Source organism: Streptomyces sp. ME19-01-6, from assembly GCF_033793745.1.
Taxonomy (GTDB): domain Bacteria; phylum Actinomycetota; class Actinomycetes; order Streptomycetales; family Streptomycetaceae; genus Streptomyces.
The window spans coordinates 1-56890 of sequence record NZ_JARAXF010000034.1 but is presented as its reverse complement, the minus strand read 5'-3'; the positions used below and the strand labels follow the sequence as shown (position 1 = coordinate 56890).

The window sequence follows — 56890 nt, the reverse complement described above, 5'->3', positions numbered from 1 at the left end:
TCGGGGAGGAGGGCGGCGGCTTCGCCATCGCCCAGGCCCGCCTCGGCCCCGGCCGCATCCACCACTGCATGCGGCTGATCGGCATGGCCGAGCGCGCGATCGAGCTGATGTGCCGCCGGGCGGTGTCCCGTACGGCCTTCGGCAAGCCGCTCGCCCGGCAGGGCCAGGTGCACGCGTGGATCGCGGACGCGCGGGTGGCCGTCGAGCAGCTGCGGCTGCTGGTCCTCAAGACGGCCTGGCTGATGGACACCGTCGGCAACCGGGCGGCGCACACCGAGATCCAGGCCATCAAGATCGCCACTCCGCGCACGGTCGTCGACATCCTGGACCGGGCGGTGCAGCTGCACGGCGCGGGCGGGGTCAGCCAGGACTTCCCGCTGGCCGAGCTGTGGGCAGCGGCGCGGACGCTGCGGCTCGCGGACGGGCCGGACGAGGTGCACCAGCGGTCGCTGGCGCGGCGGGAGCTGAAGAAGTACCTCTGAAACCCCTTGCTCAGGGCCGCAGGGAGCGCAGCAGCAGGTCGGCGAGGTGGTCGGCGACCTGCTGCGGGTTGAGCGGGCCGTCGGGGCGGTACCAGGTGCCCAGGTGGTGGACCGATCCGAAGTGGTAGTCCACCACCAGGTCGGCCGGGGTCTTAGAGCTGAACACCCCCGCCCGCTGGCCCTCCTCCACCAGGGCGCGGAACCGCTCGTGGTAGCGCCGCCGCTCCGCCCGTACCTGCTTGTGCTTCTCCGGGCTCAGGTGGTGCATGGACCGGAAGAAGATCGTCGCGTCGTCGAGGTTCTCGATGGTGGTGACGACGACGTCGGCCGCCGCGTCGCGCAGCCGCCGCTCGACCGGCGCGTCCGCGTTCGCGAAGGCGTCCAGGCGCTCCTGCTGGAGCCGCAGCACCCGCCCGTAGATCTCGTGGAGCAGATCGTCCTTGGAGCCGAAGTAGTGGTAAAGGGCGCCCTTGGTGACGCCCGCCGCCTCGACGATCTCCTGGACGGAGGTCCGGTCGTAGCCGCGCTCGGCGAAGAGGCGGGTGGCCGCGGCCAGCAAGCGCTGCGGTACCGGTTTCTCCCCTCCCCTGCCGTCCTGGCTCATCTTGGCCATCTGCTCGCCACCTGCCTCTCGTTCGTGCCGGGTTCGCTACTCCCGGGGGCTCCGCGCCGCCCGCAGCTCCCGTCGGAGGATCTTGCCACTGGCTGTCTTCGGCAGCTCGGTCAGGATCTCTATCCGGCGCGGATACTTGTACGCCGCGAGCCGCTCCGCGCAGTACGCGGTCAGCTCCTCCGGCGCCACCTCGGCGTCCGGCCGCAGGCTGACGTACGCCTTGACCGTCTCGCCGCGGTACGGGTCGGGGACGCCGACGACGGCCGCCTCGCGCACGGCGGGGTGGCTGTACAGGACGTCCTCGACCTCGCGCGGCCACACCTTGAAGCCCGAGGCGTTGATCATGTCCTTCTTGCGGTCGACGACGTACAGCCAGCCGTCCGGGTCCATGAAACCGATGTCCCCGGTGCGCAGCTCCCCAGCGGGCAGGGCGGTCGCGCTCGCCTCCGCCTGCCGCCAGTAGCCGGGCACCACCATGGGGCCGCGGACCGCGATCTCACCCGGCTCGCCGAACGGCACGTCCCGGCCCTCGTCGTCGATGACGCGCACCACGCTGTCCGGGCCGGGCAGGCCGACCGCCAGGGTGCCCGAGACCGGGTCGACGGGGGCCCGTTTGCCGGGCGGGACGCTGGCGCAGGGGGCGGTGCACTCGGTCAGGCCGTAGCCGTTCTTGAGGTAGAGGCCGAAGGCGGCCTCGAACCGCTCGACCAGCGCGGGCGGCAGCGGGGCCCCGCCCGAGGAGATCAGCCGGAAGGACGCGAAGTGGTCGCGGGTGACCTTCGGGTGGGCCATCAGCGCCATGAAGGCGGTGGAGGGGCCGACGGTGTAGGCGGGGCGGTGTTCGGCGAAGGCGTCGAGGACGACGCCCGGCTCGAAGCGGTAGGCCATGGCGAGGGTCCCGGCGTCCGCGATGGAGGCGGAGAGCTCACAGACCATGCCGGTGATGTGGAACAGGGGCGCGAGCACGAAGATGGTGGAACCGTCGGGCATCTCGTGGGCGATGTGCTGCCGGTCGGCGTTGTAGGAGACGTTGCCGTGGGTGTTCATGGCGCCCTTGGGGGTGCCGCTGGTCCCCGAGGTGTAGCTGATCAGCGCGATGTCGTCGGGGCCGGGCTCCGGCACGTTTGGCGGCGCCGCGCCGCCGCGGGCCGCCGCGAGCAGGTCGTCGGTGTCCTCGGGGGCGGGGGCGCGCCCATGGGTGAGCACACGGGCGTCGTCGCGGGTCTGGAAGTCGTACGCGTCGGCGGTGAGCGCGATGCGTACGGGGGAGGCGGCTGCCGTGGCGCGCAGGGACTCCTCCCAGGCGTGGCCCGAACACACCAGGGCGCTCACCTCGGCGTCGGCCAGGATGTGGCCGAGCTCGCCCGCCTTGTACATGGGGTTGACCGGCACCACCGTGCCGCCCGCCTTCCACGCGCCGAGCAGGGCCAGCACGAAGTGCGGGGTGTTCTGCAGCATGATCGCGAGCCGGTCGCCGGGCCTGAAGCCCCGCGCGGCGAGATGGCCCGCGATGCCGTCGGAGAGCTCGTCGGCCTCCCGGTAGGTCACCCGCCCGTCGAAGTAGGCGAGCGCGGCCCGGTCGGGCCTGGTCCGCACGGCGTCCCGGAAGGCGTGCAGCACGCTGGGCCGCGGCCGGATCGATCGGCGCTGCACCTCGGTGAGCTGAGCGAGCCATGGCTGGTCCTGGTACGAGGTCATGGGGGCGGCCCTGTCTGCTCGGGGGATGGGGGTGCGGGGCGTACGGATCAGCCGGTGGCCTCTTCCACCTTGCGCTGGATCTGGTTCATCCTCGTCAGCCAGCGGTCGGTGTCGGCGGCGCGGGCCGCGTAGAACTCGCCGACCTCGGGGTGCGGGAGGATCAGGAAGCGGTCGTGCGCGATCCCGTCGAAGAGCGCGTCGGCGACCTGCTCCGGCTCGATCGCGGTGGGCGCGAGGACGAGGTCGCCGGTGGCTCCGGCGGCGCGCAGCATATCGGTGCGGACGCCCTGCGGGCAGATCGCGTGGACGCTGACGCCGCGGTGGCGGTAGGTCGCGGACAGCCATTCGGCGAAGGCGAACGCGGCGTGCTTGGACACGCTGTACGGAGCCGAGCCGACCATGGTCAGCAGGCCGGCCGCGGAGACGGTGGCGACGAAGCGGCCGCTGCCGCGCTCCAGCCAGTCGGGCAGCAGCTCGCGGGCCGCCCGGACGTGTGCCATGACGTTGACGTCCCAGGCGTCCGCCCACAGCCGCTCGTCGGCCTCGGGGCCGCCGACGGGGGCGACGCCGGCGTTGGCGCAGTAGATGTCGATGTCCCCGTCCAGCGCCGCCCGCGCCTCGGGGACCACGCGGGAGGCGTCGCCGGGCACGGCGACCGCGCCGATCTCGTCGGCGACGGCCTTCGCCTTGTCGGCGTCGAGATCGTTGACCACGACGCGGGCGCCCTCGGCGGCGAAGCGGCGGGCCAGGGCGGCGCCGATACCGCCTCCCGCCCCGGTGACCACGGTTCGCGCACCACGCACGGTATCCACCACGCATACTCCTTCGGCCGGGCATCGACTGCGTCGCTCAGCTGCTCGGCAGACTAACCAGTCGGTATGTGTAAACGGAAGGGGCACGACGGGGTACGGGAGGGACGCGCCAGGGGACGTTCACGAGGTCGTCTTCCGGCCGCCGGGCTCACCTCATCGGGCGAAGCGGCCACTCCGCGGGCGTGACGGCTCCGAAGGGTTGTGAGCTGCTGCCGGTTGACAGCGCTTGGGTGCGTTTTGGTGTGTATGAGTGAGCATCGACGACCGTGCGACGGGACTTAAGAATGAAAACGGTTCTCGGGCACGCCGTGGCCACGCGGCGTCGAGGAGACGGTCTCTGTGCTTACTCACCAAGCAGGGCCACGGTCTCCCGTAGCCGCTCGCACGCCCAGTCGTACTGCTCGGTGCCGGTGTGTGCCCGGAAGTTCGTCTCGATGACCTGGATCAGAGCGAGGTGGAGGTTGTAGAGCCGCCGACGGGTCCGCTCGGCGGCGGTGAACGGCCGGTGGCCGTAGCCGCGGATGAAAGCCGTGGCGTCCCCGTAAGCGCTCAACTCACTCCCGGCGAAGCCGAACTCCATCAGCGGGTCACCGTAGAACGCCCGCTCGTGGTCGATGATCGCCACGATCTGGCCGTCGCACACCATGCAGTTGCCGGGCCACAGGTCCCACTCGACGAACCGGGGCTCGGTCACCTCGTCCAGCGAATCGGCGTGGGCGGCCACGACTTCGCGGATCACGTCGTAGCCGTGGGGCAGGTCGACGCCGCGTCGCTCGCCGTCGCGCAGCAGCTCCTCGACCATCCGCAGGAAGGCCGCGCGCCACGTGCTTTCGCCCGGCCCGGCCAGCGGGCCGAAGGCGGTGCCGGGGATGGCGTTGAGCTCGCGGGTGATCGCGCCGAGCGCCTCGTCGTACGCGTTGACCTCCGTTCCGGCCAGGGTGTCCCTGATGGCGTGGAGGTTGTCCGCGTCTATGTACGTCATGAAGAAGTAGTCGGCATCGCACACCTCACGGCTCTGATCAGCGAAGTCGACCTCTGGCACTGGAACCTTCGTGTGCTCCCGGATCAGCCGCAGCGCCGCCAGTTCGGTGGCCATGGCACCGCGCTCGTAGGTCATGACCTCGACATCCGGCGGCGGCGCGATCTTGAGGACGGCCTGCGCGCCGGACCGCAGCCGGATCCGATATGCCACGTTGAACCAGCCGTCGCTCAGTTCGCTGACCCAGTCCTCGCCCGCGTCGCACACCTCCTTTGGGCCGTAGGCGCGGGCGACCATAGCGCGAAGCGCCTCAACGGGCTGCCGGTTCTTTGTGATGCTCTCCATCAATCCTCCACCCCAAGAATGATCGGACGGTAGCACCAGGCGCGTGGTTTCCTGCTGGTCGTGAAGAGCACCTCGAAGCACTCGCGAACGCTGGAGGCCGCGCCGGCCGCGGCCGAGGATGTCGTGGGCCGGATGGCGACCCGCCCGGTGGGCAGGCTGCTGTGGGAGAACTGCGTGCCGACCATCGCGTCCGTCAGCACGTTCGGCTTCTACGCCCTGACGAACGCCTGGTTCGTCAGCCACGGGGTCGGCGATCAGGCGATGGCCGCGGTCAACCTCGTCGCCCCGCTGCTGCTCCTGCTCGGAGCCATGTCCACCACCGTGGGCGCGGGCGGCGCGACGCTGGTCTCCCGCGCGCTGGGCGCCGGCGACGAGCGCGCGGCCGCCCGCGCAGCGGGCAACGCCTTCACGCTGTTCTGGGTCGCCGCCGCCGTCACCACCGTGGCCGGGCTGGTCTTCATCGACCCGCTCCTCGACGTGCTGGGCGCGCGCGGCTCACTGCACGAGTACGCCCGGCAGTACGCGGTGATCCTGCTGTGCGGGTCAGTGTCCTACACCGGGTTCTCCAGCCTGGTGCGCGCCGAGGGCCGGGTCGGGTTCTCCACCCGGATGTGGATCGGTGCCCTCGTGGTGCAGATCGTTCTCGACCCGCTGCTGATCTTCGGCCTCGACCTCGGGGTGAGCGGAGCTGCCCTGGGCACTGTCGGCGGGCAGACCATATCCGCCGTGATGAGCTGGTGGTTCTTCTTCCTGCGGCGCGAGCGGCCGTACCGCGTCCGCCTCGCCGACCTGCGCCCACACACCGAGACCCTGCGCACGCTGGTGGCCATCGGGCTGCCGTCCTTCTTTGCCAATATCGGCCTCACCGTGCTCGCCGTACTGGTCAATGGCACCCTCGCGGTGACCGGGGGAGTGATAGCCCTGACCGCGTACGTCGTCTGCTCCCGCCTGCAGACCTTCGCCGTGATGCCGCACACAGGCATGAGCCAGGGGCTGCAGCCCATCGTCAGCTACAACGCCGGGCGCGGCCTGGACGCCCGAGTAGCGCGAACCCGGGCGCTCGCGCTGCGGGCCTCGCTCGTCTACGGCGTGGCCACCGCGATCCTGCTGACGGTCCTCGCGGAACCGCTCGTCGGCATCTTCGTCAGCGGCGGCGGAGCCGCCGAGGAGGCCAGGTTCGCGCTGTGCATCATCGCTGTCGGCGGGATCGTCATCGGTATCGCCCCGCTGACCGCGGCCTATTTCCAGGCTCTGGGACGCCCGCTGCCCGCCTACGTCCTGACCATCGGCCCCCTGATCCTGCTGAAGGCGCCGCTCGTCGTGGCGTTCGGCCTGATCTGGGGCACGCACGGCGTATGGTTCGGCCTCGCCGCCGGCGAGTTCGCCACCGCGGCGAGCGCGCTGCTGCTGTTGCACCGCGCCGACCGGCGCACGCCGCCCGCGGCCCCGGATCCCCCCGCTGCATCCTGAGACGTCCGATGACGCGGCGGGCGCACTCCCGCGCCGGCAGCGCGACGTTCTAGCTGCCGCTCTCCCCGCCGCTCGAGCCCTCCCCGGCCTCGCCCGGGTTCTTCATCACGCTCCGCCAGCGGGCGTTCTCGCCCGCCAGGGCGTCCCACAGGACGTTGAGCGGATGGGCCGCGTCCCACGCGGCGCGCTCCCCGCCGCGTACGAACACCCCGACCAGCACCGCCAGATCCGGCCCGAGGTCATCGGCCAGCTGAAGCGTCCGCAGCCCCGCGCCGCTCTGCAGCCGTCCGTCGGCGACCGCCTCGCCGATCCCCTGGGTCACCAGCACACAGCCGCGCAGCACGCCCGAGGAGAGCAGTTCCAGGCCGTACTGCACGGTGTCGATCTCGGCCGCGATATGCAGCTCCTGGCGGTAGCGGGCGCCGAACCAGCCGCGCAGAAAGCCGGGTATCAGGCCGTCGGCGGAGACCGCGAGCGGCAGCCCGGGGAGGTCGCGGACCGAGAGCCCGGGGCCGGGCAGCTCGTCCTCGGAGAGGTTGGTCACCAGGGAGAGCCCGCTGCGCCGCCACTCCATCACCTCGAAGCCGTCCAGTCGGCTGTCCCCGTCCCCGGTGGTCAGCACGGAGCCGCAGACCAGGTCGAGCTCCTTGGAGCCGAGCCGGTCCAGCAGATCGCGGGTGCGCACATGCTCGACCTTGAGCTCCACACCACGGCGCTCGAAGTCCTCGGTGACCAGTTCCACGGCGTTCAGCAGAAATCCGAGGGTGTAGCGGGTGGAACCCACGTTCAGCCGGCTGCCGAGCCGGCGGCGGCAGCCGTGCACCTGCTCAAGCCAGTCGTTCAACGTGCCGCGCGCGAGTTCGGCCAGGGACTCCCCGGTGGGGGTGAAGAGCACGTTCTGGCTCCGGCCCCGCTTCAGCACGAGCGGTTCACCGCACAGCGCGCCGAAGTTCCGGTTCATGGTGTCGAGTTGTTTCTGGACGCTGGACTGCTCCCGCCCCAGCAGCCGGGCCGCGCCCAGTGCGGTACCCGCCTCGTGGACCGCGAGCAGCGTGCGGAGCTGGTCCATCGTGGTGTCAAGCAGTGCCGTGGGGTACTGCCAGCGGGGGTTTAAGGGCATGCCGGCCTTCCGCGTGGAGCTTACGAATTCCGGCTCGCAGCATAGTCCAGTGGGTTCCGGCAAACTGATCCGGAGAACAGCGGTGATTTTCTTGAGATTTGTATTCGGGAATTCGACCGACCGCATTCCATGGCCGATTCGGAAATTCCCGTCCGCCACCGGCGTCGCCGTCGGCGGCGGACGGGTACGAGGCCGTCAGCGGTGCGCGGGAAACTCCACGACCTGCTGGAACGTCGGCCGGTTCTGCCAGTGCGCCTTGTCGTGGGTGATGCCGCCCAGCGGGCGCTGGATGAGGGAGTCCGCGCACCACTGGTCGCCCGCCGAGCAGTTCGCGTCGCCGGGGTAGACCTCCGTGGCGGGCTTGGCCGCGGCCTGCTTGAGGCTGGTCAGGAGGGCATCACGGCAGGCGGACAGGTCACCGGCGCCGCAGTACTTCTTCGCGAGCGGACCCTGGACGTTCTCGCCGAGGACCGCGCGCAGGTCCTTGTCGGCATAGGACCACCAGCCGTACTGGAAGGAGGACCCGGCGTGCGAGCCGGTGGGTCCGTGGCCCGCCGAGGGCGCCTCGTCGACGGTCAGATTGGCGCGCAGCGCGTCGTACAGATCGGCGCCCAGCTGAGGTTTGAACTCGGCCTCCACCAGAAGCGGCCACCACGCGTCCGTGATCCGTACGGCATCGGCGTGCCCATAGGTGTGCGAGCCGGCGGATGTCTCGCGGCGCTGGGCGCCCGCCGCCTGCCAGGACTCCAGCTGCTGCACGGCCTTGGCCGCTTGCGGATCGGTGACCGGGGCGCTGCGCAGGACCTTCAGCAGCTCCGGCAGCACGTCCTCGCCGCGCAGGTCGGTGACGGCCGCCTCGGCCATGGCGCGGGTGAGCGCGGCACGGGTCACCCCGCCCTTCTTCACCAGGGCGCGCACCCGGTCGTCGAGGAGGTTGCCGCGGTGCACCGAGCCGTTGCCGAAGCCGGCCGCGGTGTAGCCCTTGGCCTGCCGGTTGTTCCAGCTGATGTAGTAGTCCTGGTCGATGGACTGGGGGTGCTGGGCGGGCGGGGCGTAGGCGGCGGTGTTGACCGTCGGGTCGAAGTCCCGCCACTCGTACGCCGCCTCGCCCTTGACCGGGAGCGAGGGGTCCACGTCCGCCGCCCGGACCAGGTTCAGCCCACTGTTGTAGTAGGCGGTCTGCCGGGAGTCGGCGTAGAACCAGTTGAAGGTGTAGTTGATGTGCTGCGCCGCGCTCTGGAAGGACTTGGCGTCCTTCACATAGCCGGGGTCGTTGAGCATCTGGAAGCCGATGATCGAGTCGGCCTCGTGGCGGTAGCTGGCGCGCAGCAGGGTGTACGCGACGGGTTTGCCGTCGACTGTCGCGCGGTGGGTCACCAGACCGTACTTGGTGCGGTAGACCTGCATGCGGTACGAGCCCTCGGCGGTGGAGTCGGCGACGGTCGGCTTCCAGGCGTTGCGGCGCTCGATCTTCTCCATCGGCACACAGGAGCCGTGGTAGCGGTAGTACGTGGAGTCCTTGGCCGGGGCGCCACCGTCCGGTGCGCACAGCTCGACGGCGAAGGTGTCGGTGACGTCCTGGGCGGAGGTGGTCGCGCTCCAGGCGTAGTCCTGGCCGCGGCCCATCTGTACGTACATCCCCACGCCCGCGAAGGCGGCGCCGCGGGCGCTGATGCCCGGGCCCTGGAGCTCCTGGAGCATCAGCAGCTGCGGCGCGAAGTAGCCGGTCTGCGGGCCGAAGACGGCGACGGGATGCCCGCCGGCGGTGTATTTGCCGGAGACCAGCAGCGCGTTGGACATGCCGTGCTTGCGGCTGAACAGATCGCGGGGCAGCACGCCGTCGTCGTAGATGCCGCGCAGGGCGTCCAGCTTCTTCGGGGCCTTGACCTGCTCCGTCGCGCCGGTCTTGGCGCTGCCGGTCTTGTCGTAGACCAGTTGCTCGGGGGTGAGCGAGCCGGCGTCGGGCAGGGCGGTGCCCTTGGCGTTCGCCGGCTTGGCCGCGTACGGGAAGCTGGTGCCGTCGTGCACGGTCAGCGCGGCCTCGGGGTCGTCGCGCTCCCGGAAGGACTCCCACACTTTGGTGCCCTCGGCCAGGCCGTACTTCTGCTGGGCGGCGAGCAGCGACAGCGCCGACTCCACCTCTCCCCCGCCGCCGTTGCCGAACAGGGCGCCGACGACGGAGGCGAGGGCGATCAGGTCGGTGAGCTTGAACGGCTCGATCTCGCCCGCGTTGGTGATCGCGTCGATGTGGCCGGTGAGGACATACTCGCCGGGGAAGTAGCGGCCGTCCTTGGCCTGCTTGCGGTAGGCGTTGATGCCGTCCACGTACGCCTGGGCGTCGGCCAGCGCCTGTCTGCCGCGTTCGCCCTGGGTGGCGAGGATGTAGTCGATCTGGGCCTGGTAGTCCTCGTCCTTGTACGGGGCCTGGCTGTAGAAGCTCTGTTCCAGGCCCTGGTTGGCCTCGGCGCCGCCGGCGAAGGAGGTCAGCTCGCCGCGGCCGACGTGCCGGAAGACGTCCATCAGCCACAGCCGGTCCTGGGCGGCGGCGTATCCGGCGCCGAACTCGGTCCCCTCGCGGGTGGTGCCCTCGATATGGGGCACCCCGGTCTTCTTGTCGCGAGTGATCGTCACATCGTCGCGGGGCTTGGTCACCGAGGCCACCTGGTCGGCGGGCACCCCGAACGACGAGTCGTTGAAGAAGTCGGTCAGCTTGTCGTCGGTGAGCGTCGGATACCCGGCGACCAGGTTGTTGTAGGGGCCGAGCTGGTCGGTGCTGTGCTCGGGGTGGGTGCCGACCGCCTTGTTGGCGAGGATCTCGGCGAGCGTGGCGTTGCCGTTCTGGCCTGGCGGCAGGATGTCCGAGCACTGGCCCTGGCAGTAGTCCGTGACGGCCGCGGCGGCCGGCGCCGCCTGCGCCCGCTGCGGGAGCGGCCCCGCGAGCGCGGCGCCGAGGGCCAGCACAGCCGTGGTGGCGATCGCGGTACAGGTGAGCTTGCCGGTTCGTCGTCGCATGTACGCTCCTCCCGGGTGCTGTTGGGACGGGAGGTTACCGGCGGTATGACCCGCCCGGAAGATGAGCAGCCGTCACCTTTTCACGAAATCCAACTTCTTTGTGGATTTCCGGAATCGAATGGATCCGGATCGCGCTCCGTTACGTCCATTCGACAACGAGTCGGGTCCGCACTCGCGGAGGTGGAAAGAGATGGCCGGTTTCAGAGCACTCGCACGAGACGTCCGCAACCCACGCAGGCACATCACCGCGCGCCGCACCTCGCTGCGCAAATGCCTCGAACGGTTCGCGCCGTACGGGCATCGAGCGACGTGGCACCATCTGTGCTCCCGGGCGGGGATCGCCCTGGAGGACCGTCACCCCGAACCGGCAGGACTGATCACGGCACTGGAGGAGCTGGAGGAGGCACGCACCCTGTGGCTCGGGTACGAGGCGGACTTCGCGGCCCGGCGCCGGCGGGAGAAGCACCACGGCATCCGCCAGCCGAGCGCCGTGGACGACTGGCATCTGCACACCTGGGGCGGCAACCACATCATGCCCTGCGAAAGCCCGTCGGCCCACCCCGACGACCGGCTGGCGGAGGTGCTGCGCCGGCTGATCCTCGCGATGGAGTCGGGGCCGGTCTCGACCTGCCCGGTCTGCACACAGGACCGGCTGACCTGGCACGACAACCTGGGCCGCTACCCCTGGGAGGGGCCGCTGTGCGGCCCCTGCGGCATCGTCGTCCCCGCACCGGTGCTCACACCCGAGGCCCTGGCCGCCGCCCGGCACACCAGGCCCGGACGCGCCACGCGGCCCACGCATTCCGCCGCGTCCACCGCGCCCACCGCGTCCGCTCGACCCCATAGGCGGTACGCCACCGTGTGACGGAGCCATGCCCGAGCCCCGGGCACCCTGAGCGCGCCCGCCGGAAGCCGGCGGGCGCGCCGACGCGCGGGCGGCAGGGGCGGGGCTCATTGACAGGCGGCGCCCACCTGACCATGCTGAGCAGTCGCTTAGTGATCGGACGCCAGGGAGGCCATGACATGGCAGAGCCAAGGATCTTCACCTCGCCCGACGAGCTGAGGTCGGCCGTCGGGGAAGACCTCGGCCCCAGCGACTGGCTGGAGATCGACCAGAAGCGGATCGACCTGTTCGCCGAGGCGACCGGTGACCATCAGTGGATCCACGTGGATCCGGAGAAGGCGGCCACGGGGCCCTTCGGCACCACGATCGCCCACGGCTATCTGACGCTGTCCCTCCTCCCGGCGTTCACCCCGCAGCTGCTGATGGTCGAGGGCGTACGCATGGGGATCAACTACGGCGTGAACAAGGTGCGTTTCCCCTCCCCCGTCCCGGTCGGCTCGCGGCTGCGCGCCACGGGGCGGCTGGCCGAGGTGACCGAGGTGGCCGACGGCGGCTTCCAGGTGACGCTGGTGGTGACCGTCGAGCGCGAGGGCGGACAGAAGCCGGTGTGCGTGGCGGAGTCCGTGGCCCGCTACTACCGGTGAGCCCCACAGCGCGGAATCACCGCTGCGCGGCGAGATAGTCCCGCACACGCTCCTGGAAGTGCGGGCACTCCGGCAGGTCGGCGTGGGCGCAGCTCAGGACGCCGGCCAGCCGGGCGCTTTTGCGGTCGAGTTCGGCGCGCTGCCGCTCGATGTCGGCCAGCTTGGCGCGGACCAGGTCCCGCCACAGATGCGGGGCCGAGGCGCGGTGCCCCTCCATGCTCGCGATCTCCTCGAGCGTGAAGCCCACCTCCTGGCACAGCCTCAGCCGGGCGATCCGCGCTGCTGCCCGATCGTCCACTCCGCCATCGCCCGTCCCTTCCGGTTGACTTGATCCCGTGTTCAAGTCCGACGCTGATCGTATGACGACGGATAGCGCCAATCACGAGCAGTACGAGGCCTGGAACGGTGACGAGGGGCGCCACTGGGCGCTGTCGCAGCCACGGTACGACGCGATGCTGGAGCCGCTGACGGCCCAGCTGCTCGACGCCGCCGTCCTCGCGCCCGGGGACCGGGTGCTCGACATCGGCTGCGGGGCCACTACGCGCGCGGCGGCCGCGCGGGTCGCCGGGGGTGAGGCGCTGGGGGTGGACCTGTCCGGCCCGATGCTGGAGCGTGCCACACGCCTCGCCGACGACGAGGGCGTACGGAACGCGAGGTTCCTGCGGGCCGACGCCCAGACGTACGCCTTTCCGCCCGGCTCCCACGACGCCCTGGTCAGCCGGCTCGGTATGCATGTCTTCGCCGATCTGCCCGCGGCGTTCGGCAACCTGGCCGCCGCCCTGCGCCCCGGCGCCCGGCTGGCCTTCCTGAGCTGGCAGCACCCCCGGCACAGCGAGTTCGCGCGGGTCCCGGCCCTGGCGCTGCGCGGTGCGGAGCCCTCCGGCGAGGGGCAGGCGTTCTCGCTGTGCGATCCCGCCCGCGTGCGTGCGCTGCTGGCGGGCGCGGGCTTCACGGGGGTCGCGGTGGACGCGCGGGAGGTGTCGCTGTGGGTCGGGGACACGCCCCTGGACGCGGTGGAGTTCATGACCGGCACCGGCGCCCTGCGCACGGCGCTGGCCTCGGCCGACCGCCCGGCCCGCGAGCGCGCCCGTTACGTACTCGCCGAGGCGCTGGAGCCGTACGCGTCCCCGGACGGCGTCCAGCTGGGGGCCGCGCTCTGGCTCGCCACCGCGCGCCGCGCGGCGTAACGCCCCCTAACCGGCCGCGCCCACCATGCGCAGCGCCAGCCCGGCGTAGAGCTCGCCGACCTCGTCGGGCGTGCTGCGGCCGCGGGGGTTGAACCAGCGGGCGACGTCGATGCACAGCGACAGGATGGCGACGGTGGTGCCGCGGGCGTCGGCGACATCGAAGTCGCCCGCCCTCACCCCGTCCTCGACGATCGCGCGCACCGCGCCGTCCGAGGCCCGCCGCATCGCGGTGATCTCGGCGGCGTGGTCCTCGGCGAGCGCGCCGAGCTCGTACTGGACCACGCGGGCGGTGGTGTGGTGTTCGGCGTGCCAGCGGACGAAGGAGCGCACGGCGTGGGCGAGCCGTTCCGCGGGGGTGCCGGCGCCGTCCCTGGCCTCCTCCAGGATGTCGAGCGCGAACCGGTGGCCGACCTTGCTGATCTGGTAGAGCAGCTCTTCCTTGGTCTTGTAGTGGATGTAGAGCGCGGCGGGGCTCATGCCGGCCCGGCCCGCGATGTCGCGGGTGGTGGTGGCGTGGTAGCCGCGCTCGGCGAAGGCGTGCACCGCGGCGGTCATCAACCGCCGGGCCGCGTCCGGGGTGATGTCGCGCCACGCCTCGGGGGCGCCCTCGATGTTCTTCGCCTCCGCGTCCATGGCGGACACCCTACATGCCGGTGAGCAAGCGCTTAGGCCGCTTCTCCGCTCACGTGGGCGGGCGCGCGCCGTGTGGCTCGGCCGAGGCCTCCGTACGAGGCGCGGGTGCCTCGGGCGAGGCGGGCGGGACGAGTGGGGCGCCGCGTTTGGCGGGGCGTATCGCCACGCCCACGGAGGCGAGCAGCAGCACGCCGAGCATCACGAAGGGAGCTCGACTGGGCTGGGAATCCTGGGCGCAGGCCCGTATCACGGCATGCGATGGGTGGTCGGCGGTCCGGTGATTTCCACACTGGATGAGGTCAACGGTTCTCGCCTGGAAGACGGCCGTCGCGGACGTAGTGTGGCGGCGTTAGTGAGGCCGGAGTGAGTCCGGTCTCGTTGAGAATCCGCCCCGTGCCCAGGAAAGCGACGCGGGGTCCCCGCCCCGCCCGGGTCCACACCGGGCGGAAAGCGTCCGGCGGGGCGGATACCCCAGCCACCGAACCTCCTCAGCCAGCGGCGGTGCAGGCGGCAGGTACCGCGCACGATGAGCACCGACGCCGCACCCGGCGGCGACGGCACGCGGCCCACCGCAGGCCTCCACACCCTGCACCACACCATCAGCCGCTTTCCGGGCAGACCTGAAAACCCAGGCCCACCCAGGAAACCTAAGCTCATCCGCGACGCTGATGAAGATGCCGGAGGCCACGCCCCGGGTGCGCAGGATGCCGACGACGGAGACCCTGCCGGAGTCGGCCCCGCCACCCTCGGACCGGCCCGGCTCTCCGGCCGCGTCCGGCGTGCGGTCCGCCGCTGGTGTGCGGCGCTCGATGCGCCACAGGGACGTGACCGCGAAGGCCGCGACGACGGCGGATACGAAGAGCGCGGCCGCGCTGGTCCTGGCCAGGGCGTCCGCGTGTTCGGAGACCACCTGGCCGGCGGCGATGGGGCCGATGAGCTGGCCGAGGGAGGCGCCTGATGGTGAAGTGGCCGAAGTTGCGGTCCTGGTCCTCGGGGGCGCTCTGGCGGGCCACCAGGGACTGGGCGCCGATCACGAAGGACAGATGCCCCAGGCCCATCACCCCGCTCCAGATGGCCATCTCCAGCAGCGATCCGGCCCGGCCGCTGAGCGCGCAGCCGGCCGCGATCAGCACGACGCCGATGGGCAGCAGCGGGGCGCAGCGCCCGTGGTCGGTGCGCCGCCCCAGCGGTACGGCGGCGAACAGCGGCAGCAGGGCGTAGACGCCCGCGATCACGCCGACCGCCCGGGCGTCGGCGCCCAGCGCGAGAGCCCGGTAGGAGACGGCAGGCCGCGCCATGCTCACCGCCCCCTGCGCGAAGGCGAAGGCGATGACCAGGCGCAGCAGCCAGCCCCTACCGGGCTCTCGTATCCCCACAGGTCAGATGATGCCGAAGAGCAGGCCCGCGCCGAGCACTACCAGCGAGGTGAGCGCCGCCCATTTGACCACGAAGCGGGTGTGGTCGCCGAATTCGACCTTCGCCATGCCGACCAGGACGTAGACGGCCGGGACCAGCGGGCTGGACATGTGCAGGGCCTGCCCGACCAGGGAGGCGCGGGCGATCTCGACCGGGTCGACTCCGTGTGCGGCGCCGGCCTCGGCGAGGATCGGCACGATGCCGAAGTAGAAGCCGTCGTTGGACATGAAGTAGGTGAGCGGGATGGAGAGGACGCCGGTGACCAGGCCCATGTGCGGGCCCATTCCGTTCGGGATCCCGTCGACCAGCCAGCGGGCCATGTGCTCGACCATGCCGGTGCCGGTGAGCACGCCGGTGAAGACGGCGGCGGCGAAGACCATGCCGGAGACGTTGACGACGTTCTCGGAGTGGGCGGCGACGCGGGCCTTCTGGTCGGCGACGCGCGGGAAGTTGACGGTGAGCGCGATGGCGGCGCCGAGCAGGAACAGAACCGGGATCGGCAGGTCCTCGCGGATCATCATGGTCAGCAGCGCGATGGTGAGGGCCGCGTTGAACCAGTACAGCCTGGGCCGCAGGGTGGCCCGGTTGGGGTCGAGCGTCTGGTACTCCTCGGCGTCGTCCGAGGACGGCTCCTTCGCCCCGGGCGCCTCGGCGTCGGTGCCGCCGCCCGCGCCCCCGGTGGCCTTCTTGCCCTTCCCGCCCTTGGCGCCGCGGCCGGAACCGGCGCCGACCAGCACCGTCTCGGGGTCGGCGGTGACCTCTTCGAGGGTCAGCGTCCCCAGGCGCTTGCGCTCACGCAGGCCGAGGCCGTAGGCGAGGGCGAAGACGAAGACCAGGCCGACCGCGAGGGCCGGGATCATCGGGACGAAGATGTCGCTGGCGTCGAGCTTGAGCGCGGCGGCGGCGCGGGCGGTGGGGCCGCCCCAGGGGAGCGTGTTCATCACGCCGTTGGCCATGGCGGCGACGCCGGTCATGACCACCAGGCTCATCTTCAGCCGCCGGTACAGCGGCACCATGGCCGACACGGTGATCATGAAGGTGGTGGAACCGTCGCCGTCGAGCGAGACGATCGCGGCGAGCACCGCGGTGCCGACGACCACCCGCATCGGGTCGGCCTTGCAGAACCGCAGGATGACCCGGACGATCGGGTCGAAGAGGCCGACGTCGATCATCACACCGAAGTAGATGATGGCGAACATCAGCATGGCCGCGGTGGGCGCGAGGTCACCGACACCCTTGAGGACGTAGTCCCCCAGATGGGCCCCCTTCCCGACGATGACGCAGAAGAGCGCCGGGATGAGCACCAGCGCACCCATCGGGGTCATCTTCTTCATCATGATCAACACCAAGAAGGTGGCGATCATGACGAATCCGAGGATTGTCAGCATATTGGCTACCTCACGTTCACCTTTGAACTCCCCCAGAACTGGCGGTCGAGGTGACGTTAGGTGGCGCAACTTTCCGTTAACAAGGCCTTGACGCGTGAGCAATAAGCGCAAAACGCCAGGTCAGCTGCGTGAGCGTGTCTTGGCGCGCTGCGCGGGCTGGACCGAGGAGCCGCGCAGCGACGAAGGAGCGAGCAGCGACGAAGGAAGCCCGCGCGGAGAAGCGCGTCAAGACTGAGCGGGAAGAGGGGCGCGTGTCTTGGCGCGCTGCGCGGGCTGGACTGAGGAGCCGCGCAGCGACGAAGGAGCGAGCAGCGACGAAGGAAGCCCGCGCGGAGAAGCGCGTCAAGACTGAGCGGGGAAAGGGGCGCGTGGCGTGGCGCGCGCAGTGACCACCGTGAGCTGCACCGGGCAGCCGTTGAGCACCGCGGTGCCGGACAGCGGATCGAGGCGGGAGCCATCGATGAGCTGATTGACGTTGACCCCGGCGTGCGCCGCCGCGACCGACATGCGGGTGCCGGGCCGGTCGTGCCCCCAGCCGTGCGGAAGGCTGACCACACCGGTCCGTACCGCGTCCGTCACCTCCACCGGCACCTCCAGCTCCCCGCCGTCGCCCTTGACCCGCACCAGGCCGCCGTCGGCCACGCCCAGCCGGGCCGCGTCCTCGGGGTGTATGTGCAGGGTGCAGCGGTTGCTGCCGCCGACCAGCGCGGGGATGTTGTGCATCCAGCTGTTGTTGGAGCGCAGATGGCGCCGGCCGATCAGTAGCAGCCCGTCGGCGCGGCCGCCCGGCGTCCGGCGCAGCCGCTCCACATCGGCGGCCAGCGGCTCGGGGCACAGCTCGACGGTGCCGCTGCGGGTCTTGAGCAGGCCGGGCAGGCGCGGCCGTAGCGGCCCCAGGTCGATGCCGTGGGGATGGGCCAGCACCTTGGCCAGGGTCAGCCCCTCGGCGTCGGCGCCGAAGCCGTCGCCGTACGGGCCGAGCCGCAGCATCATGTCCAGCCGCCGCTCGGCGCCGCCGACCCCGGTGAGGTGGGCGGCGAGCTCCCCCCGGTCGCGTCCGTGCACCGGTGAGCCGGGGTCGGCGACGGCCTTGCCGAGGGTCGCGTCGATCGCCATGGCGTCCACGGCCGCCGGGTCGGCGCCGCCGTGCCCGCCCGCGCACAGGACCAGCCGCGCCAGGATCTCGGCCTCGCTCAGCCGGTCGGCGTCCAGCGGGATGGCGGGGCGGGTGTAGCGGACCTGGTTGCGGACCGCGAGGGTGTTGAAGGCGAAGTCGAAGTGCGGGCTCTGGCTGGGCGGGGGCGGCGGCAGGACGACCTGCGCGTGGCGCGAGGTCTCGTTCACATACGGGTCCACGCTCACCATGAAGTCGAGCCCGGCCAGCGCCCGGTCCAGCCGGTCGCCGTCCGGCGCGGACAGCACAGGGTTGCCCGCTATCACGATCAGCGCCCTGACCTGCCCCTCGCCCGGGGTCTCGATCTCCTCGGCCAGCGCGGCCGCGGGCAGCTCACCCTTGGCCTCGGGGTGCCCGCTCACCCTGCTGCGCCAGCGGCCGAGCGCGAACCCCTTTCCGGGCCGCGGCGGGCGCGGCGCGGCGGCGGTGGCGGAGAGCGGGAACATGGCACCGCCGGGCCGGTCGAGGTTGCCGGTGAGGGCGTTCACCACATCGACCAGCCAGCTGGTGAGCGTGCCGAACTCGACGGTGGCGGAGCCGAGCCGCCCGTAGACGACGGCGCGCGGCGCGGCGGCGAGCTCGCGGGCGAGCGTACGGATCTCCTCGGCGGGCACCTCGCAGGCCCCGGCCACCACCTCGGGCGCGAAGTCCGCCGCGAGCCGCCGCACCTCCGCCACGCCCGTCACCAGCTCGCCGACCCGGCCCAGCGCCACCAGGTCCTCGGCGAACAGCACCTGCACCACCGCGAACAGCAACAGCGCGTCCGTGCCGGGCCGGATGGCCAGATGCCGGTCGGCGGCCTCGGCCGTACGGGTGCGGCGCGGGTCGACCACGGTGAGCCGCCCGCCGCGCCGCCGCAGGGCCTTGAGCCGCCCGGGGAAGTCGGGGGCGGTGCACAGGCTGCCGCCCGAGTCCAGCGGGTTGCCGCCGATGATCAGCAGGTGGTCGGTGCGGTCCAGGTCGGGCACCGCGATGGCGTTCGCGTCGCCGAAGAGCAGACCGCTGGAGACGTGCTTCGGCATCTGGTCGAGGGTGCTGGCGGTGAAGACGTTCCGGGTGCCGAGCGCGCCGAGCAGCAGCGGCGGATACAGCCCGCCGGCCATGGTGTGGACGTTCGGATTGCCGAAGAACACGGCCGCCGCCTGCGGTCCGTACCGCTCCAGCAGCGGCCGCAGCCCGGCCTCCACGGCGGCGAACGCCTCGTCCCAGCCCACCGGCTCCAGCCGGCCCCCTCGCCGCACCAAAGGCTCCCGCAGCCGGTCGGGGTCCGCGTCGAGCCCGCCGAACGACGCGCCCTTGGGGCAGATGAAGCCCTGGCTGAAGACGTCGTCGCCGTCTCCGCGCGCCCTGGTGACCCGCCCCTCCTCGATGGTCAGGGTCAGCCCACAGGTGGCCTCGCACAGCGGGCAGATGCGCAGAGCGGTACGGCTCATCGGTCCCTCCTGGGGACGGCGGCGGCAACGGTGACGCGACAGCTCCTCACCCTACCGACTGGTACGCATGTGGGGGAGGGCCGGGCCACGCGGCAAAGCCGCATATCGGACGCCGTCCCTCGCGGCCTCGCGAACACTCAGCACGGACGTTCAGCGGCCTCGCGAGCGTTCAGCGGCCTCGCAAGCCTTCAGTCGAGCACGCCCGCCAGATACGAGCGCAGCAGTTCCTTGGTCTCGGCCACGATCACCGGGTCGCCGTCCGGGTGGACGCGGAAGGCCAGCCGCAGCAGCGCGTCCGCCGTCTCGACGGCGAGCAGGAACGCCACCCGCACCCGCTCCCCCGCCTCGCCGGACTCCTGCAGCCCCAGCCGCTCGCCGAGGAGCTCGCGCAGCCGGTCCGCGACCAGGTGGTTGGGCTGGTCGGGCGGGGCGGTGACGGGCACCGGCATGCCGAATTCGACCAGCGCGAAGCCCGGCGCCCCGCGCTTCATCGCCAGGTACTCGTCGACCACCACGTCCATGGCCTCCCGCCAGCCGCCGCCGTCCGGGCCGGACTTCGCCAGGCGCTCGGTGACGCGCGCGGCGTACTGGTCGAGATTGCGGTGGGCCAGGGCCTCGGCCATCGCCCGCTTGTTGGAGAAGAAGCGGTAGACGGAGCCGATGGGGACGCCGGCGCGCTCGGCGACAGCTCGGGTACTCAGGTCCTCGTAGCCGGTCTCGTCGAGAAGTTCGGCGCAGGCGTCGAGGATGCGGCCGAGGCGCTCGGTGCTGCGGCGCTGGACCGGGGCGCGGCGGAGGGGCGGTATGGGCACGCCACCATCCTGCCCGATCATTGACGCACCCCGCTTTCGATTCCTATGGTCATACAGAGGAATCGCACGCCGAGGGACCAAGTGGCGGGAGCCGGACGATGAGCGGCGGTACGGACATCGAGCGGGCGCGCAAGACGGCCGAAGGGCTGGTGCACTCCCCCGGCTTCGGCAATGAGCACAGCAGCGAGGCCGTCGCCGGCGCGCTGCCCATCGGCCGTAACTCCCCCCAGCGCGCCCCGCTCGGGCTGTACGCGGAGCAGCTCAGCGGCACCGCCTTCACCGAGCCGCGCGCCCACAACCGCCGCTCCTGGCTGTACCGCGTCCGCCCGTCCGCCGCGCACCCGCCCTTCGTCCGCGTCGACAATGGCGCACTGCGCGGCGCGCCCTTCACCGAGTGCGCCCCCGACCCCAACCGGCTGCGCTGGGATCCGCTGCCCGAGCCCGCCGCCGGCACCGACTTCCTGGCCGGGCTGTGGACGCTCGGCGGCAACGGCGACGCCGCCCGCCGCTGCGGCATGGCGATCCACCTCTACGCCGCGAACGCGCCCATGACCGACCGGGTCTTCAGCGACGCCGACGGCGAGCTGCTGATCGTGCCCGAGGCGGGCGGGCTGCTGCTGCACACCGAGTTCGGGCGGCTGCGTGCCGAGCCGGGGCATGTGGCGCTGGTGCCGCGCGGCGTGCGCTTCCGCGTCGAGCCGCTCGATTCCGCCGTGCGCGGCTACGTCTGCGAGAACCACGGCCGCCCCTTCGTCCTCCCCGACCTCGGCCCGATCGGCGCCAACGGGCTGGCCAACGCGCGGGACTTCCTGGCCCCGGTCGCGGCGTACGAGGACGTGGAGGGCCCGGTGGAGGTGGTCAACAAGTTCTGCGGCAACCTCTGGTCCGCGACCTACGACCACTCCCCGCTGGACGTCGTCGCCTGGCACGGCAACCACGTCCCGTACGTGTACGACCTGCGCCGCTTCAATGTGCTCGGCACCATCAGCTACGACCACCCGGATCCGTCGATCTTCACGGTCCTCACCTCGCCCTCGGACACCCCGGGGCTGGCCAACGTCGACTTCGTCGTCTTCGCCCCGCGCTGGCTGGTCGGCGAGGACACCTTCCGCCCGCCGTACTTCCACCGCAATGTGATGAGCGAGTACATGGGCCTGATCGAGGGCGCGTACGACGCCAAGACCGCGGGCCAAGGGGGCTTCGTACCCGGGGGCGGCTCGCTGCACAACATGATGTCCGCGCACGGCCCCGACCGGGAGACGTTCGAGCGGGCGAGCAGCGCAGAGCTGACGCCCCGCAAGGTCGACGACGGGCTGGCCTTCATGTTCGAGACCCGCTGGCCGGTGACGGCCACCCGGCAGGCGCGGGAGGCGGGCCACCTCCAGCAGGGGTACGACGACGTCTGGCAGGGCCTGGAGCGGCACTTCCGGTGACCGCCTTCGCCCCCGACTCCCTCATCCTGAACCGCAAGCTGCCGCTGTGGTACCAGGTCTCGCAGTCCCTGCGGGCCTCCATACTCGGCCGCGGCCCCCACGAGCCGCTGCGCCTGCCCACCGAGGACCGGCTGGCCGCCCACTACGGCGTCAGCGTCCTGACGATGCGGCAGGCGCTCAAGGAGCTGGAGTCCGAGGGGCTCATCAGCCGCCACCGGCGGCGCGGCACCTTCATCGAGCCGAGCGCGCGGCGCGGCGCGCCGGTACGGCTGCTGGGCTCGGTGGACGCGATCGTTGCGCAGCAGTCCGGCGAGCGGACGACCGTGCTCGGCCATGGGCCCGCCCCCGTACCGGCGGAGCTGGCGGAGCACTTCCCGGGCCTGCGCGAGGCCACGGCCTACCGGCGGCTGCGGAGCGACGCGGCGGACGGCGAGCCGACCAACTGGGCCGAGAACTTCGTCCGCCCGGAGATCGCGGCGCGCATCGACGTGGCCGACCTCGCGCGCTGGCCGATGACCAAGGTGCTGCGGGACGCGGTGGGCGTCCGGATCAGCCGCATCACGGACACCGTCGAGGCCCGTCTCGCCGACCCGGAGACCGCCCGCCTGCTGCGGGTCCCGCTGCTCAGCCCGATCCTGCACTACACGGGGGTGACCTACGACGAGACGGGCCGGGCCGTCGACGTGGCCCGCATCCGCTACCGGGGGGACCGCTTCTCGTTCACGGTCACGGTCGAGGCGCGGTGACCGCCGCGGGCTGAGCGGTTCGGGTACGGCGCGCCAAGCTGTGCTCCCGTCCGGCCTCGCCCCGGCTGGGGCCCTGGCAGCCGCCGGGCGGCACCGCCCCGGCGCCCCGACGCGCGGCAGCCGCAGGTGACACGTTCCCTGCCGCGGTGGGGGGATTCCGGCCACACCCCCAAACCCCGCGGGTCGCGGGGGCGACACCACCGCCGCCGGGGCACGGGCGGCCCGGTCGCGCGCGAGGGGGCGCTCGGCGGGCGGCGGGCGCTGGGTGGGGCGCGGATACGATGCGGGGTGGGAGTGGGACCACGTGCCGGGGGAAGGGCTGCGGTGTGACGGCGACACAGGCCACCGAGGCCGACCGGGCCGTATGGGCCGACGCACCGCTGCTGGCGGACCTCATGCCCTGGGCGGTGGGGCCGCTGCGGCTGGGCCGGGCGTGGGTGATGGGCGCGGACCCGGCGGTGCTCAAGGCGCGCTGGGAGCGGCTGGTCGGGGCCGGTGACGAAGCCGGGCGGGCGGCGCTGTTCCGGCCGACCCGCTCCCGTACGCTGCACAGCGCCGTGCCCCAGCTGCCCGGGCAGCGGACCTCCACCGCCCCTCTGGCGGGCGAGCGCGGGCCCTGCCCCGAGCCGGTGCAAGTCGCCCACGGGCCGTACGACCAGCAATGGCTGATCCCCGACCACCGGCTGATCGACGCCGCCCGGCCGGAGCTGTGGCGAGTCGCCGACGAGCGGCAGATCCACGCCGTCGAGGGAACCGGTCCCGACCCGGGCCCGACGCTGACGTTCTCGGCACTGCTGCCGGACGGCCACTCCCCCGCGGGCCGCCCCGGGCGGATCCGGCCCCTCTACCGCCGGCCCGGCGGCCGCGAGCCCAACCTGGCGCCGGGGCTGCTCGACCACCTCGCGGCCGAGCTGGCCCGGCCGGTGGCGGCCGAGGACTTCCTGGCCTGGGTCGCCGCGGTGGCCGGTCACCGCCCTGAGGGCTGCGCGGTGCCGCTGGCCGCCGACCCCGAGACCTGGGAGGCGGGGGTGGAGCTGGGCCGCCGGGCGCTGTGGCTGCATATGCGCGGGGCGCACAGCGGCGAACGCCCGCGCATGCCGGGCGGCCAGCGCCCCTACGTACGCGCCGCGCTCCCCGCGCGCGGGCTGCCCGAGACCCTCGCGTACGACCCGGACGAGGCGGCCCTGCACCTCGGCGAGGGGCGGATCTCACCGGTGCCGCGCCGCGCGTGGGAGTTCCACGCGGGCGGGGCGCGCGTCCTTGAGACCTGGTTCGAGCGCCGTACGGCCCGCGGCGAGCCCGGCACGCTGGAGGCCGTCGTCCCGGCGGCCTGGCCGCGCGAGTGGACCTCCGAGCTGCTGGAGCTGATCACCGTGCTGGCGCTGCTCGCCGAGTTGCGCCCGGCGCGGCGGGCGCTGGCCGAACGGCTGGCCGCCGGGCCGCGCATGGGCCGGGCGGAGCTGGGTGAGGCGGGCGTGCTGCCGGTGCCCGACACGGCCCGCCGTCCGGCGTCCGTGCTGGATCATCACGAGGAGGGCCCGGGCGGGCAGTTCGCCCTGGTCTGAAAGCCAGATGCGTGTCGTACGGACGGTCGCTCATGGCCGATGCGCACGCGCCTCCGGGGCGAGGACGGGTACGTATGCGGCGTACCTCCGCGCGCGTCGCGGTCCGCATCCCGGGGTGACGCCATGCCGTGTGCGGGCACGGGCTCACCGGCTGGAGCGGAGCCGGATTCTCCGTGCCCGGGATGCGGACGACGAGACGGGTGTCGCGGGCGGCAGGCGACCGCGGCGGGCCCTGGGGACGGGTCAACCGGGCCGACCGGCCTGCCCGGGCCGACTGGAACGAGTCGGGCAGGCCGGGCGCGCCGAAAGGCTCAGCGGCGGCTGCCGAACAGCGAACGCCGCAGCCGCCGCAGCGGCGCGAACAGCGAGACCCTGGCGCCCTTGTTCCGCTCGGTGCGCGCGTGGTCCCGCGCGGTCAGCTCCTGCATCAGCACGGTCGCGCCCTCGGCCTCCCGCTGCGGCACGGCAGGGCCGCCCAGCACCGCGAGATGGCGGTCGAGGCGGGCGCTGGTCGACCCGCTCCCGCAGTTGATGGCAGGCACTCGCGGCCTGCTGCGTACTGTTATCTGCTCCATGTCACTCCCCACCCGTCGAGGGCACCCGCCCCGGGCAGAGTAACCCTACCTCGGCAAGCCGTCACCCACGCACCCCAGGTCGCTGATTCACCTCCGCGTCAAGGGCGTTGACGCGTCCATCACGAATCATGGATCACCGAGGGCGAGTTGCACGACCGGATTGGTGGTGGGACGGACTGACCCGCCGTCCGGTTCCAAGGTCACCGCCAGGCGCTCGGTGTGCGCGCCGAAGCCGCCCGTGACCAGTGACGTCCCTTCCCCGCTGCCCTTCAGGAGACCGGCCGAGCGGGGCGCGCCGGACCCTCCCGGCGGGGCGTCGATCATCCAGAGCTGGTACGTCCGCCCGTCGGGCGGCGTCGGCAGCCCGGAGACGGTGACCACGGCCGCGCCGAGGCGGCGCGAGGTGACGGCGTTGATGCCGCGGCCCTGGGCGTCGCGCCCGCTGACGCCGCGGGCGTCCGGCGCCGACAGCACCTGCTCGACGGCGCGCGTCGCGCCCCGCTCCCGGTCGAGCTGGTCGCGGGTGCGGACCAGCTCGACGCCGATCAGGACCGCCGCGATCAGGGACAGCACGCCCGCGGCCGCGGCGATCCGCGGACCGAACGCGGGGCGCCGGAAGGAGGGGAACGGGCGGCCCCCGCCGCGCGCCCGCCGCCCGCCGGGCCCGGAGCGGCCCGCGTGAGCGGCGCGCGCGGGCGGCACGGCGTATCCGCCGTCCGCCGCCGAGGGCGCCTCCTGTGGGGTGGCGTGGGCGGCCGCCAGCACCCGCTGCCGCATGTGGGGCGGCGCCGGGGCGGCCACCGCGCGCGCCAGCCGCACCGCGCCCTGTGCCAGGTCGCGCACTTCCTGGGCGCAGCCCGGGCAGCGGGCCAGATGCCGCTCGTACCGTCGCCGCTCCTTGGGCTCCAGCGCGTCGAGGGCGTACGCACCCGCCAGGGCGTGCGCCTTGCGCCCCCTGCCGCCCCGGTACGCCGGGGTCCGGTCGGTCGGCCGGTCGGTGGACCGGTTGGAGGTCATACCGCCGCTCCCAAGCACTCACGCAGCCGGGTCAGCCCGTCCCGCATCCGCGTCTTGACCGTCCCCAGCGGTACGGCCAGCCGATGCGCCACCTCCCGGTAGGAGTACCCCTCGTAGTACGCGAGGGTGACCGACTGCCGCTGTAATTCGGTGAGTCGGGTCAGACAGCCGCGTACCCACTCGCGCTCAAGACGCCCTTCGACCGCCTCCGCCACCTGGTCGAAGGCCGGGCCCTCCGCCTGCCCGCCGACCCGCGCCTCGCGGTCGGCCGCCGAGCGGGCCGACCGCACCCGGTCCACGGCGCGGCGGTGGGCGAGGGTGAGGATCCAGGCGAGCGCGGAACCGCGGCGCGGGTCGAAGCGCGCGGCGGTGCGCCAGACCTCCAGCAGCGCCTCCTGCGCGACCTCCTCGGACTGCGCCGGGTCCCGCAGCACGCGCCGCACCAGTCCGTACACGGGCCCCGACACCATGCCGTACAGCTCCTCGAACGCACGGTGGTCCCCGCCGGCGACCAGCGGCAGCAGGTCGTCCGGGCCGCGACGCTCACCCGCACGCTCCTGGCCGTCCACCCACCCGCGTACCGGGCCCCGCTCTCCCGTCTGCTCCACACTCACGCGGCAAACCCCGCTTCCTGCCATCCGTCTCAGCTGCCCCGTCTCCGGTCGCTTCGCGACGCCCGCCGAAAAAAATCCGCCGACCCACCAATCCGGTCGGCCGACCGCTCCGAATAGCCGACGTCAGCCTGTCCACCACACGTACGAAGGACCGACCCAGATGACCTCAATCACCAAGAGGAGTGTGGCCGCGCTCGTGTGCGGAGCGCTGGCCGCGGGAGGGCTCGCGGCGGCCGGTGTGGCCGCGCTCGGGCCCGGGGAGGCGGAGGCCTCCAGCCACCGGGAGGCCCCGCTGATCTCGGGCCAGCCGGAGTACGACACCACCGACGTCTACGCGTTCGTGAGCCCCGACAAGGCGGACACGACGACGCTGGTCGCGAACTTCCTGCCGTTCCAGGACCCGTCGGGCGGCCCGAACTTCTACAAGTTCGCCGAGGACGCCCAGTACGACCTGCGCGTCGACAACGACGGGGACGCCCGGGAAGACCTGATCTACCGCTGGACCTTCAAGGACCACGTCCGCAACGAGGACACGTTCCTCTACAACACCGGCCCGGTCACCTCCCTCGACGACCAGGACCTGAACTTCTTCCAGACGTACGACATCGAGCTCATCAAGATGCGCCACGGCAAGGCCGTCGACCGCACGAAGGTGGCGGACGATCTGGTCGTGGCCCCCTCGAACGTGGGCAAGGCGTCCATGCCGGACTACAAGACCCTGCGCGACCAGGCCGTGCGCAAGGTGTACGGCGGCGCCACGGCCTTCGCCGGCCAGGCCGACGACCCGTTCTTCGCCGACCTGCGGGTGTTCGACCTGCTCTACGGCGGCGACCTCTCCGAGGTCGGCAACGACACCCTCAAGGGCTACAACGTCCAGTCCCTCGCCCTCCAGGTGCCCAGCGACCAGGTGCGCGAGTCCCACGAGCAGCCGGTGATCGGCGTGTGGTCGACCACGCGGCGCGCGGACGCCTACGGTGGCTACACCCAGGTCTCGCGGCTCGGCATGCCGCTGGTCAACGAGGTCGTCAACCCCCGCAAGGACAAGGACAAGTTCAACGCCTCGGAGCCCAAGGACGACGCGCAGTTCCTGGACAACGTGGACGACCCCGAACTGCCCAAGCTGATCGAGCAGATCTTCAAGATCAAGGCGCCTGACACCCCGCGCAAGGACCTCGAGCAGGTCTTCCTCACCGGAGTGGCCGACCTCAACCAGGTCGACGGGGTCAAGGCCTCCGAAATGCTGCGGCTGAACACCTCGATCAAGCCGACCCACAAGCCCAAGCGCCTCGGCGTCCTCGACGGCGACCAGGCCGGCTTCCCCAACGGCCGCCGGCTGACCGACGACGTCCTGGACATCGCGCTGCAGGTCGTCGAGGGCGAGCTGCTCGGCGAGAAGAACGACCTGGGCGACGCGGTCGACGCGAACGCCGACCAGAAGTTCGGCGGCTACTTCCCGTACGTCGGGCTGCCCAACTCCGGCTCGGACGTCAAGAACTCCACCAAGAGCGCCACGACCGCGACGAACGGCCGCACCCTGCTGAACGGCGGCTCCGGCATCGTCACCACCTCCACCGAGGACAACAACACCCTGCTGGCCACGTCCGCGGCCGCGGGCGGCGCGGCGGTGCTGCTGCTGGCCGTCGGCCTGACCTGGCGCCGGCGCCGCCGCCGGCTGGTGCGGGTGCACACGCGCAGGCACTGACGGCGTGCGGCGGGGGTCGGTCCCGCGCACCGGCCGGTGGGCGCGTTCGAGAAGAAAACGCGCCCACCGGCCCGGACCGGCGAGCACGGGCCCGCTTCCGTACGTACACCCCGGTAGCACCGGCACCCGAACCCTGAACGCCCCCAAAGCGCTCAGAAGCCCCGAAGTTCCGAACGCGACGAAGCCCGAAGCCCGAAGCCCCGAGAAGCCGCATCCGAAAGGCAGCCGTCATGCCCGTCCGGCACCTCGTCCGCACCGCCGCCGCCGTCGTCACGCTCGCGACCGGGCTCACGGTCGCCGCGTTCGCCGTCGGCGGGTTGGATGACCGCCCGTCCGGCACACGGACCACCGCCGTGCTGCCCGCCGGCCGGACGGCGCTCGACCGGGTCAGCTCCGAGGACCTGGGGAAGAGCGTCAGCGCGCTCCAGGCCCATCTGCGCGCCAAGCCCAAGGACGCGGCCGGCTGGGCCACGCTCGGCGCGGCCTACGTCGAGCAGGCCCGCACTACCGGGGACCCCACCCGCTACCCCCGGGCGCAGAAGGCCCTCGCCCGCTCCCTGTCCGCCCAGCCGCGCGACAACGACCCGGCCCTCGCCGGGCGCGCCGCGCTCGCCGCGGCGCGCCACGACTTCCCCGGCGCGCTGCGGGACGCCGACCGGGCGCTGAAGGTCAACGCGTACAGCGAGCGGGCGCTCGCCGTCCGGGTGGACGCGCTCGTCGAACTCGGCCGGTACGACGAGGCGTACACCGCGGCCAGGCGCGCCGACTCGCTGCGCCCCGGCATCCCCGTCTTCACCCGCCTCGCCTACGTCCTGGAGCTGCGCGGCGACCCGGGCGGCGCCCGCCGCGTGCTGCTGCGCGCGCGGAAGTCGGCGACCGCGCCCGGGGACGTGGCGTACGTGGCCACGGCCCTCGGGCAGCTGGCCTGGAGCCAGGGCCAGTTCCCCCGGGCGCGCGGCCACTTCGCCGACGCGCTGCGCGCCGAGCCCGGCCACCTCCCCGCCCTGGAGGGCCGCGGCCGCACCCGCGCCGCGGTCGGCGACCTCGACGCGGCGGCCCGCGACCTGGAAGAGGTCGTACGCCGCTACCCGCTGCCCGCCGAACTCGCCGCCCTCGGCGAGGTGTACGAGGCGCGCGGTGACCGGACACGGGCCCGGGAGCAGTACGCCGTGGCCGCCACCTGGATCGACCTGGCGCGGGCCAACGGGGTGGCGACCGACCTCGACAGCGCGCTGATCGCCGCCGACCACGGCGACCGTACGGAAGCGCTGCGGGCGGCCCGCGCCGAGTGGGGCCGCCGGCACAGCGTGCACACCGCCGACGCGCTGGCCTGGGCGCTGCACCGGGCCGGCCGCGACCGCGAGGCCCTGACCTACGCCAAGTCCGCCGCGGCGCCCGGGTATCGCAACGCGTCCTTCCTCTACCACCGGGGGGTCATCGAGAAGTCCCTCGGCGACACCGCGTCCGCCCGCCGCCACCTCACCGACGCCCTCGACCTCAACCCGGCCTTCTCCCTCACGGGCGCCCGCGCGGCGAAGGCGGCGCTGAAGGGCCTGGGCGGCACACGATGACCGACCACCCGGCCGTCCCCGCGGCGGCCGGGCAGCAGGGCCGCAAACGGCTGCTGCCCGCCTGCCCCGCCCCTTCCCGGCCCCTGTCGATATGCGGCTCCGCCGCGTGGTGGGCCCTGCCCTGGGCCCCGATCCGCCGAGCACCGGGCGCGCCGCGCGCCCGGGGACGCCTCCCGCCCCGGCTCACACCCGGCATGCCCGGACCGCGCCACTCGCCCGCCCGAACGACCGGGAGGGGCCGTCCAGCCGAGGCGCCCGGGGGCCCGCGCACTGCGGGTTCGCCTTCCGCGCGGCAGGGCCGCGGGCCGGGCGGGGGTACCAACCCGCCCGGCCCGCCCGCACCCGCACCCGCAGCCACCCATCCGCACCGACCCATCCGCACCGCAGGAGGTACCCGTTCATGAACCGGCTGATCCGGCGCGCCCGCCGCATCGGCGCCGCCGCGTCCGTGCTCTTCGGGGCGGCCGCCATGGTGATGCTGCCCGCCGGGGCCGCCGAAGCGCATCCGCTCGGGAACTTCACCGTCAACCGCTACGACGGGCTGGTCGTCGCGCCGGGCGCACTGCGGGTCGACCATGTGGAGGACCTCGCCGAGATCCCGGCCGCCCAGGCGAAACCGCGGATCGACCAGGACGGCGACGACGAGCTCTCCCGCCCCGAGCTGGACGCCTGGGCCGACCGGCGCTGCGCGAGCGCGGCACGGGACGCGCGGCTGACGGTGCGGGGGCAGTCGGTGTCCGTACGGAGCGAGGGCGCGCAGGCGCGGTCGCGGGCGGGGCAGGCCGGTCTGCCGACGCTGCGCGTCGAGTGCCGGCTGACCGCCGTGCTGCCGCGCGACGGCCACGCCTCGCTCGCGTACCGTCCGGCGGACATCGGCACGGGGCCCGGCTGGCGTGAGATGACCGCGCGGGGGGACCGGATGACGCTCGCGGCCTCCGACGTGCCCGCATCCTCCGCCTCGCGGCGGCTGACCCGCTATCCGCAGGACCAGCTGTCCTCGCCGCCGGACGAGCGGACCGCCGCGCTGCGCACCGCGCCGGGCGGCGCCGCGCTCGCCGAGTCACGGGACGAACAGTCCGAGCCGCCCGGCAGCTCCGTGCTGCCACGTGGCGTGGACCGCTGGACGCAGGCGCTCACCAACCTGGTGGCGCGGCACGACATCACACCCTTCTTCGCCGTGACCGCGTTCGCGACCGCCATGCTGCTCGGCGCGATGCACGCGCTCGCGCCCGGCCACGGCAAGACGCTGATGGCGGCGGCCGCGGCGGCGGGCGGGCGCAGCGCGCTGCGCGATGTGCTTGCGCTGGGCGCCTCGGTGACGGTCACTCACACCCTCGGGGTCTTCGCGCTGGGCCTGTTGGTCACGGCGGGCTCGGCGGCCGCGCCTTCGGTGATCGCGTGGCTGGGCATCGCCAGCGGGGTGCTCGTGGCGCTGGCCGGGGCGGGATTGCTGCGCAAGGCACTGCGGCAGCGCGCTCCCGCACACCATCACCATCACGACGAGCACGGGCACAGCCACACACACGAACACGAGCACGAGCACGTCCACTCTCACGGCGGCTTCACCCACTCCCACCCCCTCCCCTCCGGCCGCCCCACTCTGCGCGGCACCCTCCTCCTCGGCTTCGCCGGCGGGCTTGTGCCCAGCCCGTCCGCCGTGGTCGTCCTCGTGGGGGCGGCCGCGCTCGGGCAGGCGTGGTTCGGGTTTCTGCTGGTGCTGGCGTACGGGGCGGGGCTCGCGCTCACGCTCACGCTGGCCGGGATCGCGGTGGTGCGCCTGGGGCGGCGGGCCACGGAGCGGCTGGCCGCCCGGGCCGGTGACGGGGGCCGCGGCCAGCGCGTACTGCGCCTCATGCATCGCGCCTCGCCCGTGGGCACCGCGGCCGTGGTGCTGGTACTGGGCTGCGGGCTGGTGCTCAGGGGGGCGGCCACGACGCTGGGCTGACGCCGTGTCGACAGGTGCGCGGGCTACGGAGCCGGCACGCGAGAAGGCCCCGGACGGACGTCCGGGGCCTTCCGCTCTCATGTGGTGGCGAAGCGATAGTTCAAACAGCTGATCAGATCCCGTCAGCCGCGTTCAGGACGGGCAGGTAGCCGCCGGACTGGCCCGCGGCGGTCGGGTGGTAGGACTCGTCGATGGGCCAGGTGACGCTGTGCAGCCACTCGCTCCCGGAGCAGATCTCGTGCCCGGTGAACGGGGTGGCCACGTCACCGAAGGAGAAGCCGTGGGCGGAGGCGCGGCCCTTGGTGACGGAGTTCAGGTAGTCCGAGGCGTTGTTGATCGCGGTGCGCTCGCTCTCGGTGAGCCCCGCGACGCAGTCGCCCTTGAGCTTGTAGAAGCGCGGGTAGCCGAGAACGACGACACGGGCGTTCGGGGCCTTGGCGTGGATGGCGTCGTAGACCTGGTCCAGCTTGCCGGGCAGGGTGTTCTGGGCGTAGCTGCGGGCGTTGGCGACCGCGGTGAGGCAGTTGGCCTCGCCGGGCAGCACACAGGTGGTCATGACGTCGGCGAAGCCGGCGTCGTTGCCGCCGATGCTGATGCTGACCAGGCCGGTGCTGGAGTTCAGCGGGCCGAGCTGGTTGTTCAGGACGTCACCGGTCTTGGCGCCGGAACAGGCGGTGAAGCTGAAGCTCGAGGGGGCGTGCGCGGCGGCCCAGAGCTTGGGGTAGGACTTGGTGCTGCGCTTGCAGCTGCCGCTCGCGGAGTCGTAGCTGCCGGAGCCGACACCGGATGAGTAGGAGTCACCGAGCGCCACATAGGCGGGCCCTGCGGCGCTCTCCGCGGCCTGAGCCGCGCCGGCCCCGGTGAAGGCGAGGACGACACCGACGGCGAAGGCGCTTGCGGTGGCCGTGAGTCTGGACAGTTTCATTCAGTCTCCCTTAGCAGGATTGCTGCCGATGCTGTTGCGACACGACCTCCCCCGAAAGGGGCAATCGTGTTCGAAACCGTCTGCCCCGCCGCCGCGTTGCGTCGTTGCCGTTGGCGTGGCATGGCTATGTCATCCCGCCGAAACCAAGGGTCTATGCGTGTAGTTAGGAAAATATTCCGGTCGAGGCGATGAACTTCCCTCATGTCGGCGTCGCAAGCCGGTCACGCGCCACCCGCGCACGCCGTTGCACGCCAAACGGAACTGTCAACTCACGTCTGTGACTTGCCCGTTCGCACATCTGCCGCATCTTGACGGGCCTCCTCCGCCTGCGCGACATTTAAGCCCGGCATCCGGCGCTTCGAGGGGCAAAGTCGCCAATGCAGACCAACAGTGACAAGAGCCCAGAAGGTGTGCGGTTCCCGGCAGTACTCGTGGGGGTCGCCGTCGGCATCGGAGGGACCGGTGCCGCGCTCACGCTCGCGGACATCGACTCGCCGCTGCGCGCACCCCTCACTCTCTTCTTCCTTGTCATGGCGCCCGCGTCGACCCTGGGGGGCGCGCTGCGCGGGCTGGACGGGGCGGCCCGGGCGGTGCTCGCGGGCGTGGGCGCGCTCGCGCTGGATCTGTTGGTCGCGCAGGCGATGCTCGCTCTGCATGTGTGGTCGGTGCGCGGGGGCGTGCTGGCGGTCACTGCGGTGAGCTTGGCGCTCTTCCTGTCGGTACGGGAGGCCCACGCGCGTCGCCGTCGCCGCCGCACGACGAACAGTCGCCGCACGACGAACAGTCAGGGATGAGAAGTCAGGGATGAGACGTGGACATCGGCGTGTACCGCCCCGGCGAACTCACGGCCGCCGACCGGGCGGCCTGGACGGCCATCCAGACGCAGGCGCACCTCTTGGGCGCGCCCGAGCTGGCAAACCCCTTTCTCGCCCCGGAGTTCACGCTGGCCCTCGGCCGCTGCAGACGCGGGGTACGGATCGCGGTGGTGCGCGAAGAAGACGAGCCCGTGGCGTTCTTCCCGTTCCAGCGGACCCGGCTCGGTGTGGGGCGGGCGATCGGCCTGGGCCTTTCGGACTCGCAGGGCCTGATGCACCGGCCCGGATTCCAGTGGGAGGCGCGCGAGCTGCTGCAGGCCTGCGGGCTCGCGGTCTGGGAATTCGATCACCTGATGGAGGGACAGAAGCCCTTCGAGGTGGGGGCCCGGGGCTCCTTTCCCTCCCCGGTGATCGACGTGGAGCAGGGCTTCGAGGCGTATCTGGCCCAGTTGCGCGCCCGCTCGCCCAAGTTCGCCCGCACCACGCTCGCCAAGGAGCGCAAGCTGGGCCGGGACGTCGGCGAGGTGCGGTACGTCCACGACGAGCGCGATCCGGCCGCGCTGCGCACACTGATCGGCTGGAAGTCCGCGCAGTACCGCAGGACGGGGCGCAGCGACCGCTTCGCCCGCACCTGGATCACCCACCTGGTGGAGCAGCTCTTCCACACGCGCACCACCTCGTTCGCCGGGCTGCTTTCGGTGCTCTACTGCGCCGGGCAGCCGGTGGCCGCGCATTTCGGGCTGCGCTCGGAGCGCGTGCTGGCCTGCTGGTTCCCGGCGTACGACACGGCGTTCGCGAAATACTCGCCCGGGCTGGTGCTGCATCTGCGCATGGCCGAGGGGGCGGCCGCGCAGGGGCTGGCCTATCTCGATCTCGGGCGCGGTGAGAAAGAATACAAGAACTCCCTGAAAACACGTGATCTCAGCGTGTCGGAGGGGTGGGTGACGCGCCGCCATCCCGTGGCGCTGGGGCACCGGGCGCGGCGCGCCCCGATTCGGGTGCTGCGCAATACGGTGCTTTCCCGGCCGGAGCTCTTCGGGCCGGCCGATCGGCTGCTCAAGCGATTGGGCAGTATCCGGGCCAAGAATTGACGAACGCATTTACCAAAGGGGGTGTTTGGGGTGATTGCTCTTGCCCTAGAGTAATCAGGGTAAATACCGTCGTAGTAACACCCGTGTCGGAACCATCATCATGGCGGCTCCAGGGGAGGGCTCGAACGTCGCGATGGATTCCGGGGCGGGACCGCGGTAGGGGGGTGCCGCGCCCGGCTGTCCTGTGCTTGTGCTGCTCAGGAATGCCGCGACGCGGGCCGCGAGGCAAGTAACGCCAGCCAGCTCGCTCGGCCTTGTCGGCTGTCCATGTCGTCATGCCGTTACGTCGTCATGCCGCCATGCCGTCGAGCCGTCAGGGGCGGGTGAGAACCCCCCTTTCGAACCGGATAACCCAACGGACCGCCCGGGGCGGACGGTCCACCGGACGAGAGGGAAAACAGCAATGAGCTCCTCTGTGCACCCGGACGCACCGGAAAGCGAATCCGTGCCGGAAAGCGAATCCGCATCGAAAAATGGACCGCACCGGTATCGCCCGGTGTCCTCTCATCTCGCGATCGCGCCGCCGGTGAGCGTCGTGATTCCGGCCATGAACGAAGCCGAGAACCTTCCGTACGTCTTCAAGACGCTGCCCGCCTGGATCCATGAGGTCGTACTCGTGGACGGGAATTCCACGGACGACACGGTCCGGGTGGCCCGAGAGCTGTGGCCGGGAGTGAAGGTCGTACCGCAGCGCGGCAAGGGCAAGGGCGACGCGCTCATCAGCGGATTCGCGGCCTGCACCGGCGAGATCGTGGTGATGGTCGACGCGGACGGCTCGGCCGACGGCGGCGAGATCGTCAGCTATGTGTCCGCGCTGGTCTCCGGCGCTGACTTCGCCAAGGGGTCGCGGTTCGCCAACGGCGGCGGCACGGACGACATGACGCCGATCCGCAGGCTCGGCAACCGCGCGCTGACCTCGCTGGTCAACCACAAGTTCGGCGCCCGCTACACCGACCTGTGCTACGGCTACAACGCCTTCTGGCGCCACTGCCTGGACGAGATCGCGCTGGACTGCGCCGGGTTCGAGGTAGAGACCCTGATGAACATCCGCGTGGTCAAGGCGGGCCTGCGGGTCCAGGAGATCCCCAGCCACGAGTACGAGCGCATCCACGGCGTCAGCAATCTGCGGGCCGTGCGCGACGGGCTGCGCGTGCTGAGGGTGATCCTGCGCGAGCGGGGCGCCAAGCGGCGGCGGCGCCACCCCGCGCTGGCGCCCGCGACGGTCCGAGGGGAGCTGTCGTGACCGCGCTCCCCGCTCGGCCGCGGATCTCCGTGGTGATCTGCGTCTACACCGAGGAGCGCTGGGACGACATCCTCGCGGCGGTGGACTCGGTGCGGGACCAGTCGCTGCCCGCCCACGAGACGCTCCTCGTGGTCGACCACAACCCCGGTCTGCTGCGCCGTCTGACCACCCATTACGGCTACGGTCCAGGTGCGGGCGGTCGTAAGGAGGAGGTGCGGGTGCTCGCCAACGCGGGCCCCCGCGGCCTGTCCGCGGGCCGCAACACCGGCATAGCGGCCTCCACCGGCGAGGTGATCGCCTTCCTCGACGACGACGCCGTCGCCGAACGCGACTGGCTGCACCACTTCGCCGCCGCCTACGCCGACCCGGCGGTGCTGGCGGTCGGCGGGCGCACCGTCCCGCTGTGGGCCTCCCGCCGCCGCCCGCCCTGGTTCCCCGAGGAGTTCGACTGGGTCGTCGGCTGTACGTACCGGGGGCTGCCGCCCGGCCGGGTCCGGGTGCGCAACGTCTTCGGCGGCAACGCGTCCTTCCGCCGCGAGGCCTTCGAACTCACCGGCGGCTTCGCGACCGGCATCGGGCGGGACGGCGACAAGCGGCCGCTGGGCTGCGAGGAGACCGAGCTGTGCATCCGGCTCACCCGCGCCCGGCCGGACGCGGTGCTGCTCATCGACGACCGCGCCGTGATCCACCACAAGGTCCCGCCCGCCCGCGAGCGGTTCGCCTACTTCCGCGCCCGCGCCTACGCCGAGGGCCTGTCCAAGGCCCTGGTCGCCCGCAGCGTAGGAGCCCAGGCGGGCCTGTCCACCGAGCGCCGCTACACCACCCGCGTACTCCCCGCGGGCATCGCCCGCGGCCTGCGCGACGCCCTCCTCGGCAGGCCGGGCGGCGCGGGCCGCGCGGGCGCGATCGTGGCCGGGGCCGCCGCGGCGGCGAGCGGCTACGTGGTGGGCGCCTCCCGCGCCCCCGGAGCAGGCGGCGCCCGCTTCGCGGTGCCCCCGGTCCCCGAGGCGGGCACCGGGACGACCGGCGCGGGAGCGCGCCCGGCTGAGCCGACGCGGCAGGACACCCACGGCAAGCCGTACACAGAGGCACACGAGGGGGCGGCATGACCGACAGACCCCAGCCCCCCGCGCGCCTCGATACGTTCGCCCGCCCCACACAGTCCAGCCGTGGCCCGCACCCGACGGGCCGGGTGGGCCAGGGAGGGACGGTGGAGGCGCCGCGTGGCGCAACGCGCCCGCTCACACGGTCTGGGCCCCGGTCTCGTCCAACGGCGCGGCTGGGCTCAGCGGGCCGACCCGGAACGGTGAAGGCGGCGTGCGGCGCAACGCGCACGGGCGTGGGCCACATCGGCGTGGCACACCCGCTCGCACGCTCCCGACCCCGGCCCCGCCCAACCTTCCGGCACGCCCCGGCGAGCCGACCCGGGACAGCGGAGCCGGCGCGCAGCGCTGCCCGCCCGCGCGTGGGCCGCGTCAGCGTGACATACCAGCACGCAGCCCGCCCACGGACGGCGTGCGGGCGGCGCTCGGGCTCCTCCCGCGTGGGAGGCCGCACATGAACGGGCACGTGCCGATACTGATGTACCACGCCGTGGCACACGCTCCCGCGCGCGCGACGCGGGGACTGTCCGTCTCGCCGGGCGCGTTCGCCGAGCAGATGGAGCTGCTCGGCGCGCGCGGGTTCACGCCGGTCACCTGCGGGCGGCTGGCCGCCGCCTGGCGTGGCGGTGCGGCGCTGCCGGACAAGCCCGTGCTGATCACCTTCGACGACGGCTATGAGGGCGTGCACCGGTACGCCCTCCCCACGCTGGAAACGCGTGGCTTCACGGCCACGCTGTTCGCCTCGACCGGCTGGCTGCGCGGCCCGTACGACACGGGCGGCGCGCTCGATTTCATGCTCGACTGGGACCAGTTGCGCACGCTCGCGGCCGCGGGTCTCGAGATCGGCGGGCACAGCCACAGCCACCCGCAGCTCGACCAGCTCGACGACGAGCGGCTGTGGTTCGAGGTGTTGCGCTGCCGGGAGATCCTCACCGACGAGCTCGGCCGCCCGCCGGTGTCCTTCGCCTACCCCTACGGCTACTCCAGCCGCCGGGTGCGCCGCACGGTGCGCGCGGCCGGGTTCGGCGTGGGGCTCGTGGTGGGCAACGGCCTCGCGGCGCGCCGCCAGGGCCCGTACGCCCTGCGGCGGGTGACGGTCGGCCGCACCACCCGCGTCAAGGAGTTCGAGCAGTTGGTCACCGGCCGGGCAATCGGCCGGCGTTTCGCCCGGGACCGGGCTCTCACCAAGGGGTACGCCCTGGTCCGCAGATCACGCCAGGTATCACGTCAGGTATGGGGGAAGGTGCGCTGAGCCCGTGTCCGATACGACCACCCGGGCAGAGAAGTCCACCCACCGGGCGGCGGAGGCTGCGGCGCCCGCTGGGCGCGCCGGCCGCCGCGGCGACCACGGCAGCGACCGCGGCGGCGGCGATCGCAACCAGCTGTTCCGCAACGCCTATGCGCTGATGCTGAACACGGGCATCTCGGCGGTCCTCGGCCTCGGCTTCTGGCTGGCCGCGGCCCGCTACTACACGGAGGACGCGGTCGGCCAGGGCTCGGCGGCCATCGCCGCGATGAAGCTCCTCGCGGGGGTCACGGCCGTGACCCTCACCGGGGCGCTGGCCCGTTTCATCCCGGTCGCCGGGGGCACGACCGGGCGGCTGGTCCTCCGTACGTACGCGGGCAGCTCGGTGGTCGTCGCGGTGGCGGCGGGGGTCTTCCTGCTCACGCTCGATACGTGGGGGCCCTCGTACCGCTTTCTGCACGGGTCCCTCCACGGCCTCGGCTTCATCGCGGCGGTTGTCGGGTGGTCGCTGCTGACCCTCCAGGACGGGGTGCTCACCGGGCTGCGCAACGCGTTCTGGGTGCCGGTGGGCAACACCGTGTTCTCGGCGGCGAAGCTGCTGCTGCTCGTCGCACTGGCCGCGGCGATCCCGACGGCCGGGGTGTTCGTGTCCTGGGTCGCCTCGATCGCGGTGTCCGCGGTGCCGCTGGGCTGGCTGGTGTTCCGCCGGCTGGTGCCCCGGCACGTCGAGGCGACGCGGGAGTCGGCGCGGCCCGCGACCCACCGGGAGATGGGTCGCTTCCTCGCCGGGGACTGCACCGGGTCGCTCTTCTCGCTGGCCGTGGTCTACGCGGTGCCGGTGATCGTCGCCTCGCAGGTCAGCGCGGCCGACAACGCGTACTTCTACATCACCACCACCATCGGCGGCACGACCAACCTGCTCGCCATCAACATGGGCGCGTCGCTGACCGTCGAGGGCTCGCACGACCCGGCCCGGCTCGCGGAGAACTGCCGCGCGGCGCTGCGCCGGATGGCGCGCATCATGATCCCGGCCTGTCTCGTCCTCTTCGTCTTCGCCCCGCAGATCCTCGGGGTGTTCGGGGACGGGTACGCGCAGGCGGCCGCGCCGCTGCTGCGGTGGCTCGCGGTGGGGGCGGCGCTGCGGGTCTCAATCGAGGTGTACTTCGCGGTGCTGCGCGCGCAGAACCGCACCTCGGGGCTGGCCTATCTGCAGGGTCTGCTGTGTGTGTTGGTGCTGGGCCTGACCCTGGTGCTGCTCCCGCGCATGGGGCTGACGGGGGCGGGGGTCGCCGAGATCTCCAGCCTGTCGGTGATCGCGGCCATCGCGGCGGTCAAGCTGCGCGGGGTGCTCAGGGCGCGGCCCGCGGTGTCCCCCGCGTACGCCGGGCCCGGCGTGTCCCCCGCGTACGCCGTTCCGCCGCTGCCGCCCGAGCTCGACACCGCGCCCGACGGCGACCTCGCGGATCTCGCCGTCCACGGCGACCGCGGACCGGGCCCCCGGCACCGACGGCGAGGCGAGCCCGACCCGCGCTTCGGCACCCACTGGGCGCTGCGCTCCACGCTCGACCACGACACACTGGCGCTCGGCATCCGCATGGGGCTGGGACATGCGGCTCCGCCGCAGGGCGACCACCAGGAACACCGCTGGAACAAGCGCTACGGGCCACCGAACCACGCCGGTTCGGCCGTCGGCCCCGGCTTCCCGGAAGACACTCGGCGCCCCGGCGACCGAGCCGACGCGCCGGCGCCTCAGCCGAGACCCGAGAAGGCCGACGCGGCGAGGCGCGGGCGCGGGCGTGGGGTGACGTTGGGGCTGTGGCTGGTCCTCGGTGTCGCGCTCGCGTTGTACTGGGTGCCGGTGAGCCGGATGGGCGAGGCCGATCTGGACGGCATGGGCGGCCTCGGGCTGGTCTCCGTACTGCCGCAGGCGACGTTGGTGGGGGCGGCGCTGCTGGTGGTGGCCTTTGCCGGTGCGCTGTGGCCGGCCCGGCCGCGGCACGGGCTGCTGGCCGTGGCGCTGGTGGCGACGGTGGTGTCACTGCACGCCGTGCCCGCGGTGCTGGAGGGGGAGCCGCGGTTTCCGACCGCGTGGCAGCATGTCGGGTTTCTGGACTACATCGGCCGGACCGGCGAGGCGGTGCCCGATCTGGACGCGCGGTGGAGCTGGCCGGGCTTCTTCGCGGGGGCGGAGTTCCTGGCGCGGGCCGGGGGCGTCCGGGACTTCACCGAGGTGCTGCGCTGGTGGCCAACGGCCGTTCAACTCCTCTGCCTCGCGCCCATGATGGTGCTGCTGCGGTCCCTGCGCGCGAGCTGGCGCGCCCAGTGGACGGCGGCCTGGCTGTTCGCGCTGTGCGGCTGGGTGGGTCAGGACTACTTCTCGCCGCAGGGCTTCACCTACCTCTTCTATCTTCTCTTCGTCGCCGTGCTGCTGGTGTGGTTCCGGGAGCCGCGCGTGCTGCGCGGGAGGTGGTGGCCCGGCGAGGCCGAGGTGGCCGACGCCACGCGCGGGCAGCGCACCGCGCTGCTGGGTCTGCTGCTCGTGCTGTTCACGGCGTCCGTGGCGGCACACCAGCTGACGCCGTTCATGATGCTGGGGGTGGTGACCGCCCTGGTGCTGGTGCGGCGGTCGGAGCTGTGCGGGCTCCCGCTGCTGTGCGGGGTGATGGTGGCGGTGTGGGTCGGGTTCCTGGCCGAGCCGTACTGGTCGGGCCACTTCGACGAGCTGTTCGGCGGGGTCGGCGGGGTCGGCGGCAATGTGTCCTCGTCCGTCTCGGGCCGTATCGAGGGCGGCAGCAGCGTGCACAAGCTGGTGCTCTACACCCGCGTGGCGCTGGCGGGCGGGGTGCTGGCCTTCGCCTGCTGGGGGGTGCTGCGGCGGCGTGCGGCGGGGTTCGCGGAGCGGTCGCTGGTGGTGCTGACCTTCGTACCGTTCCTCGGCTTCGGCATGCAGTCGTACGGCGGGGAGATGGCGCTGCGCGTGTTCATGTTCGCGCTGCCGGGCGCCTGCGCGCTCGGGGCGCTGTCGCTGTTCCCGCGTGTCGTGTCGGCCCGCCGGGGCCTGGGTCCTGTGGCCGCCCTGCTGGCGGGGCTCGTGCTCATGTTCGGCTTCCTGGTCGCCCGCTGGGGCAATGAGACGTTCGAGCGGGTGCGGCCGGGCGAAGTCGCGGCGATGGAGTACGTCTACGCCCATGACAAGCCGACCGTGCGCGTGCTGTGGATGAGCAATGACACCGTCAACAACGTCACCCCGGCCATGCCGTGGGGGGACCGGGACATGGAGCGGGTGAGCTATCTGCCGACGCTCGCGCCGCGCGACCCGGTCCTCGTCGACGGCCTGGTCAAGGCGTTGCGCGAGGCGGGGCCGCACTCGTATCTGATGGTGGGGCGGGGCCAGTCCGTCTCTCTGCGGCTGGACTCGGGCTACTCGGCCACCTGGGAGCGGCGGCTGCTGCGCTCCCTTAACGGGCGGCCGGAGCTGCGCCGGGTGCTGTCGAACGACGACGCGGCGCTGTACGAGCTGACGCGGCAGCCGCGCGGCCCGGTCCCGCGGCCCGCCCCGGGGCCGGCCGGACCGCGGATCACCTGGACGCCGTGGTCGGTGCTCGGCGCGCTCTCGGCGGTTGCGCTGATCGCGCTGCTGGCGGCGCGTGAGGTGGTGCGGGTGGCCGTCCGGCCGAGCGTGCGGCGGCTGCGGTGGCTGCAGGGCTCGTTCTGGTTCTCGCTGCCGCTGTTGGCCGTGCTGCTGGCGTCGCTCGGTCAGCGTTTCTGGACGATGTCCTGAGCCCGAGCGTCGCCGTTCAACCGTGACCGCTCTCGTGCTTACTAGCTTGCTAGGATGCTAGGATCGCCCCTGTGGGTGATGAGGAAGTCAAGCAGTTCAACGTGTACCTGCCGATCGGGCTGATCAAGCAAGTCAAGTACCGCGCCATCGAGTCGGGCATGTCGTTGTCGGCGTTGGTCGCCGACGCGCTGCGCGCCTACCTCGACGACGCCCATCGGCACGAACAGCAATCGACCGAGAAGGAGACCTGACATGGCGACCAAAGGAATCGAGGCCGTGTTCCTGGAGACCCACAACTGGGGCAAGGCGGTGAAGTTCTTCCAGGCGCTGGGCTACGAGTTGGAATTCTCGACCGACCACAACTCCGGCCGGCTCCGCAACGGCGACGGGCCGTACGTCTTCATCGCCGAGGTCCCCGAGGGCCGAGAGCCCCAGACGCAGATCGTGCTGGAGGTGCCGGACGCGGACGCGTTCCGTCCCGATCCTGCCGTCGAGGTGGTCACCCCGTTCGAGGACACCCATTACGGGACCAAAGAGATGACCGTCCGCGACCCCGACGGGCGTCTGTGGAGCCTCCAAGCTCCCGCCAAGAACTGACCGTACGGAAAGGGGTAACATCATGACGGACCAGCAGACCGAGGCACCGGACAACACCGCGGTGCGGACCGCCCTCTGGCGGGCCATGCACGTCCGGGTCGACCCGCCACCGCATGTGCTCGAAGACGAGATCGGCCCGCAACTGGCGGCCCCCGACGATGACTGGCGCCGCCGCCCCGACATGGACCCGCAGGCCACCAGAGGGTTCCGGGCGGCCATGGTGGCCCGCGCTCGTTTCGTCGAGGACCTGGTCACCGAGCAGGCCGACCGCGGCGTCACCCAGTACGTCATCCTGGGAGCCGGCCTGGACAGCTTTGCCCAGCGCAGGCCGGAGGTCGCCTCCCGCCTGCGGGTCTTCGAGGTCGACCAGCCCGGCCCTCAGGCGTGGAAGCGCCGCCGCCTGGTCGAACTCGGCTACGGCATCCCCGACTGGCTGCACCTGGTGCCGGTCGACTTCGAGGCGAGCGAAGACTGGCTGAAGCAGCTGGCCGCTGCCGGCTTCGATTCCAGTCGGCCGGCGGTGATCGTCTCCACCGGGGTCACCATGTACCTCACCAAAGACGCCACCGCGGCCACCCTGCGCCAGATCGCCGGGCTGGCACCCGGCTCGACGCTCGCCATGACCTTCCTGCTGCCGACCGACCTTGTCGACGCAGCCGATCGCCCCGGCCTCCGGGCGAGCGAGGAAGGCGCGCGGGCATCCGGAACGCCGTTCCTCAGCTTCTACACCCCACAGGAAATGTCGGCACTGGCCCTCGAAGCCGGATTCAAAGAGTCCCGACACGTGTCGGGGGCTTCGCTCGCCGAGCGCTACTTCGCCGATCGCACCGACGGACTCCGCCCGTCGAGCGGAGAGGACCTGCTGCTGGCCACCACCTGATCCGTCCCCAACGCCATCTGTTCCAGGAAATCCGCGAGCGTTGCGGTTCACATACACGCTCAAGGGGCGGGGTGGGGAGAAGCCCGCGGCGGCGCCGGTCAGCGCTTGAACCAGCGCACCTCGTACCCGTCCATGCCGAACGGCCGGCCGTCGATCTTCGCGTGGATCGGCCGCTTCAGGGTGTTCACGACCAGCAGCGCGTCGTCGTCCGCGAGGACCACCACATTCGGCCGGTCGTCGGCGGCGATGTCCACGGACCGGAAGTGGGTGCCGGGCGGGAACTTGCGGGCGAAGCGGCCGAGCAGGTCCATCATCGGCAGCGCGCCGCCGCCGTCCGCCAGCTCGGTGCTGCGCCACAGGCAGCCGGGACACCTGGCGCCGGTCTTCTGCGGGTTCCAGTAGAGCGCGGCGGCCGTGCCGCCCTGGGCCAGCCGGGTCATCGCCGCCGCCTGCACGGCGACGCGGTGCGGCTCGCTCCAGCCGTCGCGGTCGTCGTTGGCGTCGGGCGGCTCGACGTACCACTCGGCCCACCACACCGGCAGGTGCGTGGTCTCGCGCAGCCAGCGCGTCACATCCGCGAACTTGGTGGTGGCGCCGAACTCGTCCGGCAGCAGCTGATCGCCGTCGCGGGTGTAGCTGGAGCCGTCGACGACGACGAAGTCCGCACCCGCCTTGTGCCCGTTCCAGTACGTGATCACGTCGGCGGAGCGCTGGTCGAGCGAGCCCCAGGGGCCGCTCACGGCAGGGGAGCCGCCCGCCTCGCCCGGCGGCTCGCTGTCCGCGACCACGTACGGCCCGCCGACCAGGTTGTGCTCGTTCTGCTTCTTCAGCTCCGCGTAGACCAGGTTGTAGAGCTTGGTGTAGCCCTCGTAGTTCCAGCGCTTCTTGCCGTCGTCGTAGAAGCCCTTGAGCTCGTTCCAGACGATGAAGTGGCGCACGTCCGGGTAGCGCCGGGCGACCTTGCCCGCGAGCTCGGCGAAGTCCGCGTAGTGCTCGGGCCTGGGCGCGGTCTCCAGGGCCTGCTGCGACCAGTCCGTGTCCCCCGGCTTGCCGCCCTTCATCCAGTCCGGGGCGCAGCACAGGGTGAGCACGGGCGTGGCGCCGGTCTTGCGCATGAGGTCGACGCGGCGGTCGAGGTCGGCGAAGTCGTAACGGCCGGGCGAGGGCTCGGGGTTGCTCGCTCCCCAGCCCATGATGTGCTGGTTCTGCGTCAGCGGCTGCGCGGAGAGGGTCTTCTCCGCCGCGCGTCTGCCCCGCTCGGTGCCGCGGTCCGCGCTGTACTGGGTGTGGGTGAGGCCCCAGCCGGCCGCCGCCTTGGCGGTCCGCTCGCGCGCCGGGGCCGCGCCCCGCGGCCCGGCGCCCTCGCCCGGCCGGCCGGCGAAGGTGGTCAGCAGCAGCGCCAGGGCCGCCACGCCGATGCCGAGCAGCGCGGTGATCCGCCACCGCCCGCCGCGCGATAACGCCATCCATCTCCCTGTATGAGGTCGCGTCGCATGATGCCCCATATCGGGTAAGAGTATCCATGAACGCCCCCATTCGGCGGGCTTCTTCGAGAACAGCTCGGTAAACGCCCGTAAACCCGGGTGCGCGACGGCCCTCGGTGCTGAATCATGGCTCGGGGTGCGCTGACCGACGCACCGTCCCGCTCATCCAGGAGGCAGGCCCTGCCCACCACACCCCCGGAGCAGTCGCTCCCGATCCGGCTGAACGTCGACGACAACGACTCCCCGTCCGACGTCGTGGACGCGCTCTTCCTCGGGCGTTTCGCGACCGGCGAGCAGCCGTACGCCCGCAGCCACTCCGTCGACCGGGTCAAGTCCGGCATGACGCTGCTGCCGCCCGCCGCGAAGGTGCTGCGCGCCGCCCGGGACGACGACCGCAGCGCGACCCTCGCCGAGGGCGACGGCTGGACGCTGCTGGTGTCCCGGTGGAGCCGGGGCGCGGATGTGACCGTGACGGCCGTCTCGGACGAACTCGCGGAGAAGGTGCTGCGGCAGGCGGTCGACGGCGCGGAGGACGAGCCGGAGCCCCAGCCGGAGAACGTGACGATGGGCTTTTGGTACGTCTCCCCGCGGCGCGGCCCGCACCGCACCACGCGCCAGATCTCCGCCGGGACCTGGGAGGAGATCCGGGGCAACTACACCGCCCCGGTCGCCGAGGCCATGGACGGGCTGATGAAGGTCACCCCGGACGACATCGCGGGCCGGCTCCTGCTGCTGCACGGCCCGCCCGGCACCGGCAAGACCTCCGCGCTGCGCACCCTGGCCCGCTCGTGGCGGGACTGGTGCCAGGTGGACTGCGTGCTCGACCCGGAACGGCTGTTCTCGGACGTCGGCTACCTGATGGACATCGCGATCGGCGAGGACGAGGGCTCGGCCAAGAGCCGCTGGCGGCTCCTGCTGCTGGAGGACTGCGACGAGCTGATCCGCGGCGAGGCCAAGCACACGGCGGGCCAGGCCCTGTCCCGGCTGCTGAACCTGACGGACGGGCTGCTCGGCCAGGGGCGGAACGTGCTGGTCGGGGTGACCACCAACGAGGACCTGGAGCGGCTGCACCCGGCGGTGGTCCGCCCGGGCCGCTGTCTGGCCAGGATCGAGGTGGGGCGGCTCACCCGCGCGGAGGCCGTCAGCTGGCTGGGCAGCGAGGAATCGATCGGGCGGGACGGGGCGACGCTGGCCGAGCTGTACGCGCTGCGCCGCGGCACCCGGCCCGCGTCGGTACCGCCGCAGTCGGCCGACGCGGACGCGGGGCTGTATCTGTAGCGGGGGGCGTCTGTCGGGCCCCGGTCAGGCGTACGGGTCCCGGTCAGGCTGCTCCGTCAGGCGTAAAGATCCCGCAGGCGCACCGACAGGCAGGTCACACAGCCCTCCATCTTCTCGAACTCGCTGATGTCCACCGGCACCGGCTCGTACCCGAGGTCCGCGAACAACTCGGCGCTCCTGGGCGCGCTCGCCGCCATCAGCAGCTTGCCGCCGCCGAGCAGGACGACGTGGGCGCCGGACTGCTCGGGGACGGCGAGGAAGCGCGGGAACGCCCGTACGTCGTCGACCAGCGGCGGATGGCCGATGACCGTGCCGTCGGGGAGGGCGGTGACCGCCGACTTGAGGTGGAGCACCTTGCTGACCGGGACCGCCACCACCCGGGCGCCGAGCGGCTCGAAGACGGCGCGCAGCTGCCGTACGCCGTCGGCGTCGGTGCGGCCGCCACGGCCCACGTAGAGGGTGTCGCCGATCTTGAGGACGTCCCCGCCGTCCAGGGTGCCCGGCTCCCGGATCCGGTTCACCGAGCACCCGAGCGCGGTCACCGCCTCCTCCGCGTCGGCGATTTCGGCGCGGCGGGAGGCGGCGCCGGGGCGGGCGATCAGCGCGACGTTCTTGTGGACGACCATCGTGTCCTCGACGAAGACGCCGTCCGGGCAGTCGTCCGCCGGGGGCACCTCCACCGGCTCCCAGCCGTGCGCGCGCAGCGCCACGACGTAGACCTCCCACTGCCGCAGCGCCAGCGCGGCGTCGACCGGCTTACGGTCGATGTGGGTGACGAGCCCTTCGGCGAGGCGGGGGCTGGGCCGCCGGACGATGGCTTTGGCGCTGGGCATGGGGACTCCATCCTGGTCGGCTGCGGGCCTCCATGGTGCGCCACGCGCCCGGCCGTTCAAGGTTTGGCCACGACGCGGGCGGGGTTACGCGTCCGCGGCGTAGACCGCCCGCAGCGCATCGTCCACGGCGGTCAGCGCGGCCGCCCGGTCCAGGCCCAGCCGCCGGACCCGCTGGGCGTAGGCCGCCGCCGCGCTCGCCGCTTCCCGCGCGGCCGCGTCGCCCGCGGCGGCGACGAAGCTGCCGTGGCGGCCGCGGGTCTCGATCACGCCGTCGGACTCCAGCGCCCGGTAGGCCTTGGCGACGGTGTTCGCCGCGAGCCCCAACTCCCCGGCGAAGCCGCGTACGGTGGGCAGTTTGTAGCCCACCGGGAGGCCCCCCGAGCGGACCTGCTCGGCGATCTGGGCGCGGATCTGTTCGAAGGGGGCCGTCGCCGAATCCGGGTCGACGGTGATCTGCAAGGCCACGGGCTGGGCTCCAGGCGTGCGGGCGGGTTTGTCGCACCTATTGTGTGCCACGGTCGGCCGGGCGGGGCGCAGACACGGAAATGGAGAGGCGGCGCGGGGCGGCGGGCCGTACCCTGCGGCACCATGACGCTGATCGTGCGCGATTTCCGTGCCGCGGACGCCGAGGCCGTCGCCGAGACGCGGCGCTCCGCCTTCCCGTATCTCGTGACGACGCCGGAGACGGTGGCCTGGGAGGTCGCGAGCGCGCCTCCCGAGCGGCAGTACCGGCTGCTGGTCGCGGAGGCCGACGGGCGGGTCGTCGGCTCCTGCGAGACCGGTGTGTTCCACGACAGCAGTGAGCCGGGGCAGGCGTTCGCCAACCCCACGGTGCGCGCCGACGCGCGCGGCGCGGGGGCCGGGTCCGCGCTGGTGTCGGCCGCCGAGGAGCGCCTGGCGGGGCTGGGGGCCGTCAAGGTGTTCGCCTGGACGCCGGACGAGCCGCACTCCGTGACCTTCGCCGAGCGGCGCGGCTACCGGCGCGGCCGCAGCTCCCGTGTCCAGCGGCTGGACCTGGCCGGCGCCGCGCTGCCCCCGCTGGACCTCCAAGCTCTCAGCCATTCCGGGCGGGGCGTTGTCGAACTGCGCACGGCCGCCGACTTCGCCGACGACCCTCGCCCGCTGTACGAGGCGGACGTCGAGTGCCTGGAAGACGAGCCGGGTGACGTCGAGTTCGTCGGCCCGCCGTACGCCGAGTGGCTGGCCCTCACCTGGGAACACCCGGCTCTGGACCGCGAGCTCACCTCGGTCGCCGTCGTCGACGGCGCCGTCGCCGCGTTCAGCGTGGCCCACACCGACCGGGGTGGCCGCTACTGGTCGGGCATGACCGGCACGCTCCGCGCCTTCCGCGGCCGGGGGCTGGCCAAGCTCGCCAAGAACGACTCGCTGCACCGCGCCCGCGCGGCGGGCTGCGTGGAGGCGTTCACCGGCAATGACGGGGGCAACGAGCCGATGCTCGCCATCAACGAGTGGTTCGGCTACGAGCCGGCCTCCATGGAGTGGCGGTACATACGGGAGCTCGGCGCGTAGGCGCACTGCCCGTGCTTTGTGGTGAGCACCTTCGTGGTGAGTATGAGACAGCGACACGCCGACGTAACGGCGTGTCGCTGTCTCATACTTACCGCAAACTCAACGCTGTCCGCGCGGCACCAGCCGCTTCACCAACGGCCAGCACACGATCAGCGCGATCACCACATACACGGTCACCGAGAAGGGCGTGTTGACCAGCCCCGACACGCTCCCGTCGCTGATCTGCAGGGCCCGCCGCAGCTGCTGCTCGGCCCCCGGCCCGAGGATGACGCCGATCACCGCGGGCAGCACCGGCAGGCCGTAGCGCCGCATCAGCAGCCCCAGCAGCCCGATGATCAGCAGGATCACCAGGTCCAGCGGCTCGCCGCCCACCGCGTACGCGCCGACCGCCGCGAAGAAGAGGATGCCCGCGTACAGATACGGCCTCGGGACGCGCAGCAGCTTGGCCCACACGGGTGCCAGCGGCAGGTTGAGCACCAGCAGCATCACCATGGCGATGAACAGCGAGGCGATCAGCCCCCACACCAGGTCCGGTTCACGTTCGAAGAGCAGCGGGCCGGGCTGGATGCCGTACTGCTGGAAGGCGGCCAGCATCACCGCGGCGACCGCGGTGGTGGGCAGGCCGAGGGTGAGCATCGACACGAGCGTGCCCGCGGCGGACGCGGAGGCGGCCGACTCCGGGCCGGCCACGCCCTCGATGGCGCCCTTGCCGAACTCGTCGCGGTGCTTGGAGAGCCGCTTCTCGGTCACGTACGACAGGAAGGTGGGGATCTCCGCGCCGCCCGCCGGGATCGCGCCGAACGGGAAGCCGATCGCCGGGCCGCGCAACCAGGGCTTCCAGGTGCGGCGCAGCTCGGCCTTGCCGAGCCAGGGGCGGCCGACCGGGATGGGTTCGTCGGGGCGGCGGCGCAGGTGCAGGGCCACCCACAGCGCCTCGCCGATGGCGAAGAGGCCGACGGCGACGATGACGACGTCGATGCCGTCGGCGAGCTGCAGCGAGCCGAAGGTGAGCCGCTGCTGCCCGGTCATCTGGTCCAGGCCCACCAGGCCGATGGTGAGCCCGATCAGCAGCGAGGCGAAGCCGCGGATGCGGGAGCTGCCGAGCACGGACGTCACGGCGATGAAGGCCAGCACCATGATGGCGAAGTAGTCGGGCGCGCCGATGTCGACGGCGAGGTCGGCGACGGTCGGGGCGAGGAAGACCAGCAGACAGGTGCCGATCATGCCGCCCGCGAAGTGTCCGATGGCGGCGGCCGCCAGGGCCTGGGCGCCGCGCCCGGAGCGGGCCATGGGATGGCCTTCCATGGCGGCGACGACGGCGGCGGTCTCACCGGGGGTGTTGAGGAGGATGGAGGTGGTGGAGCCGCCGAACATGCCGCCGTAGTAGATGCCCGCGAACATGATGAACGCGGCGGTCGGGTCGAGCCCGTAGGTGACGGGCAGCAGCAGCGCGACCGCCATGGCCGGGCCGATGCCGGGGAGCACCCCGATGGCGGTGCCCAGCAGCACGCCGACCGCCGCCCACAGCAGGTTGACCGGGCTCAGGGCGGTACCGAAGCCGTCGAGGAGGGAGGAGAGGGAGTCCATCGCGTTACAGCACCTCCATCAGCGGGCCGCCGGGCAGCGGCACCGCGAGCAGCCGGTCGAAGACGAAGAAGGTGACGGTGGAGAGCACGGCCGCGATGAGCGGGTCGCGGTCGAAGGCGCGGCTGCCGAGGGCGTACGCCGAACCCCAGAAGAGCAGGGCGCCGGAGATGGGGAAGCCGAGCGGGTCGATGAGGATGGCGTTGGCGAGGAAGACCCCGGCCAGCAGCATGACGGTGCGCCAGTCGCCGGGCGCGCTCAGGTCGATGTCCTCGCCGCCCTCGGCCTCGCCCTTGCCGCCGCGCAGCACGTCCACGGCCAGCAGCACGGCGACGACCAGCAGCGCGACGCCGACGACGATCGGCACGGTCCTGGGGCCGACGGGGCCGCGCTGGGCGAAGTCGGTGTCCATGGAGAGGGCGTCGGAGAGCACGAGGACGCCGATGGCCAGCAGCAGGGCGCAGACGCCGAGTTCGGAGCGTCCGCGCAGGAACGCTCTGAGCCCGGTCTCGGTGCTCGCGCTGGTGTTGTCACCGTCGGCGGCGGCGTTGGTGTCGGTGTGGCTGTCCGTCACAATCCCAGCTCCTTCAACACCGTGTCCACGCGCCTGTCCTGGGCGGTCAGGAAGCGTCCGAAGTCCTCCCCCGTCATGAAGGCGTCGGTCCAGCGGTTGCGCCGCACCGCCTCCTTCCACTGCTTCGAGGCGTGCAACTTCGTGACCAGGCCGATCAGCTTGTCGCGCTCGGTGTCGGTCAGGCCGGGCGGGGCGACGATGCCGCGCCAGTTGGTGAACGAGACGTCGAGGCCGGACTCCTTCAGCGTCGGCGCGTCCAGGCCCGGCAGTCGCTTGTCGCTGGTCACCGCGAGTACCCGCAGCTCGCCCGCTTCGATCTGGTCGAGGTACTCGCCGATGCCGGAGACGCCGAAGGCGACCTTGCCGCCGAGTACGGAGGCCAGCAGTTCGCCACCGCCGTCGTACGGGATGTAGTTGACCTTCTTGGGGGCTATCCCGGCGGCCTTGGCCATCAGCATGGGGGCCAGGTGGTCCGGCCCGCCGGGCGAGGAGCCGCCGCCCACCGGGAGGGAGCCGGGCTTCTTCCGCCAGTCCGCCACCAGCTGTCCGAACTCGCGGTACTTGGACCCCTTGGCCACGACCACGATGTCCGGCTCCTGGGTGAGCCGCGCGATCGGCGTCGTATCGGCGAGCGTGGACGGCGCGTGGTTGGTGTGCACCGCGCCCACCACCCCCAGACCCATGGACATCGCGAGCTTGCCGTTACCGCGCTCGGCCACCAGGCGGCTCAGCCCGACCGTGCCGCCCGCGCCGGGCAGGTTGAACACTTCGATGTCGCGGCTCAGGTCGGCGTCCTCGGCGCTTTTGGCCGCCGTACGGGCCGTGATGTCATAGCCGCCGCCGGGGGTGTTGGGCACCATCAGGCGCAGGCCGGGGATGTGGGTACCGGTGGCGGAGCCGCTGCCGGAGCTGAGCAGCGGAGGCCCGAGGAGCACGATCAGAGCCGCAGAGAGGAGGGCGAGCGGGGTACGCAGACGCGGACTCAGACGCACGGTGACACCGCCTTTCTGTTCTTGCGTGGGTGTCTGTGTGAGGCGCGCCACATGTTGCCTGTGGGTTAACGCGCTGTCTCTCTTTCGGTATTAAGAGACCTTGTGGTCGTTGCGTACACGGGGCAGGCAACGGGGAAGGCGCGTTCGATGACGAGAGTGCTGGTGGTCGACGACGACTTCATGGTGGCCAAGCTGCACAGCCGCTATGTGGCGGCTCTGGACGGCTTCACGGTCGCGGGGGTGGCCCACACGGGCGCCGAGGCGCTGCGCGCCGCCGACGCGCTCCGTCCCGACCTGGTTCTGCTGGACGTCTATCTGCCGGACATGGACGGCATCAGCGTGCTGCGCCGGATGCGGGAGCGGGAGGAACACCGCCATGTGGACGCGCTGTTCGTCACCGCGGCCAAGGACCCGCACGCCGTGCGCGAGGCGCTGCGCGCGGGGGCGCTGCACTACCTCATCAAGCCCTTCGACCGGGCCGCCCTGCAGGAACAACTACGCCACGCCGCCGCGCTGCGGGCCCGCCTCGACTCGCTCGGCGAGGCCAGTCAGGAGGACGTCGACCAGATCTTCGGCACCCGCCCGCGCGGCTCCCGCTCCCGCGAGCAGTTGCCCAAGGGCCTGGCAGCGCACACCGCGAGCCTCGTCGAGCGCACGCTGCGCGCCCACGCCGAGGGCCTTTCGGCGGCGGAGTGCGCGGAGGCGGGCGCCTTCTCCCGGGTGAGCGCCCGCCGCTATCTCGAGTACTTCGCCGAGACGGGGCGGGCGGAGGTCACCCTGCGCTACGGCGGCACGGGCCGCCCGGAGCGCCGCTACCGCTGGATCGCCTGACGGCGGCGGGCCCTCCCGCCCCGGTCAAAGCCCCGCTGAGCAGCTATCTTGTCCGCATGTCGGCACAGCAGTCCTCTCCCGCGCCCATACCGCCGGACGCCGCTCCGGCGTCCTCGGCGGCGCGCAAGTCCCCCCGGGCCCTGGCCGCCGCACTGGTCGTGGGGATCCTGATCGGCGGCGCCGGAGTCGGCGTGGCCTGGGCGGTCAGCGGCGACGGCGACGCCTCGTCCTCCAACGACGCGGCGGGCGACGCGCGGGACGCCTGCCGCGCACTGAGCGGATTCGAGCCGTCGGACTACGTCACGAAGGGCTCGAAGGGCGAGATCGCGATGAATCGCTTCGGCGCGACCATCGTGCTCTCCGCGGCGGCGGCCGCGGGCGACGCCCAGTACAAGCCGCTGGCGAAGGCCCTGCTCATCGTCCAGAACCGGCATGCCGCGACCTTCGACTTCGGCGACAGCGAGGTGAAGAAGAACCTCGACAAGGCCCGCCAGATCTGCCGCGACCTCGACTGATCGCGTCTCCTGGGGGGGAGTCGAGGCAGAGGCAGACCCGGGGCGGCCCACTGGGCCAGGACCCGGCGCGAAACCTCTGCCCGGGGCGGCGGCCGGGAGGGGCGGCTCAGCCCGTGGGCCGGGCACCCGTGGCCGCGTAGATCTGCTCCGCGCGGCGCCGGGCCGCACGGGCCCGGCCGTCCCCGGCCGCCTCCCCCTCCTCCCCCACGGCGAGGCCCGGCACAGCTCCCGCCACCGCTCCCGGCACGGCGTCCGGCACCCGGCCGATGACGTCGAGGGCCCGGGCCTCGCCCAGCGGGTGGCCCGACTCCCGCTGCACGGCGACCGCCTCGATGGCGCAGCCGAGCGCCTCCGCGTACCGCCCCGCGGCGGCGTGGATCTCGCCGAGCTCGGTCAGGGCCTGTCCCTCGACCAGCCTGAAGCCGCAGCGCCCCGCCAGCTGCCGGGCCTCGTCCGCCCGGGCCAGTGCGGCCTCGGCGTGGCCGAGGCCGCGGTAGGCGGCGGCGAGGCCCAGCAGACTGTCCGCCTCGGCGCGCCGGTTCTGCGCGGCGCGCGCCGCCAGCAGTGCGCGTTCGTGGCTCTCGGCCGCCCGTTCGCCACGCCCGGCGCGCCGGTGGGCCTCGCCGATGGTGTTGAGGGCGTCGGACTGGATCCGGCGGTTTCCGGTGTCCACGGCGAGCCGCAGCGCGCGCTCGCCGTGTTCCAGCCCCTCCTCGTGGCGCCCGCACTCCAGCTGGATCCGGCCGGTGATCTGGATCGCCACCGCGTGGCCGTTGCGGTAGCCGACGGCCTCGTTGATGGCGACCGCCTCGCCGAGGACCTCCAATCCCTCGCGCAGCCGGCCGGCTTCCCAGTACGCGATGCCGAGGTTGTCCAGGTGATTGGCCTCGTAGCGGACTCCGGCCTTGCGCCGGATGTGCAGCGCCGTCTCCAGGTCGCTCACGGCCTCCGGCAGCCGGCCCATGTCCCGATGGACGAGACCGACGCCGATGAGCGCCAGCGCCTCGGCGTCGGTCTGCCCGAGCTCGCGCAGGATCGCCAGCGCGGCGTCGAAGTGCCCGAGCGCGTCGTCCAGCCGGGCCTGTTCCCACTCCACGTACGCCAGTCCCGCGAGCGCCGCCGCCTCGCCGGGAGACCAGCCGATGGCGCGGTGCAGCTCGATGGCGCGCTGGTGGTGGAAGGCGGACTGGCCGAGGGCGCCGAGGTCCCACAGGGCGAAGCCGATGTTGTAGTAGATGGCGGCCTCACCGCGCCGGTCGCCCTCGGCGACGGCGGCGTCCAGCGCGCTCCGCGCGGTGACCTGCCAGGTGCCGCGGGGCAGACAGAGCCAGAAGTAGCCGAGCAGCGCGTCCGTCAGATGCCACGACACGGCGCGCGGCCCCTGGTGTGCGGTCCGCTCGATCACGGCCAGCAGGTTGGCCCGCTCGGCCTCCAGCCACACGATGGCCTCGATCTCGTCGGCGAGCCGCATCGGTGCACGCACCTGAGGGATGCGTAAGGTGTCGAAGCCCGCGGCGAACGGGGCGTGTGGCGCGCCCTGGGGATCCCCCGAAGCCGCCTCGGCCATCTCGCGCGGCAGCCGGGGGATCTGCGGATACAGGATGCGCCCGGCGGCGTCCGCGGCGAGCAGGTACCACGCGTACAGCCGGTCCCGCGCGGCGGTCAGCCGCTCGGCGGGGTCGTCCGCCTCGCCCCGCTCGCAGGCGTACTCGCGGAGCAGGTCGTGGAAGCCGTAGCGGCCCTCCCCGCGCGACTCGATCAGATGCGCCCCCGCGAGGGTGGTCAGCAGCTGCGCGGCCTGCTCCTCGGTGTCGTCCAGCAGCGCCGCCGCCGCCCCGGCGTCGAACTCCAGGCCGGGGGCCAGGCCAAGCCGACGGAACAGCAGCCGGGCCCGGGGGCTCTGGGCCCGGTACGACAGGTCGAAGGCGGCGCGGACCGCGGACCGCTCGTCGTCCTCCAGCTCCAGCACCGCCAGCCTGCTGCCTTCCGCCAGCTCGGCGGCCAGGTCGGCGACGCGCCGGCCGGGGTCGCAGGCGAGCTGTGCGGCCGCCACGCGCAGCGCGAGCGGGAGGTAGCCGCACAGCCGGGCGAGTTCGGCCACGGCGTCCGGCTCGGCCGCCACCCGCGGTTCCCCGAGGACGGCGGCCAGCAGGGCGTGCGCCTCCTCGGGAGCCAGTACGTCGAGCATGACGGGGTGCGCGCCCTCCCGCGCGACCAGGCCGCTCAGCCGGTTGCGGCTGGTCACCACGACGAGGCAGGAGGGGCCGCCGGGCAGCAGCGGGCGCACCTGCTCGGCGGAGACCGCGTCGTCCAGCAGGATCAGCATCCGCCGGTCCACCAGCAGGGACCGGTAGCGGCGGATCATCTCGTCCTCGTCGGCCGGTATCTCCTGCGGCGTCAGGCCCAGCCCGCGCAGCAGCTGCCCGAGGGCGTCACGCGGGCGCAGCGGCTCGCGGTTGCCGTCGAAGCCCCGCAGGTCCACATACAGCTGGCCGTCCGGGAACCGGTCCCGCGCCTGATGGCCCCAGTGCACGGCCAGGGCGGTCTTTCCCACGCCCGCGGTGCCGCCGATCGCGGAGATCACCACCGTGCCGGTATCGGGCGCCGGGCCGTCGGGCGGGACGAGGGCGTGCAGCCGGGCGACCGCTTCGGCGCGGCCGGTGAAGCCGGGCACGGCGCGCGGCAGTTCGGCGGGAATCAGCCGCGGGCCGCTGTGGTTCTGCGGCCCGTTGTGGTTCTGCGGGCCGGGCTGCGCGGGGGCCGTGGAAGCGGCCCGGGGAGGGCGCTGCGCGGGGGAAGCGGGCGGCGCGGGCGCGCGCACATCGAGGTCGCCCACCAGGATCCGCTGGTACAGCGCCTGGAGTTCGGGCCCGGGGTCGACCCCCAGCTCATCGGCCAGCCGCTCGCGCGTGCGGGTGTACACCTCCAGCGCCTCGGCCTGCCGCTCGCACCGGTACAGGGTCACGATCAGCTGCCGTACGACCCGCTCGTCCAGCGGGTGAACGGCGGCCAGGCCGCGCAGCTCGGACAGCAGTTCGCCGTGCCGGCCCAGCCGCAGCTCCACGTCGCCCAGCGCCAGCCGGGCCGCGATGTACTCGCTGCCCAGCCGCTCCCGCATGTTCCAGGCCCAGTCGCCGGACAGGCCGGACAGTGCCTCCCCGCGCCACAGCCCGAGAGCCCCGCGCAGCAGCCCGGCGGCGCGCGCGGGGTCCTCCTCCGCGGCCGCGGCCTCGGCGACCAGGCCGCGGAACCGGTGGAGGTCCACCAGATCGGGCGCCACCTCCAGCACATAGCCACCGGAGCGCCGTGCCAGCCGGGCCCCGTCGTGCCCGGCGGCCGCCGTGCCCGCCGTGCCCTCATCAAGAGCGCGCAGCGCCGCCCGCAGCCGCGCCACATACCCGTACAGCACGCTGCGCACGGACGCCGGGGGCTCCTCGCCCCACACCCGGTCGATCAGCTGCCCCACGGGCACGACGCGGTTCGCTTCCACCAGCAGGACCGCGATCACGCTGCGCTGCTTGGCGTGCCCGAGGTCGACGTGCCGGTCCTTGGACCACGCCTCAACCGGGCCGAGGACCCGTAAGTCCATATGAGCCTCCCCAACCCTGCTTCTCTCCCCCTCCCTGATCTTCTCGCGAATCCAGGAGACCGCGTGCCGGAGCGTCCAAGGTTTATTCAAGATTTCGTTCAAGTCCCGTGCGGCAGAGTGTTCTCAGCGGCTCCGATTGGGACCGGAGCGGCGCCTCGGGGGGGGGATGGCCGCCGACCTGCTTGACGGGGGATGGCAGGTCGGCGGCCGTCGCACGTCGGCGCGGATATGCGTCTGCTGCAGTTCGGCACCGTATCCGTGTGGTCGACGACGGTGCAGCCGGTGCGCATTCGGCGAAGTCCGCTGCCGATCCGGCGGTCGGATCGTCCCGGCCCACCGAAATCCATGTGCTCGACGGCCCGGAGCCCGCGTGGATGGTGGGGCTCGATGTGCCGAAGGCACTGCTGTCCTTGCCCATGGGGCACGTCGACCGGCTGCTCGCGCGGCGTCTGTCGGGGCACGAGGGGATGGGCGCCCTGTTGGCGGGTTTCCTCACCCGCCTGATCCAGGACACCGCCTCCTACCGGCCGTCGGACGGTCCCCGGTTGGAAGTGGTCCTGGTCGACCTGCTGTCCGCGCTGCTGGCCCAGCACCTGGACGCCGACAGCTCGGCGGCGATCCGGCTTCCCCTGCCCCGCTCCGCGGGAAACCGGATTCCTCCCCGGCCTGAAGGACTCTGCTGGCAAAGGCGTAATTCGGGCGCTCAGGCCGCGAGGATGAGGGCTTCGAGGTGGGAGGTGCGGGTTCCGCCGAGAGGGGTGCCGGTCAG

At 72.6% G+C, this 56890-nt stretch carries 46 protein-coding genes and 2 pseudogenes (1 of these 48 cut by a window edge); 25 read left to right on the top strand and 23 right to left on the bottom strand.

Annotated features, from left to right (window positions below; genetic code table 11):
- On the top strand, positions 1–482 hold the end of the coding sequence (locus PV419_RS43270; protein WP_319698501.1) for an acyl-CoA dehydrogenase family protein. Its footprint begins 733 nt before the window's first position; only the last 482 of its 1215 coding nucleotides appear in the window; the start codon falls outside the window, past its left edge; its stop codon occupies positions 480–482.
- 10 nt (positions 483–492) lie between these two features.
- On the opposite strand, the gene PV419_RS43265 is transcribed toward PV419_RS43270, so the two are convergent.
- The 4 genes from PV419_RS43265 to PV419_RS43250 all read right to left on the bottom strand — a co-directional run bounded on the left by PV419_RS43265 (position 493) and on the right by PV419_RS43250 (position 4929).
- Entirely contained in the window at positions 493–1086 is a 594-nt protein-coding gene (locus PV419_RS43265; RefSeq protein WP_319698590.1) for a TetR/AcrR family transcriptional regulator, read from the bottom strand.
- A 45-nt stretch (positions 1087–1131) separates the two neighbouring features.
- Positions 1132–2793 (bottom strand): AMP-binding protein, encoded by a 1662-nt coding sequence (locus PV419_RS43260; protein WP_319698499.1) that lies wholly within the window; start codon positions 2791–2793, stop codon positions 1132–1134.
- A gap of 47 nt (positions 2794–2840) precedes the next feature.
- Positions 2841–3605, bottom strand: coding sequence for an SDR family oxidoreductase (locus PV419_RS43255; protein ID WP_415925511.1), 765 nt, complete (start codon positions 3603–3605; stop codon positions 2841–2843).
- Between the two features lie 343 nt (positions 3606–3948).
- Positions 3949–4929, bottom strand: coding sequence for an aminoglycoside phosphotransferase family protein (locus tag PV419_RS43250; protein ID WP_319698496.1), 981 nt, complete (start codon positions 4927–4929; stop codon positions 3949–3951).
- A gap of 60 nt (positions 4930–4989) precedes the next feature.
- On the opposite strand from PV419_RS43250, the gene PV419_RS43245 reads away from it, so the two are divergent.
- Complete coding sequence (locus tag PV419_RS43245; RefSeq protein WP_319698494.1) at positions 4990–6399, top strand: MATE family efflux transporter; 1410 nt, start codon at positions 4990–4992, stop codon at positions 6397–6399.
- Between the two features lie 49 nt (positions 6400–6448).
- Here the strand turns inward: PV419_RS43245 and PV419_RS43240 are convergent, their stop codons facing one another.
- Together PV419_RS43240 and PV419_RS43235 are read right to left on the bottom strand one after the other, a co-directional pair.
- Complete coding sequence (locus PV419_RS43240; protein ID WP_319698493.1) at positions 6449–7519, bottom strand: LysR family transcriptional regulator; 1071 nt, start codon at positions 7517–7519, stop codon at positions 6449–6451.
- Between the two features lie 195 nt (positions 7520–7714).
- Complete coding sequence (locus PV419_RS43235) at positions 7715–10531, bottom strand: penicillin acylase family protein (protein WP_319698492.1); 2817 nt, start codon at positions 10529–10531, stop codon at positions 7715–7717.
- Positions 10532–10721: 190 nt separating this feature from the next.
- On the opposite strand from PV419_RS43235, the gene PV419_RS43230 reads away from it, so the two are divergent.
- Positions 10722–11396, top strand: coding sequence for a hypothetical protein (locus PV419_RS43230; RefSeq protein WP_319698491.1), 675 nt, complete (start codon positions 10722–10724; stop codon positions 11394–11396).
- Positions 11397–11554: 158 nt separating this feature from the next.
- Positions 11555–12019, top strand: coding sequence for a MaoC family dehydratase (locus PV419_RS43225; RefSeq protein WP_319698490.1), 465 nt, complete (start codon positions 11555–11557; stop codon positions 12017–12019).
- 16 nt (positions 12020–12035) lie between these two features.
- On the opposite strand, the gene PV419_RS43220 is transcribed toward PV419_RS43225, so the two are convergent.
- Entirely contained in the window at positions 12036–12317 is a 282-nt protein-coding gene (locus PV419_RS43220) for a MerR family DNA-binding protein (protein WP_319698488.1), read from the bottom strand.
- 61 nt (positions 12318–12378) lie between these two features.
- On the opposite strand from PV419_RS43220, the gene PV419_RS43215 reads away from it, so the two are divergent.
- Positions 12379–13206 (top strand): class I SAM-dependent methyltransferase, encoded by an 828-nt coding sequence (locus PV419_RS43215; RefSeq protein ID WP_319698486.1) that lies wholly within the window; start codon positions 12379–12381, stop codon positions 13204–13206.
- Positions 13207–13212: 6 nt separating this feature from the next.
- On the opposite strand, the gene PV419_RS43210 is transcribed toward PV419_RS43215, so the two are convergent.
- The 5 genes and pseudogenes from PV419_RS43210 to PV419_RS43190 all read right to left on the bottom strand — a co-directional run bounded on the left by PV419_RS43210 (position 13213) and on the right by PV419_RS43190 (position 20083).
- Complete coding sequence (locus tag PV419_RS43210) at positions 13213–13839, bottom strand: TetR/AcrR family transcriptional regulator (RefSeq protein ID WP_319698484.1); 627 nt, start codon at positions 13837–13839, stop codon at positions 13213–13215.
- A 658-nt stretch (positions 13840–14497) separates the two neighbouring features.
- A pseudogene (locus PV419_RS43205) lies at positions 14498–15215 on the bottom strand (MFS transporter); the annotation flags it as partial.
- A 3-nt stretch (positions 15216–15218) separates the two neighbouring features.
- On the bottom strand, positions 15219–16643 hold the full coding sequence (locus PV419_RS43200) for a citrate:proton symporter (RefSeq protein WP_319698483.1): 1425 nt from the start codon (positions 16641–16643) through the stop codon (positions 15219–15221).
- Positions 16644–16985: 342 nt separating this feature from the next.
- Entirely contained in the window at positions 16986–19250 is a 2265-nt protein-coding gene (locus tag PV419_RS43195) for a molybdopterin oxidoreductase family protein (RefSeq protein WP_319698482.1), read from the bottom strand.
- A 188-nt stretch (positions 19251–19438) separates the two neighbouring features.
- Positions 19439–20083 (bottom strand): TetR/AcrR family transcriptional regulator, encoded by a 645-nt coding sequence (locus tag PV419_RS43190; RefSeq protein WP_319698480.1) that lies wholly within the window; start codon positions 20081–20083, stop codon positions 19439–19441.
- Positions 20084–20160: 77 nt separating this feature from the next.
- Here PV419_RS43190 and hmgA point away from each other — a divergent pair, with 77 nt between their 5' ends.
- From hmgA to PV419_RS43175, 3 genes are all read left to right on the top strand, one after another.
- Positions 20161–21495 carry a homogentisate 1,2-dioxygenase gene (hmgA, locus tag PV419_RS43185; protein WP_319698479.1) on the top strand — a complete coding sequence of 445 codons (1335 nt, stop codon included), beginning with the start codon at positions 20161–20163 and terminating at the stop codon, positions 21493–21495.
- On the top strand, positions 21492–22241 hold the full coding sequence (locus PV419_RS43180; protein WP_319698477.1) for a GntR family transcriptional regulator: 750 nt from the start codon (positions 21492–21494) through the stop codon (positions 22239–22241). The genes hmgA and PV419_RS43180 overlap by 4 nt, the downstream gene beginning before the upstream one ends.
- A 326-nt stretch (positions 22242–22567) precedes the next feature.
- Positions 22568–23806, top strand: a complete 1239-nt coding sequence (locus PV419_RS43175; RefSeq protein ID WP_415925509.1) for a type ISP restriction/modification enzyme — start codon at positions 22568–22570, stop codon at positions 23804–23806.
- Positions 23807–24117: 311 nt separating this feature from the next.
- Here PV419_RS43175 and PV419_RS43170 read toward each other — a convergent pair whose 3' ends face one another.
- The 3 genes from PV419_RS43170 to PV419_RS43160 form a co-directional block, all read right to left on the bottom strand.
- A complete protein-coding gene (locus PV419_RS43170) occupies positions 24118–24381 on the bottom strand; it encodes a hypothetical protein (RefSeq protein WP_319698476.1) in 264 nt (87 codons plus the stop codon).
- Between the two features lie 126 nt (positions 24382–24507).
- Positions 24508–25398: an anti-sigma factor gene (locus tag PV419_RS43165; RefSeq protein WP_319698475.1), complete on the bottom strand. Its 891-nt coding sequence runs from the start codon at positions 25396–25398 to the stop codon at positions 24508–24510.
- A complete protein-coding gene (locus tag PV419_RS43160) occupies positions 25395–25967 on the bottom strand; it encodes a sigma-70 family RNA polymerase sigma factor (RefSeq protein WP_319698588.1) in 573 nt (190 codons plus the stop codon). Before PV419_RS43160 ends, PV419_RS43165 begins: the two co-directional genes overlap by 4 nt.
- Before the next feature lie 205 nt (positions 25968–26172).
- Between PV419_RS43160 and PV419_RS43155 the strand changes: the two genes are divergently transcribed.
- From PV419_RS43155 to PV419_RS43145, 3 genes are all read left to right on the top strand, one after another.
- Positions 26173–27714, top strand: coding sequence for a DUF4331 domain-containing protein (locus PV419_RS43155; protein WP_319698474.1), 1542 nt, complete (start codon positions 26173–26175; stop codon positions 27712–27714).
- Positions 27715–27944: 230 nt separating this feature from the next.
- Entirely contained in the window at positions 27945–29285 is a 1341-nt protein-coding gene (locus tag PV419_RS43150) for a tetratricopeptide repeat protein (protein WP_319698473.1), read from the top strand.
- A 400-nt stretch (positions 29286–29685) separates the two neighbouring features.
- Complete coding sequence (locus PV419_RS43145) at positions 29686–31230, top strand: sulfite exporter TauE/SafE family protein (protein WP_319698471.1); 1545 nt, start codon at positions 29686–29688, stop codon at positions 31228–31230.
- A gap of 112 nt (positions 31231–31342) precedes the next feature.
- Here PV419_RS43145 and PV419_RS43140 read toward each other — a convergent pair whose 3' ends face one another.
- Entirely contained in the window at positions 31343–32155 is an 813-nt protein-coding gene (locus PV419_RS43140; RefSeq protein WP_319698470.1) for an SGNH/GDSL hydrolase family protein, read from the bottom strand.
- Between the two features lie 377 nt (positions 32156–32532).
- On the opposite strand from PV419_RS43140, the gene PV419_RS43135 reads away from it, so the two are divergent.
- The 9 genes from PV419_RS43135 (at position 32533) to PV419_RS43095 (ending at position 42911) form a co-directional block, all read left to right on the top strand.
- Positions 32533–32949, top strand: coding sequence for a hypothetical protein (locus PV419_RS43135; RefSeq protein ID WP_319698468.1), 417 nt, complete (start codon positions 32533–32535; stop codon positions 32947–32949).
- A 17-nt stretch (positions 32950–32966) separates the two neighbouring features.
- Positions 32967–34061 (top strand): GNAT family N-acetyltransferase, encoded by a 1095-nt coding sequence (locus tag PV419_RS43130; RefSeq protein WP_319698467.1) that lies wholly within the window; start codon positions 32967–32969, stop codon positions 34059–34061.
- A gap of 403 nt (positions 34062–34464) precedes the next feature.
- Positions 34465–35304 (top strand): glycosyltransferase family 2 protein, encoded by an 840-nt coding sequence (locus tag PV419_RS43125; protein ID WP_319698465.1) that lies wholly within the window; start codon positions 34465–34467, stop codon positions 35302–35304.
- A complete protein-coding gene (locus PV419_RS43120; RefSeq protein WP_319698463.1) occupies positions 35301–36413 on the top strand; it encodes a glycosyltransferase family 2 protein in 1113 nt (370 codons plus the stop codon). The genes PV419_RS43125 and PV419_RS43120 overlap by 4 nt, the downstream gene beginning before the upstream one ends.
- Positions 36414–36861: 448 nt before the next feature.
- Positions 36862–37659 (top strand): polysaccharide deacetylase family protein, encoded by a 798-nt coding sequence (locus tag PV419_RS43115; protein WP_319698460.1) that lies wholly within the window; start codon positions 36862–36864, stop codon positions 37657–37659.
- 4 nt (positions 37660–37663) lie between these two features.
- Positions 37664–41434, top strand: a complete 3771-nt coding sequence (locus PV419_RS43110) for a lipopolysaccharide biosynthesis protein (RefSeq protein ID WP_319698458.1) — start codon at positions 37664–37666, stop codon at positions 41432–41434.
- A gap of 71 nt (positions 41435–41505) precedes the next feature.
- Positions 41506–41685, top strand: a complete 180-nt coding sequence (locus PV419_RS43105) for a CopG family transcriptional regulator (protein WP_319698457.1) — start codon at positions 41506–41508, stop codon at positions 41683–41685.
- A 1-nt stretch (position 41686) separates the two neighbouring features.
- A complete protein-coding gene (locus PV419_RS43100; RefSeq protein ID WP_319698455.1) occupies positions 41687–42031 on the top strand; it encodes a VOC family protein in 345 nt (114 codons plus the stop codon).
- Positions 42032–42053: 22 nt separating this feature from the next.
- The gene (locus PV419_RS43095; protein ID WP_319698453.1) at positions 42054–42911 is read left to right on the top strand and encodes a class I SAM-dependent methyltransferase; all 858 of its coding nucleotides are present in this window, start codon (positions 42054–42056) and stop codon (positions 42909–42911) included.
- A gap of 98 nt (positions 42912–43009) precedes the next feature.
- Here the strand turns inward: PV419_RS43095 and PV419_RS43090 are convergent, their stop codons facing one another.
- A complete protein-coding gene (locus PV419_RS43090; protein ID WP_319698451.1) occupies positions 43010–44377 on the bottom strand; it encodes a xylan 1,4-beta-xylosidase in 1368 nt (455 codons plus the stop codon).
- Between the two features lie 144 nt (positions 44378–44521).
- Between PV419_RS43090 and PV419_RS43085 the strand changes: the two genes are divergently transcribed.
- The gene (locus PV419_RS43085; protein ID WP_319698449.1) at positions 44522–45673 is read left to right on the top strand and encodes a DUF5925 domain-containing protein; all 1152 of its coding nucleotides are present in this window, start codon (positions 44522–44524) and stop codon (positions 45671–45673) included.
- Between the two features lie 56 nt (positions 45674–45729).
- On the opposite strand, the gene ddaH is transcribed toward PV419_RS43085, so the two are convergent.
- Positions 45730–46506, bottom strand: coding sequence for a dimethylargininase (ddaH, locus tag PV419_RS43080; protein ID WP_319698448.1), 777 nt, complete (start codon positions 46504–46506; stop codon positions 45730–45732).
- Positions 46507–46590: 84 nt separating this feature from the next.
- Positions 46591–46971: a GntR family transcriptional regulator gene (locus PV419_RS43075; protein ID WP_319698446.1), complete on the bottom strand. Its 381-nt coding sequence runs from the start codon at positions 46969–46971 to the stop codon at positions 46591–46593.
- Between the two features lie 123 nt (positions 46972–47094).
- Here PV419_RS43075 and PV419_RS43070 point away from each other — a divergent pair, with 123 nt between their 5' ends.
- Positions 47095–48036, top strand: a complete 942-nt coding sequence (locus tag PV419_RS43070; RefSeq protein ID WP_319698444.1) for a GNAT family N-acetyltransferase — start codon at positions 47095–47097, stop codon at positions 48034–48036.
- A 99-nt stretch (positions 48037–48135) separates the two neighbouring features.
- Here PV419_RS43070 and PV419_RS43065 read toward each other — a convergent pair whose 3' ends face one another.
- The 3 genes from PV419_RS43065 to PV419_RS43055 are packed head-to-tail and all read right to left on the bottom strand — an operon-like array spanning position 48136 to position 51186.
- Positions 48136–49623, bottom strand: coding sequence for a tripartite tricarboxylate transporter permease (locus PV419_RS43065; protein WP_319698442.1), 1488 nt, complete (start codon positions 49621–49623; stop codon positions 48136–48138).
- Between the two features lie 4 nt (positions 49624–49627).
- On the bottom strand, positions 49628–50194 hold the full coding sequence (locus tag PV419_RS43060) for a tripartite tricarboxylate transporter TctB family protein (RefSeq protein ID WP_415925508.1): 567 nt from the start codon (positions 50192–50194) through the stop codon (positions 49628–49630).
- Entirely contained in the window at positions 50191–51186 is a 996-nt protein-coding gene (locus PV419_RS43055; protein ID WP_319698440.1) for a Bug family tripartite tricarboxylate transporter substrate binding protein, read from the bottom strand. The genes PV419_RS43060 and PV419_RS43055 overlap by 4 nt, the downstream gene beginning before the upstream one ends.
- Positions 51187–51333: 147 nt before the next feature.
- Between PV419_RS43055 and PV419_RS43050 the strand changes: the two genes are divergently transcribed.
- Together PV419_RS43050 and PV419_RS43045 are read left to right on the top strand one after the other, a co-directional pair.
- Positions 51334–52017 carry a response regulator gene (locus tag PV419_RS43050; RefSeq protein WP_319698438.1) on the top strand — a complete coding sequence of 228 codons (684 nt, stop codon included), beginning with the start codon at positions 51334–51336 and terminating at the stop codon, positions 52015–52017.
- 56 nt (positions 52018–52073) lie between these two features.
- Positions 52074–52532: a hypothetical protein gene (locus PV419_RS43045; RefSeq protein ID WP_319698436.1), complete on the top strand. Its 459-nt coding sequence runs from the start codon at positions 52074–52076 to the stop codon at positions 52530–52532.
- Between the two features lie 106 nt (positions 52533–52638).
- Here PV419_RS43045 and PV419_RS43040 read toward each other — a convergent pair whose 3' ends face one another.
- Positions 52639–56121, bottom strand: coding sequence for an AfsR/SARP family transcriptional regulator (locus PV419_RS43040; protein ID WP_319698434.1), 3483 nt, complete (start codon positions 56119–56121; stop codon positions 52639–52641).
- Positions 56122–56381: 260 nt separating this feature from the next.
- On the opposite strand from PV419_RS43040, the pseudogene PV419_RS43035 reads away from it, so the two are divergent.
- A pseudogene (locus tag PV419_RS43035) lies at positions 56382–56890 on the top strand (hypothetical protein); the annotation flags it as partial.

What these genes read in the sequence shown, in the direction of transcription:
- PV419_RS43265 (WP_319698590.1), bottom strand. Translation starts at nt 1,086, where the DNA reads ATGAGCCAGGACGGCAGGGGAGGGGAGAAACCGGTACCGCAGCGCTTG.
- PV419_RS43260 (WP_319698499.1), bottom strand. Translation starts at nt 2,793, where the DNA reads ATGACCTCGTACCAGGACCAGCCATGGCTCGCTCAGCTCACCGAGGTG.
- PV419_RS43250 (WP_319698496.1), bottom strand. Translation starts at nt 4,929, where the DNA reads ATGGAGAGCATCACAAAGAACCGGCAGCCCGTTGAGGCGCTTCGCGCT.
- PV419_RS43240 (WP_319698493.1), bottom strand. Translation starts at nt 7,519, where the DNA reads ATGCCCTTAAACCCCCGCTGGCAGTACCCCACGGCACTGCTTGACACC.
- PV419_RS43235 (WP_319698492.1), bottom strand. Translation starts at nt 10,531, where the DNA reads ATGCGACGACGAACCGGCAAGCTCACCTGTACCGCGATCGCCACCACG.
- PV419_RS43230 (WP_319698491.1), top strand. Translation starts at nt 10,722, where the DNA reads ATGGCCGGTTTCAGAGCACTCGCACGAGACGTCCGCAACCCACGCAGG.
- PV419_RS43225 (WP_319698490.1), top strand. Translation starts at nt 11,555, where the DNA reads ATGGCAGAGCCAAGGATCTTCACCTCGCCCGACGAGCTGAGGTCGGCC.
- PV419_RS43215 (WP_319698486.1), top strand. Translation starts at nt 12,379, where the DNA reads ATGACGACGGATAGCGCCAATCACGAGCAGTACGAGGCCTGGAACGGT.
- PV419_RS43210 (WP_319698484.1), bottom strand. Translation starts at nt 13,839, where the DNA reads ATGGACGCGGAGGCGAAGAACATCGAGGGCGCCCCCGAGGCGTGGCGC.
- PV419_RS43200 (WP_319698483.1), bottom strand. Translation starts at nt 16,643, where the DNA reads ATGCTGACAATCCTCGGATTCGTCATGATCGCCACCTTCTTGGTGTTG.
- PV419_RS43195 (WP_319698482.1), bottom strand. Translation starts at nt 19,250, where the DNA reads ATGAGCCGTACCGCTCTGCGCATCTGCCCGCTGTGCGAGGCCACCTGT.
- PV419_RS43190 (WP_319698480.1), bottom strand. Translation starts at nt 20,083, where the DNA reads ATGATCGGGCAGGATGGTGGCGTGCCCATACCGCCCCTCCGCCGCGCC.
- hmgA (WP_319698479.1), top strand. Translation starts at nt 20,161, where the DNA reads ATGAGCGGCGGTACGGACATCGAGCGGGCGCGCAAGACGGCCGAAGGG.
- PV419_RS43170 (WP_319698476.1), bottom strand. Translation starts at nt 24,381, where the DNA reads ATGGAGCAGATAACAGTACGCAGCAGGCCGCGAGTGCCTGCCATCAAC.
- PV419_RS43165 (WP_319698475.1), bottom strand. Translation starts at nt 25,398, where the DNA reads ATGACCTCCAACCGGTCCACCGACCGGCCGACCGACCGGACCCCGGCG.
- PV419_RS43155 (WP_319698474.1), top strand. Translation starts at nt 26,173, where the DNA reads ATGACCTCAATCACCAAGAGGAGTGTGGCCGCGCTCGTGTGCGGAGCG.
- PV419_RS43150 (WP_319698473.1), top strand. Translation starts at nt 27,945, where the DNA reads ATGCCCGTCCGGCACCTCGTCCGCACCGCCGCCGCCGTCGTCACGCTC.
- PV419_RS43145 (WP_319698471.1), top strand. Translation starts at nt 29,686, where the DNA reads ATGAACCGGCTGATCCGGCGCGCCCGCCGCATCGGCGCCGCCGCGTCC.
- PV419_RS43140 (WP_319698470.1), bottom strand. Translation starts at nt 32,155, where the DNA reads ATGAAACTGTCCAGACTCACGGCCACCGCAAGCGCCTTCGCCGTCGGT.
- PV419_RS43135 (WP_319698468.1), top strand. Translation starts at nt 32,533, where the DNA reads ATGCAGACCAACAGTGACAAGAGCCCAGAAGGTGTGCGGTTCCCGGCA.
- PV419_RS43125 (WP_319698465.1), top strand. Translation starts at nt 34,465, where the DNA reads ATGAGCTCCTCTGTGCACCCGGACGCACCGGAAAGCGAATCCGTGCCG.
- PV419_RS43115 (WP_319698460.1), top strand. Translation starts at nt 36,862, where the DNA reads ATGAACGGGCACGTGCCGATACTGATGTACCACGCCGTGGCACACGCT.
- PV419_RS43100 (WP_319698455.1), top strand. Translation starts at nt 41,687, where the DNA reads ATGGCGACCAAAGGAATCGAGGCCGTGTTCCTGGAGACCCACAACTGG.
- PV419_RS43095 (WP_319698453.1), top strand. Translation starts at nt 42,054, where the DNA reads ATGACGGACCAGCAGACCGAGGCACCGGACAACACCGCGGTGCGGACC.
- PV419_RS43090 (WP_319698451.1), bottom strand. Translation starts at nt 44,377, where the DNA reads ATGGCGTTATCGCGCGGCGGGCGGTGGCGGATCACCGCGCTGCTCGGC.
- PV419_RS43085 (WP_319698449.1), top strand. Translation starts at nt 44,522, where the DNA reads ATGGCTCGGGGTGCGCTGACCGACGCACCGTCCCGCTCATCCAGGAGG.
- ddaH (WP_319698448.1), bottom strand. Translation starts at nt 46,506, where the DNA reads ATGCCCAGCGCCAAAGCCATCGTCCGGCGGCCCAGCCCCCGCCTCGCC.
- PV419_RS43070 (WP_319698444.1), top strand. Translation starts at nt 47,095, where the DNA reads ATGACGCTGATCGTGCGCGATTTCCGTGCCGCGGACGCCGAGGCCGTC.
- PV419_RS43065 (WP_319698442.1), bottom strand. Translation starts at nt 49,623, where the DNA reads ATGGACTCCCTCTCCTCCCTCCTCGACGGCTTCGGTACCGCCCTGAGC.
- PV419_RS43050 (WP_319698438.1), top strand. Translation starts at nt 51,334, where the DNA reads ATGACGAGAGTGCTGGTGGTCGACGACGACTTCATGGTGGCCAAGCTG.
- PV419_RS43045 (WP_319698436.1), top strand. Translation starts at nt 52,074, where the DNA reads ATGTCGGCACAGCAGTCCTCTCCCGCGCCCATACCGCCGGACGCCGCT.
- PV419_RS43040 (WP_319698434.1), bottom strand. Translation starts at nt 56,121, where the DNA reads ATGGACTTACGGGTCCTCGGCCCGGTTGAGGCGTGGTCCAAGGACCGG.